At 62.0% G+C, this 56167-nt stretch carries 57 protein-coding genes (1 of these 57 cut by a window edge); 27 read left to right on the plus strand and 30 right to left on the minus strand.

Features of this window, described 5'->3' with window-relative positions:
* Positions 1–607 precede the first annotated feature (607 nt).
* From IQ26_RS14265 to phnG, 14 genes are all read right to left on the minus strand, one after another.
* Positions 608–1990: an adenylate/guanylate cyclase domain-containing protein gene (locus IQ26_RS14265; RefSeq protein WP_145718218.1), complete on the minus strand. Its 1383-nt coding sequence runs from the start codon at positions 1988–1990 to the stop codon at positions 608–610.
* A gap of 636 nt (positions 1991–2626) precedes the next feature.
* On the minus strand, positions 2627–2899 hold the full coding sequence (locus IQ26_RS14270) for a hypothetical protein (protein WP_145718220.1): 273 nt from the start codon (positions 2897–2899) through the stop codon (positions 2627–2629).
* Between the two features lie 596 nt (positions 2900–3495).
* A complete protein-coding gene (gene phnE / locus IQ26_RS14275; RefSeq protein WP_145718222.1) occupies positions 3496–5043 on the minus strand; it encodes a phosphonate ABC transporter, permease protein PhnE in 1548 nt (515 codons plus the stop codon).
* Positions 5044–5047: 4 nt separating this feature from the next.
* Complete coding sequence (gene phnE / locus IQ26_RS14280; protein ID WP_145718224.1) at positions 5048–6022, minus strand: phosphonate ABC transporter, permease protein PhnE; 975 nt, start codon at positions 6020–6022, stop codon at positions 5048–5050.
* Positions 6023–6093: 71 nt separating this feature from the next.
* Positions 6094–7002 carry a phosphonate ABC transporter substrate-binding protein gene (gene phnD / locus IQ26_RS14285; protein WP_145718226.1) on the minus strand — a complete coding sequence of 303 codons (909 nt, stop codon included), beginning with the start codon at positions 7000–7002 and terminating at the stop codon, positions 6094–6096.
* A 143-nt stretch (positions 7003–7145) separates the two neighbouring features.
* Complete coding sequence (gene phnC / locus IQ26_RS14290; RefSeq protein ID WP_208760159.1) at positions 7146–8015, minus strand: phosphonate ABC transporter ATP-binding protein; 870 nt, start codon at positions 8013–8015, stop codon at positions 7146–7148.
* Between the two features lie 232 nt (positions 8016–8247).
* Positions 8248–8730: a GNAT family N-acetyltransferase gene (locus IQ26_RS14295; protein ID WP_145718472.1), complete on the minus strand. Its 483-nt coding sequence runs from the start codon at positions 8728–8730 to the stop codon at positions 8248–8250.
* Between the two features lie 244 nt (positions 8731–8974).
* The gene (locus IQ26_RS14300; RefSeq protein WP_145718228.1) at positions 8975–9592 is read right to left on the minus strand and encodes a DapH/DapD/GlmU-related protein; all 618 of its coding nucleotides are present in this window, start codon (positions 9590–9592) and stop codon (positions 8975–8977) included.
* Positions 9589–10296 carry a phosphonate C-P lyase system protein PhnL gene (phnL, locus tag IQ26_RS14305; RefSeq protein WP_145718230.1) on the minus strand — a complete coding sequence of 236 codons (708 nt, stop codon included), beginning with the start codon at positions 10294–10296 and terminating at the stop codon, positions 9589–9591. The genes IQ26_RS14300 and phnL overlap by 4 nt, the downstream gene beginning before the upstream one ends.
* Before the next feature lie 90 nt (positions 10297–10386).
* On the minus strand, positions 10387–11163 hold the full coding sequence (gene phnK, locus IQ26_RS14310; protein WP_145718232.1) for a phosphonate C-P lyase system protein PhnK: 777 nt from the start codon (positions 11161–11163) through the stop codon (positions 10387–10389).
* Entirely contained in the window at positions 11160–12071 is a 912-nt protein-coding gene (locus tag IQ26_RS14315) for an alpha-D-ribose 1-methylphosphonate 5-phosphate C-P-lyase PhnJ (RefSeq protein ID WP_145718234.1), read from the minus strand. Before IQ26_RS14315 ends, phnK begins: the two co-directional genes overlap by 4 nt.
* On the minus strand, positions 12068–13180 hold the full coding sequence (locus IQ26_RS14320) for a carbon-phosphorus lyase complex subunit (protein ID WP_145718236.1): 1113 nt from the start codon (positions 13178–13180) through the stop codon (positions 12068–12070). Before IQ26_RS14320 ends, IQ26_RS14315 begins: the two co-directional genes overlap by 4 nt.
* A 1-nt stretch (position 13181) precedes the next feature.
* The gene (gene phnH, locus IQ26_RS14325; protein WP_145718238.1) at positions 13182–13793 is read right to left on the minus strand and encodes a phosphonate C-P lyase system protein PhnH; all 612 of its coding nucleotides are present in this window, start codon (positions 13791–13793) and stop codon (positions 13182–13184) included.
* Entirely contained in the window at positions 13793–14254 is a 462-nt protein-coding gene (gene phnG / locus IQ26_RS14330; protein ID WP_145718240.1) for a phosphonate C-P lyase system protein PhnG, read from the minus strand. The genes phnH and phnG overlap by 1 nt, the downstream gene beginning before the upstream one ends.
* Before the next feature lie 120 nt (positions 14255–14374).
* On the opposite strand from phnG, the gene phnF reads away from it, so the two are divergent.
* Positions 14375–15124: a phosphonate metabolism transcriptional regulator PhnF gene (gene phnF / locus IQ26_RS14335; RefSeq protein WP_145718242.1), complete on the plus strand. Its 750-nt coding sequence runs from the start codon at positions 14375–14377 to the stop codon at positions 15122–15124.
* Between the two features lie 18 nt (positions 15125–15142).
* Here phnF and IQ26_RS14340 read toward each other — a convergent pair whose 3' ends face one another.
* From IQ26_RS14340 to IQ26_RS14365, 6 genes are all read right to left on the minus strand, one after another.
* The gene (locus tag IQ26_RS14340; RefSeq protein ID WP_145718244.1) at positions 15143–16159 is read right to left on the minus strand and encodes a zinc-binding alcohol dehydrogenase family protein; all 1017 of its coding nucleotides are present in this window, start codon (positions 16157–16159) and stop codon (positions 15143–15145) included.
* Positions 16160–16227: 68 nt separating this feature from the next.
* The gene (locus IQ26_RS14345) at positions 16228–17193 is read right to left on the minus strand and encodes an ABC transporter permease (RefSeq protein ID WP_145718246.1); all 966 of its coding nucleotides are present in this window, start codon (positions 17191–17193) and stop codon (positions 16228–16230) included.
* Entirely contained in the window at positions 17190–18743 is a 1554-nt protein-coding gene (locus IQ26_RS14350; RefSeq protein ID WP_145718248.1) for a sugar ABC transporter ATP-binding protein, read from the minus strand. Before IQ26_RS14350 ends, IQ26_RS14345 begins: the two co-directional genes overlap by 4 nt.
* Positions 18744–18835: 92 nt before the next feature.
* The gene (locus IQ26_RS14355) at positions 18836–19831 is read right to left on the minus strand and encodes an ABC transporter substrate-binding protein (protein ID WP_145718250.1); all 996 of its coding nucleotides are present in this window, start codon (positions 19829–19831) and stop codon (positions 18836–18838) included.
* A gap of 355 nt (positions 19832–20186) precedes the next feature.
* A complete protein-coding gene (locus tag IQ26_RS14360) occupies positions 20187–21185 on the minus strand; it encodes an aldo/keto reductase (protein WP_145718252.1) in 999 nt (332 codons plus the stop codon).
* A gap of 56 nt (positions 21186–21241) precedes the next feature.
* Positions 21242–22747, minus strand: coding sequence for a UxaA family hydrolase (locus IQ26_RS14365; RefSeq protein WP_145718254.1), 1506 nt, complete (start codon positions 22745–22747; stop codon positions 21242–21244).
* A gap of 271 nt (positions 22748–23018) precedes the next feature.
* On the opposite strand from IQ26_RS14365, the gene IQ26_RS14370 reads away from it, so the two are divergent.
* From IQ26_RS14370 to gndA, 6 genes are all read left to right on the plus strand, one after another.
* Complete coding sequence (locus IQ26_RS14370) at positions 23019–23921, plus strand: GntR family transcriptional regulator (RefSeq protein ID WP_145718256.1); 903 nt, start codon at positions 23019–23021, stop codon at positions 23919–23921.
* A 94-nt stretch (positions 23922–24015) separates the two neighbouring features.
* On the plus strand, positions 24016–24372 hold the full coding sequence (locus tag IQ26_RS14375) for a DUF2946 family protein (protein WP_145718258.1): 357 nt from the start codon (positions 24016–24018) through the stop codon (positions 24370–24372).
* 103 nt (positions 24373–24475) lie between these two features.
* Positions 24476–25015: a copper chaperone PCu(A)C gene (locus IQ26_RS14380; protein WP_145718260.1), complete on the plus strand. Its 540-nt coding sequence runs from the start codon at positions 24476–24478 to the stop codon at positions 25013–25015.
* Positions 25016–25056: 41 nt separating this feature from the next.
* Entirely contained in the window at positions 25057–25572 is a 516-nt protein-coding gene (locus tag IQ26_RS14385) for a YcnI family copper-binding membrane protein (protein ID WP_145718262.1), read from the plus strand.
* Between the two features lie 55 nt (positions 25573–25627).
* Positions 25628–27265 carry a copper resistance CopC/CopD family protein gene (locus tag IQ26_RS14390; RefSeq protein ID WP_145718264.1) on the plus strand — a complete coding sequence of 546 codons (1638 nt, stop codon included), beginning with the start codon at positions 25628–25630 and terminating at the stop codon, positions 27263–27265.
* Positions 27266–27418: 153 nt separating this feature from the next.
* Complete coding sequence (gene gndA, locus IQ26_RS14395; protein ID WP_145718265.1) at positions 27419–28846, plus strand: NADP-dependent phosphogluconate dehydrogenase; 1428 nt, start codon at positions 27419–27421, stop codon at positions 28844–28846.
* 267 nt (positions 28847–29113) lie between these two features.
* On the opposite strand, the gene IQ26_RS14400 is transcribed toward gndA, so the two are convergent.
* Together IQ26_RS14400 and IQ26_RS14405 are read right to left on the minus strand one after the other, a co-directional pair.
* Positions 29114–30046: a hypothetical protein gene (locus IQ26_RS14400; RefSeq protein WP_145718267.1), complete on the minus strand. Its 933-nt coding sequence runs from the start codon at positions 30044–30046 to the stop codon at positions 29114–29116.
* Positions 30047–30190: 144 nt separating this feature from the next.
* Complete coding sequence (locus IQ26_RS14405; protein WP_145718269.1) at positions 30191–31240, minus strand: LacI family transcriptional regulator; 1050 nt, start codon at positions 31238–31240, stop codon at positions 30191–30193.
* A gap of 417 nt (positions 31241–31657) precedes the next feature.
* On the opposite strand from IQ26_RS14405, the gene IQ26_RS14410 reads away from it, so the two are divergent.
* The 8 genes from IQ26_RS14410 to IQ26_RS14445 all read left to right on the plus strand — a co-directional run bounded on the left by IQ26_RS14410 (position 31658) and on the right by IQ26_RS14445 (position 39726).
* Complete coding sequence (locus IQ26_RS14410) at positions 31658–32896, plus strand: ABC transporter substrate-binding protein (RefSeq protein ID WP_145718272.1); 1239 nt, start codon at positions 31658–31660, stop codon at positions 32894–32896.
* Between the two features lie 106 nt (positions 32897–33002).
* A complete protein-coding gene (locus tag IQ26_RS14415) occupies positions 33003–33896 on the plus strand; it encodes a carbohydrate ABC transporter permease (protein ID WP_145718274.1) in 894 nt (297 codons plus the stop codon).
* On the plus strand, positions 33889–34824 hold the full coding sequence (locus tag IQ26_RS14420) for a carbohydrate ABC transporter permease (RefSeq protein ID WP_145718276.1): 936 nt from the start codon (positions 33889–33891) through the stop codon (positions 34822–34824). Before IQ26_RS14415 ends, IQ26_RS14420 begins: the two co-directional genes overlap by 8 nt.
* 2 nt (positions 34825–34826) lie before the next feature.
* Positions 34827–35945: an ABC transporter ATP-binding protein gene (locus tag IQ26_RS14425; protein ID WP_145718278.1), complete on the plus strand. Its 1119-nt coding sequence runs from the start codon at positions 34827–34829 to the stop codon at positions 35943–35945.
* Between the two features lie 52 nt (positions 35946–35997).
* Positions 35998–36744, plus strand: a complete 747-nt coding sequence (locus tag IQ26_RS14430; RefSeq protein WP_145718280.1) for a sugar phosphate isomerase/epimerase family protein — start codon at positions 35998–36000, stop codon at positions 36742–36744.
* A gap of 10 nt (positions 36745–36754) precedes the next feature.
* Entirely contained in the window at positions 36755–37897 is a 1143-nt protein-coding gene (locus IQ26_RS14435; RefSeq protein ID WP_145718282.1) for a Gfo/Idh/MocA family protein, read from the plus strand.
* 148 nt (positions 37898–38045) lie between these two features.
* The gene (mgrA, locus tag IQ26_RS14440; RefSeq protein ID WP_145718284.1) at positions 38046–39092 is read left to right on the plus strand and encodes an L-glyceraldehyde 3-phosphate reductase; all 1047 of its coding nucleotides are present in this window, start codon (positions 38046–38048) and stop codon (positions 39090–39092) included.
* A 229-nt stretch (positions 39093–39321) separates the two neighbouring features.
* Entirely contained in the window at positions 39322–39726 is a 405-nt protein-coding gene (locus tag IQ26_RS14445) for a Fur family transcriptional regulator (RefSeq protein ID WP_126034730.1), read from the plus strand.
* Between the two features lie 571 nt (positions 39727–40297).
* On the opposite strand, the gene polA is transcribed toward IQ26_RS14445, so the two are convergent.
* Positions 40298–43258, minus strand: a complete 2961-nt coding sequence (gene polA / locus IQ26_RS14450) for a DNA polymerase I (protein WP_145718286.1) — start codon at positions 43256–43258, stop codon at positions 40298–40300.
* Between the two features lie 448 nt (positions 43259–43706).
* On the opposite strand from polA, the gene IQ26_RS14455 reads away from it, so the two are divergent.
* The 9 genes from IQ26_RS14455 (at position 43707) to IQ26_RS14495 (ending at position 50134) form a co-directional block, all read left to right on the plus strand.
* Positions 43707–45092 carry a M20/M25/M40 family metallo-hydrolase gene (locus tag IQ26_RS14455; RefSeq protein WP_145718288.1) on the plus strand — a complete coding sequence of 462 codons (1386 nt, stop codon included), beginning with the start codon at positions 43707–43709 and terminating at the stop codon, positions 45090–45092.
* A 78-nt stretch (positions 45093–45170) separates the two neighbouring features.
* On the plus strand, positions 45171–45791 hold the full coding sequence (locus IQ26_RS14460; protein WP_145718290.1) for a ribonuclease D: 621 nt from the start codon (positions 45171–45173) through the stop codon (positions 45789–45791).
* A 175-nt stretch (positions 45792–45966) separates the two neighbouring features.
* Complete coding sequence (locus tag IQ26_RS14465) at positions 45967–46215, plus strand: hypothetical protein (protein ID WP_145718292.1); 249 nt, start codon at positions 45967–45969, stop codon at positions 46213–46215.
* Between the two features lie 124 nt (positions 46216–46339).
* Positions 46340–46594: a GlsB/YeaQ/YmgE family stress response membrane protein gene (locus IQ26_RS14470; RefSeq protein WP_145718294.1), complete on the plus strand. Its 255-nt coding sequence runs from the start codon at positions 46340–46342 to the stop codon at positions 46592–46594.
* Positions 46595–46621: 27 nt separating this feature from the next.
* A complete protein-coding gene (locus IQ26_RS39720; RefSeq protein WP_126034716.1) occupies positions 46622–46768 on the plus strand; it encodes a hypothetical protein in 147 nt (48 codons plus the stop codon).
* Positions 46769–46847: 79 nt separating this feature from the next.
* Positions 46848–47852, plus strand: coding sequence for a hypothetical protein (locus tag IQ26_RS14480; protein WP_145718296.1), 1005 nt, complete (start codon positions 46848–46850; stop codon positions 47850–47852).
* A 611-nt stretch (positions 47853–48463) separates the two neighbouring features.
* On the plus strand, positions 48464–49078 hold the full coding sequence (locus IQ26_RS14485) for a hypothetical protein (protein ID WP_145718297.1): 615 nt from the start codon (positions 48464–48466) through the stop codon (positions 49076–49078).
* Between the two features lie 546 nt (positions 49079–49624).
* On the plus strand, positions 49625–49855 hold the full coding sequence (locus tag IQ26_RS14490; RefSeq protein ID WP_145718299.1) for a hypothetical protein: 231 nt from the start codon (positions 49625–49627) through the stop codon (positions 49853–49855).
* 3 nt (positions 49856–49858) lie between these two features.
* Positions 49859–50134, plus strand: a complete 276-nt coding sequence (locus tag IQ26_RS14495; RefSeq protein ID WP_145718301.1) for a hypothetical protein — start codon at positions 49859–49861, stop codon at positions 50132–50134.
* Between the two features lie 436 nt (positions 50135–50570).
* Here the strand turns inward: IQ26_RS14495 and IQ26_RS14500 are convergent, their stop codons facing one another.
* From IQ26_RS14500 to IQ26_RS14515, 6 genes are all read right to left on the minus strand, one after another.
* Positions 50571–50801 carry a hypothetical protein gene (locus IQ26_RS14500; RefSeq protein WP_145718303.1) on the minus strand — a complete coding sequence of 77 codons (231 nt, stop codon included), beginning with the start codon at positions 50799–50801 and terminating at the stop codon, positions 50571–50573.
* A 133-nt stretch (positions 50802–50934) separates the two neighbouring features.
* On the minus strand, positions 50935–51324 hold the full coding sequence (locus IQ26_RS14505; RefSeq protein WP_145718305.1) for a hypothetical protein: 390 nt from the start codon (positions 51322–51324) through the stop codon (positions 50935–50937).
* On the minus strand, positions 51324–51446 hold the full coding sequence (locus IQ26_RS41075; protein WP_276316425.1) for a hypothetical protein: 123 nt from the start codon (positions 51444–51446) through the stop codon (positions 51324–51326). The genes IQ26_RS14505 and IQ26_RS41075 overlap by 1 nt, the downstream gene beginning before the upstream one ends.
* A gap of 36 nt (positions 51447–51482) precedes the next feature.
* Positions 51483–51647: a hypothetical protein gene (locus tag IQ26_RS39140; RefSeq protein ID WP_156090936.1), complete on the minus strand. Its 165-nt coding sequence runs from the start codon at positions 51645–51647 to the stop codon at positions 51483–51485.
* A gap of 12 nt (positions 51648–51659) precedes the next feature.
* Positions 51660–52376, minus strand: coding sequence for a hypothetical protein (locus tag IQ26_RS14510; RefSeq protein ID WP_145718307.1), 717 nt, complete (start codon positions 52374–52376; stop codon positions 51660–51662).
* 15 nt (positions 52377–52391) lie between these two features.
* Positions 52392–53933, minus strand: a complete 1542-nt coding sequence (locus tag IQ26_RS14515) for a hypothetical protein (RefSeq protein ID WP_208760160.1) — start codon at positions 53931–53933, stop codon at positions 52392–52394.
* 194 nt (positions 53934–54127) lie between these two features.
* Between IQ26_RS14515 and IQ26_RS14520 the strand changes: the two genes are divergently transcribed.
* Both IQ26_RS14520 and IQ26_RS14525 read left to right on the plus strand, forming a co-directional pair.
* Entirely contained in the window at positions 54128–54319 is a 192-nt protein-coding gene (locus tag IQ26_RS14520) for a hypothetical protein (RefSeq protein ID WP_145718309.1), read from the plus strand.
* A gap of 168 nt (positions 54320–54487) precedes the next feature.
* Complete coding sequence (locus tag IQ26_RS14525; RefSeq protein WP_208760161.1) at positions 54488–55318, plus strand: hypothetical protein; 831 nt, start codon at positions 54488–54490, stop codon at positions 55316–55318.
* 59 nt (positions 55319–55377) lie between these two features.
* Here IQ26_RS14525 and IQ26_RS14530 read toward each other — a convergent pair whose 3' ends face one another.
* Entirely contained in the window at positions 55378–55623 is a 246-nt protein-coding gene (locus IQ26_RS14530; protein WP_145718312.1) for a DUF982 domain-containing protein, read from the minus strand.
* A gap of 132 nt (positions 55624–55755) precedes the next feature.
* Between IQ26_RS14530 and IQ26_RS14535 the strand changes: the two genes are divergently transcribed.
* A protein-coding gene (locus tag IQ26_RS14535; protein WP_145718314.1) for a hypothetical protein crosses the window boundary here: on the plus strand, positions 55756–56167 show its 5' end (the start). 3617 nt of this gene lie beyond the right edge of the window; the window shows 412 of its 4029 coding nt (coding positions 1–412); the start codon lies at positions 55756–55758; its stop codon lies off the right edge, out of view.

Consider the following 56167-nt stretch of genomic DNA (forward strand, 5'->3'; position numbering starts at 1 on the left):
CATGGAATGGTTCCGCCTTCAGCTGCAGGCACTCAGCCTCCGGCGGCGAACCCACGCGCGTCCATGGTGATCATCGGCGCCGACAGGGCCGCGCCCAGCTGCCCACCGTCCCGACAACACCGCGCGGAGGCGCAACGAAGCGGTCTGTCCGCATTCACCCCAGAGCTTCCCGACGGCGGTCGCGCAATCGCCGACATCTGCCGAAATCCGAAATCCCCATAGCCATCGCCTGGGGCCCGCGGGTTCCTTCCTCGGGGACTTTCGTACGCCTGCCGGCGCCCGAAACTCTTCACGGCAGCGGACTGACAGTTTTCGGCCGTCGAAATGGGGAAGCGGACGTACGCTGCGCTCAAAGGGTGGTCTCGATGTGACCCAAACGCGACCTTCCGGAGCGGAATTCTTTTCTTGAAAACCGACATTGGCCGGAACCAGCGGTCGTGACCCAAACGCGACCTTCCGGAGCGGAATTCTTTTCTTGAAAACCGACATTGGCCGGAACCAGCGGTCGTGACCCGATCCGGACAATTGTAATAGGTTCCGCGAAGGTCAGCTTCGGTGAAAAGGCAACATGGGACCGCGACGGAAAAACTGAAATATTGGACCGTTTTCACTCGAGCCCGATCCACACAAAGCCGTCCTGCTTTCGGCAGGGATACACGATCAGCTTTGCGCGGTTTTTCGAAATGTCACCAGCGAATTCATAGCCTGGCGCAGTACCATCCTGCTGCAGCCGCGCCCACCCCCTGATTTCGCCAGTAGACAGGTCGAAACAACTCTGATGCCAGCGGCAGACCAAGCCAAGATCTGCGGTGATCGTGCTCTCCGTGTGTGGGAGCTTCAGCTTTTCGGCCTGAGCGGAACTTCGGCGCTCGTAGAGCGGCAGATGAAGATGCGGGCAGGCATTGTTGAAGGCGCAATAGCTATCGGATCCGCGAACGACGACGATGTCGTAATCTTCAAAATCGAGAATCCGGCGTTCGTGGGGTTCAAGCTCGCCTTCGGCAAAAGCGCGAATCCACCTCCTGCCGCCCTGACGGATGGTTTCGCGAGGCCGTCTGGCATTCAGTTCGGCGTCAATTTCGGGCTTCAGCCTGACGATCTCGAACAGGCTTGTGCGCTCGCCGGTACCGCGAAGGCGTACCCTGACGAAGTCGCCGATTTCCACCTTGTCGGCGATCTGGTCGCGGAGGGCCTCGGATATCAGCAATCGCGTACCGGCATCTTTATTGGCGGCCTCGACCCGGCTGGCCAGATTTACAACGTCGCCGATGGCCGTGAGACGTTCGTGTCCAGCAAAACCCAATGTGCCGATGACGGCTTCGCCATAGTTGAGGCCGATACGAATATCGAAATCGATGCCATACATCGAGGCAAAGAACGGCTTCAGACGATCGACTGTGGCGAGGGTCTGAAGTGCGGCGTTCACGGCGCGGAGCGGAGCGTCGGGCTGGTCGTCGATGCCGAATATTGCCATGAGCCCATCGCCGATCAGTTTGTCGATGAAACCGCCATTCTGCTCGATGATGTCGCCGACCTGGGCGAAGTAGCGATTGAGCAGATACATCACGTCGTAGGGGGAAAGCCGCTCCGACAGCGCTGTGAAATCTACAATGTCGCTGAAGAAGACCGCAACATGCCTTGCTTCGCCGCAACGCGTCGCGGCAGAAGCGCCAAGTTGGCTGGTGATCATCATGTCGGTTTCGTCTAGCACCAGGCGTCGGACGCGAAGCTCGCCTTCCGGCCTGAGCTGACAGGCCAGCCGAACCTCATCGGCCAATCTCAACCGGTTGGCCATCAGGGTTTCGTCCGGATTCCGGTCCGGGCAAGCCTCAATGCCGTCGAGAACCCAAACGCGGCATGTCGAGCATTTCGCCCTGCCGCCGCATGCGTGGGCAAATGGCACGCCCGATCTGAGAGCCGCCTCAAGCAAGGTCTCATCTGCGGCCACGTCGAAATCCACTCTGTCGGGTAAAGCGGTTACTTTGGTCATATCACCGAACACAGGTCCGTCGCGTTAACTGGCTTGCCAGTGTAGCACCAATCGGCTCAGGCAATAGAATCGTGCAAAATTCGGGCACCGACGAAGCCGAAATGGTTTCGTTGCGGGGACCGGACCATAAGACCGCTTGCATCGGCAGCGACCGCTTGCTGAGCGGACAACGAGGGTTCATCACGGCGCGGATCGTGTTGGTGACCTCGCAGAGCAGAATCGGGCTTAGTCCAGATGCGACAACCAGGCAGCAGCGATGTGCGCCCGCAATCAGCGCGCGAAGCGGACCATCTCGCTCTAATCGTCGAACTTCCGTCAATGGCGCGTCCAGCTAGTTCAAACACATGAGCCGGAGCAAGCCCGAAATGAGCATCGAACGACTGGCTGGGGTGGCAAGCGGAAGTCCAGCGTGAACGCGCGGAATAGTTGCTTTGCGGACTTGAGCCGGCATTAGGTTGCGCAAGCTGTAGCGGCTGACCTTGGCGCGACCGAGACCAACGTCGGCGCTCACGCGCAGGGCCCGCTCTTGAAGCCAGTGGCCAGCGGGCTCTACGCCAATAATGGGCGCTTTCCAGAATGACCGGAACCGCACCGCAATCGCTGACCAAACCCTTCTAATCTTGGCCAGCGGAGCAATCACCCTTGCGATTCGACCAGGATCACCAAAGACTCTGGCACCACTCCATCGAAGGCCATCGCATCCGCGGCTTCCTTGCTCTGCATAGCTTTCATCATGGCGTCCATGTCCGGAACGTCCATAAGAACGGCCACCCGAGTCGGATTTTGTGGATCTACAAATGTTCGTATGTTGGTCACGCCGAGCGGACCAAAAAGCTCTTTGCGCTTCGGCGAGTCGAGCCAGTGCTTCGCTCCCTTTGTGATGTTATGGTGGCCAATGACTGTCGGCATTGCATCCTCCCTATCGTGACGGCGAAGGCCGGCATCAACCAAGAGTGCCAAGATCCATCGCCGTTGAGCCACGGAGCGCCGCTTTGGTTGGACTGTCAATTATTTCGTTAAGGGCGCGCGGAAGAACGATTCGGAGAGGGCGTTTCTTCCGGACGGTTCGACCTCAATGAACCAGGATCGCGGTCACGCGGCTGTGGCTATTGACATGTGACAAGCGCAAACAGCCGGACAACAACTGCATGGACTCGCGTGGCAGATATCGGGATCCGGCGCTGGGGTCGGAAAGGGCAGTTGCGGGCGTAGGGCTGCCTGTCATGACCCGGCGGGCCAAGGTCGTCTTCGGGTCGACTGCGGTCGCACAGCGAAGGTCCGTTTCGGAGAAGCGGCTGGAATGTCAAGAAATGGCGCGACCACGACCTCCAGCGTGGTCAACCGCAATGTCTGCTTCGGGGCGGAGGCAAAGGCGCCTGGAACGGCCGACATGGGTCGCAAAGCAGTCGTGCACGTTGCAGCAGAGGTAAGTCGGCTTCGGGCCGGTTCTTGCCGTCCACCGGTACCAAGTGTCAGACTTTCACCACTAGGACCGAGCCTCCCTCTCAGGCGATCTGAGCCGCCGGCGGCAGGCGAGCGCGCCGCTCGTCGTTGCCGTTTGCGATGGTCCCCATCAGTTTGCGGCGCAGGTAGCTGGAGATGTTGTCGAAGATAAAGACGACAAGCAGGATCAGCAGAACCATGTAGAAAACATTGGCCCAGTTGGTGTTAGTGCGCATGGCCTCCCACAATTTCAGGCCGATGCCGCCGGCGCCGACTGCGCCTATGATCGTCGCTGAGCGCGTGTTCGATTCCCAGAAATAGAGGGATTGGCTGAGGAATACCGGCAGAACCTGGGGAAGCACGCCGTAACGCTGCACCATTGCGGGCGTTGCGCCGACCGAGCGGATGCCCTCGCGCTGCTTGTCGTCGATATTTTCCAGCGCCTCGGAATAGAGTTTGCCCAGGGTTCCGGTGTCGGTGAAGAAGATCGCCGACATGCCGGCCAACGGCCCCGGACCGAAGCCGCGGGTGAAGAACAGCGCCCAGATCAGCATGTCGACCGACCGCTGGAAATCGAAGAAGCGCTTCGTTACCTGGTTGGCTATCCGGCTCGGCGTGACGTTGCGCGCAGCCAGGAAGGCGAGCGGAAAGGCGACGATCGAGGCCAGCACCGTGCCGACAAAAGCCATGACGATGGTTTGCAGGAGTTTCAGCCAGACGTCGCCATGCTGCCACTCGGCGTTGTTGAGAACGTTGTCCCAGGCGAGCGCCGCGTTTGACCGCGACGAGTCGATGCGTGCCCCGGAGACGATCAGCGAGGCGGCCTCACTGATCGGCTTTCCCCAGAATGGCGAATTCGTGTCGAACACGAAATTGGCCCAGCCGAAGAAACGTCTCCAGGCGATCACTTCGTCATCTTGCACCTCGGCGCGACCGAGAAATCCGAACGAGACATAGGCGGTCGAGCCCGGCCTGCGTTGCTCGATCCAGGCAGGCAGCGGTGTGCGCGGCGTGACAGAACTGTCCCTGGCTATGTCGAAGATGACGCTTTCGTCGCCGCGCGTCACGGTGACAAGGTTTGGCGTGATGGCGATCCGGCCATTGCCGAGGACGACGTCCGCCGCCACGACGGCCTTTTCACGCACCGTTTCAGGCGCGGCCGGAACCGGTTGCCCTGGCGCGGCGGCCGGGTTCTCGGCGGTTGGCGCGCCAGGTGCCATGAACGAATCCTGCGACGACTTGTTGGTCGCGATCGCCGGTGTTGGTGCTGCGTCGACCCGCCGCTCGATCACGGCCATCTGCTTGGTTACCCAGTCGGGATCTGGATTGGATCCCAGTTTGGAGAAGCGGGAGTAGTCGATCGTCAGATAATTGTCCTTGAACTCGATGTCGGGCCGGATTTCGTAGGACACCCAGTCGGCGAGATAGGCGCCGGCAAGGTTCCAGTTCGCCTTTTCGAGAACGGCGCCGACCGAGAAAAACCACGCGCAGTAGAAAGTGTAGAGAATGCACAGAAGAACACCGAGCGGGGTGGCGTAGCGCTTCCACAGGGAGCGCCGGAACGCGTCCGGATGGCGGGCGGCGATATCGTCGATGGCGTCGGCGTTCATTGCGTTATTCTCCGCGCCCGTATGCGAACGCCTGTCTGCCGACCAGACGGTGTCTCAGCCACGCCGAAAACTGGTCGACGGCGACAATCGTGCAGAACAGCAGAAAGACGATGGCAATGGTCTTGGCCTCATGGCCGCGGCCGATCGAAAGGCGCAGGGTTTCGCCGATGCCGCCGGCGCCGACGGCGCCGAGAATGGTCGAAGCGCGCACATTGATCTCGAAGCGAAGCAGGAAATAGCTCATGAAGTTGGGCAAAACCTGGGGCACGATGCCGAACCACACCCGCTCGACCCAGTTGGCGCCAACGGCACGCAAACCTTCTTCAGGCTTCATGTCGGCATTCTCGACCACTTCGAAGAACATTTTTCCGAGCGCGCCGACGGTATGAATGCTGACCGCGAGGATCGCCGGAATGGGTCCAAGCGAGAAGATCGCCAGAAAGAAGCCGGCAATGACAATTTCGGGAAAGGCGCGGACGATTTCAAGGAAGCGGCGCGTGGCGAAACGGAGCCAGCGGCTGGCCGTGATATTGCCTGCGGCCAAGAAGCAGAGCAGGAAACCGAATGTGGAGCCCACGAGCGTCGAAAACAGGGCGATGTTCAGCGTCTCGATCATCCGGTGGAAATACTCCGGAATGTAGATGCCTTGGGTCAGGTAGACCCGGCCTTCGGGGTAGTCGAACTTGAGGCTGCCATCGTCGTAGGGAGACGGCAGGTCGAACAGCGCGCGCACCGGGTCGAGCCAGTCGCGCGGCTTCAACTCGGCGAAAAAGTCGGCGACGTGGGGAAGGCGGTCGAAGAACTTTCCGGCGTTGGTCTCGTTGGCGAACCAGAGCGAGCTGGAGAGCGCGAGAAGCAGGAAAACCAGGCCTCCGATCGTGTAAAGGCGCCGGCGAGCGGCGAGGTCGCGCCAGTGCCGCTCGACCGTGGCTCCCTCAGGCGAAAGCGCAGGCGCGCGGTGAACGTCGGTCGCACTCATCGATAGATCCCCGGCCCTGATGCGGCAACGCCGCCGGTGGCACATGGCCCCGGCGGCGTCGGGCAGTTTGCTTACGAGCCGATCTTCGCCTTACGCGCGTCGATGATCGGCTGATAAAATTCCGGGGTAACCGGCGAGTAGCCCTTGTAATCGCCGCCTTGTATCGCCGAGAAACAGGCCGGATCGGTTTCCGGAAGCTTGGTCAGGAAATCGGTGATCTTCTGCTTGGCGCCGGCGTCGATCGACGTACGCACGACCAACGGGCCGTTCGGGATCAGCGGCGATTGCCACAGTTCGACAAGGTCATCCATCTTGAGGACACCCTTGTCGACCATCTTGCGCAGATTGCCCGAGCTGTAGCCGTCCTTGAAGTCGCCGACGCCGGAGGCCCAGGTGGTGCCGGCATCGAACGTGCCCTTCAGAACCTCAAGGACAAGCTGTTCATGGCCGCCGCCGAAACCGGTCGACGCGAAGTAGCTCTTCACATCCGTGCCGATGTCCTTGGGCAGCGACGTGACCGGGATCAGGTAACCAGACGTCGAATCGGGATCGGCGAAACCGAGTTTCTTGCCCTTCATGTCGGCGAGCGTCTTGATGCCGGAATCGGCACGGGCGACCATGACCGCACGGTAGCCGGTCGAACCGTCGGTCTGGATCGTCGTCAGGATCGGCTGAACCGCATCCTTGTTCTCGAGATAAACCTTGGCGTAGGCGGAAGCGCCCAGTTCGGCAAAGTCGAGCGTGCCGCCGAGCAGGCCCTGGATGACGCCGTCGTAATCAGCGGCCGGGAACAGCGAAACCTTCTCGACGCCGAGGACGTCCTTGATGTGATCGGAGAAGCACTGGTAGTTGCGCAGGCGGTCGGCTTCGTTCTCGCCGCCCAGAATGCCGACTCGGAATTCCTTCAGGTCCTGTGCCTGGACCGCGCCTACCGCCGTGGCGAGGATGGAAACGGCACCGAAAAGTATCTTTTTGAACATTTCGTCTCTCCTGTTGGTTCCGGCATCGCGCCGGCAGCGTTCGAAATTTTGACAGCGCCCTTGACGCGGGCTAGCGATCCAGGCGCTCTTTTGGTTGTCCATGATCTTTCGTATACCGGTATCCACTTGGTGGGATCATGGAGCTAGTAGCCAGGGAATGCGGGCTCGAGCAGTCCGGCGGATGCAGCGATTTTTGGCTTGATGGTGACGCTGGTCGAGGTGATGGCCTCGGAGATTTCGCCGCCATTGCTGTCGGCACCATAGACCATGCGCACGGCCTCGCGATTGAGGTCTTCGGGAGGGCCGTCGAACACGACCTTGCCGGCGGCCATGCCGATGATGCGGTTGCAATAGGTGCGCGCGGTATCCAGCGTGTGCAGATTGGTGACGACGGTGAGGCCCTCGCGCAGATTGATGTCCTGCAGCGAATCCATCACCACCTTGGCGTTGAGCGGGTCGAGCGAGGCGATCGGCTCGTCGGCGAGGATCACCTTCGGCTTCTGCATCATGGCGCGGGCAATCGCGACGCGCTGCTGCTGGCCGCCCGATAAGGTGCCGGCCGGCTGCAGCGCCGTGCGGGCGATGTCGAGACGCTCGAGTGCCGCGATCGCCTCGGCCCGTTCCTCGCGGGAGAAGACGCCGAGCAGATTGACAAGGGTCGAACGGTGATTGAGACGGCCGAGCAGCACATTGGTTAGGACGTCGAGGCGCGGCACAAGGTTGAACTGCTGAAAGATCATGGCGCAATCGCGCTGCCAGCGCCGGAGCGGCGAGCCGCGCAACCGCGAGACTTCAGCCCCGTCAAAAAAAATCGACCCTTGGCTCGGATCGATGAGGCGGTTGATCATGCGCAAAAGCGTCGACTTGCCGGCGCCGGAACGGCCGATGATGCCGACCATCTGACCGTGCGGGATCGAGATATCGACATTGCTGACGGCGGTGTTCTTGCCAAACCGGCGGGTAATGCCGCGGATCTCAAGCGTGGCTGAGGTTGCCGGCAGGGGGGCTGACATAGGCAAATTCCAGTCCAGTCGCGTTTGAAGGCCTGTTAACCCTCGCTAGCGCAGCCGCATGAACCTGCGGTGTCGGATTGATGTCAGTTTTGTTACCGCCCACAGGTGCGCAGCGTCATGCCGGCCTTAGGTTTTTGAGTCATGTCAGGGATAAGAAACGGGCTTGCTCGGCGACGACAATGTCACGCGGTGGCGATCGCTCGGGCCGGCGACGCGAGCGGTTGTGGGACGCCTATAACATCCGATGCATGACCAAGGCATCGACGAAACCGAGTCGGGGATGTTCAAACGCTTTGGGGATTGTTCCGACAATGTCGAAACCAAGCCTGCGCCAAAGGTTTACCGCGCGCTCGTTGGTGCTGATGACGAGATTGAACTGCATGGCCCGATAGCCCTGTTCGGCAGCCCTTTGCAGGGAGTGCTCACACATTGCGGTGGCCACACCGCGGCCGCTCGAGGCGGCGGAGGTGATATATCCGCAATTGGCGACATGCGCGCCGCCGCCACGCTGATTGGCGTGGAGATAGTAGCAGCCGATCACATCGCCGCCGTCATCGGCCACAAACACCTCGTGACCGTCGGAAAACCAGTACTCCAGCGCCTGCCTGCGGTTCCACTCGCGGGGCAGCGCATAGGTTTCGCCAGCCCGCAGAACGGGTTCGAGAATGGACCAGATTGCATCTGTGTCGGCCGGGGCGGCGGGACGAATGGTCAGCACGGTCAAGATATCTTGTAAGAGATGGGCACCGATCAAGGCCAACCAGTGGCTATGATGATGCCAAGAACGATCAGAACGACAAAGGCAGACACAATTCTTGGCTCCACGCGAGGGGTCGGTGAAGCCGGGTTGTCCTTCCGCAAGGATTGCATGAAACCCTCAAACATCCCTTATATTAGCATCTGCGTATCTGCGTGAACACCACGCAGTTTCCCAGCCGCGTCCGAGAACCGCATTGGCGCTACCCGCCGTGTTTCTCCAGGAACGCTTCCGCCGAAAGCGCGCGAAAATCGTCGAGCGCGGCGCGCAGGCGGGCATGGTCCCAATCCCACCAGGCAAGTGCCTGATATCGCTCGGCCGTGCGGCGGTCGAAGCGTTGGCGGATCGGCTTCGCCGGCACGCCGCCGACGATGGTGTAGGGCGCGACGTCCTTCGACACCACCGCGCCGGCGCCGACCGCCGCGCCATCGCCGATGGTGACGCCGGGCAGGATTGTCGAGCCGTGACCAAGCCAGGTGTCGTGGCCGATGGTGACGCGCTTGGCGCGGCGCTGGGCAAAGAATTCGCTCTCGTGCTCGGCGTCGTCCCAATAGTCCGAAGCGCGATAGGTGAAATGGTGCAGCGCCGGCCGCCAGGTCGGATGGTTGGTGGCGTTGATGCGTACATTGGCGGCGATGTTGGCGAACTTGCCGATCGCCGCGCACCAGACGCCGCAGTCCTGCATCATGTAGGAATAGTCGCCCAGCGTGCTTTCCGAAACCCGGCAGCGTTCGGCGATCTCGGTCCAGCGGCCGAGCGTCGAGCCCTCGACTTCCGCCGTCTCGTGGACCAGCGGCGCCTCCGACAGTTTTCTGGTCATGCGGCGATTTTCCCGGCGGCGAAGGCGGTCACGTCGATGACGCGGTCGGCCACCGCCTCGCGCACGTCGTGATCGTGGAAGATGCCGAGCAGGGCGACGCCGGCCGCCTTCTTGGCCGCGATCAGCGCAATCACCACGTCGCGGTTCCTGGCATCGAGCGAAGCGGTCGGCTCGTCGAGCAGCAGGATCGGATGCTCGGTGATGAAGCCGCGTGCGATGTTGACGCGCTGCTGCTCGCCGCCGGAAAACGTCGCCGGCGGCAGCGCCCAGAGTTTTTCCGGCAGGTTGAGCTGAGCCAGCAAGCCGCGTGCCTTGCCGCGCGCAACCGCACGGTCCTCGCCGCGTTCGACCAGCGGTTCGGCGACGACATCCAGCGCCGTGACGCGCGGCACGGTGCGCAGGAACTGGCTGACATAACCGATCGTGAGCCGGCGCACGGCAAGCACTTTGCGTGGGCTGGCCGTCGCGAGATCGATGAGCCCGTCCTCATGCTGGACGATGATCTGGCCTTCATCGACGGCATAGTTGCCGTAGAGCATCTTCAGGATCGAGCTCTTGCCGGCGCCGGACGGGCCACCGAGCACGGTGCATTCGCCGGCCCTTAGCGAGAACGACACGCCGGCGACGACAGGTAATTTGATGCCGTCGCGCAGATGCATGGTGAAGCTCTTGGCGACGTCGGAGACAACGAGAGGGGTTGCCATGGTCAGAGTCCTTTGTGTTGCCGCATGATCTGATCCGAAAACCGGCTTCCACTTTTCGCTGTCGCGGACCTTTGGTTCGGGATCATGCGGCTAGACCTGCAGAATGGAAGAGACAAGAAGCTGGGTGTAGGGCGCGCGCGGATCGTCGAGCACGCGGTCGGTGAGGCCGCTTTCGACGACGCGGCCGTCCTTCATCACCATCATGCGCTGCGATAGCAGACGCGCCACCGCAAGGTCGTGGGTGACGACGATGGCCGCCAGGCAGAGATCGGTGACCAGCCCGCGCAGCAAATCGAGCAGGCGCGCCTGCACCGAGACGTCGAGGCCGCCGGTCGGCTCGTCCATGAACACCAGCCGCGGCCCGGTGACGAGGTTGCGGGCGATCTGCAGGCGCTGGCGCATGCCGCCGGAAAAGGCGCGCGGTTCGTCGTCGATGCGATCCTCGTCGATCTCGACACGCGACAGCCAATCGACCGCCGTGGCCCGGATTTTCCCATAGTGGCGGTCGCCGACCGCCATCAGCCGCTCGCCGACATTGGCGCCGGCCGACACCGTCATGCGCAAGCCGTCAGCGGGGTTCTGATGGACGAAACCCCAGTCGGTGCGCATCAGGAAGCGGCGCTCGGCCTCGCTCATGCGGTAGAGCTCGCGGAACTGGCCGTCCCGCATGCGGTAGCTGGCGGTACCGGAGCTCGGCAGCAGCCGGGTCGACAGGCAGTTGAGCAGCGTCGTCTTGCCGGAACCGGACTCACCGACCACCGCCAGCACCTCGCCCGGCCACAGGTCGAAGGTGACGTTCTCGCAGCCAACGCGCGAGCCATAGAATTTGGACAGCGCCGAGACACGCAGCAGCGGTTCGTCGGTCATTGCGTCGGCTCCATTTTTTCTGGGGCAAGATGGGTTTCAGGCGCAAGGTGGCCGCGATGGCCTTCTTCGCGCCGCTTCTCGCAATGGTCGGTGTCGGAGCAGACGAACATGTGGCCGCCATGGTCGTCGAGGATAACCTCGTCGAGATAGACGTTCTCGGCCGCGCACAGCGCGCAGGGCTGATCGAAGGTCTGCACCTCGAACGGATGGTCCTCGAAGTCGAGGCTGACCACCTCGGTGAAGGGCGGCAGCGCATAGATGCGCTTTTCGCGACCGGCGCCGAAAAGCTGCAAAGCCGGCGAACGGTGCATCTTCGGATTGTCGAATTTCGGCGTCGGCGACGGGTCCATCACATAGCGGCCCTCGACCTTGACCGGATAGGCGTAGGTGGTGGCGATGCGGCCGTGCCTGGCGATGTCCTCGTAGAGCTTCACATGCATGAGGCCGTATTCCTCCAGTGCATGCATCTTGCGCGTTTCGGTCTCGCGCGGCTCGAGGAAGCGCAGCGGTTCGGGGATCGGCACCTGATAGACCAGCACCTGGCCCGCGCCCAGCGGATGCTCGGGGATGCGGTGGCGGGTCTGGATGATGGTCGCCTTCGCCGTCTGCGTGGTGACGGCGACATTGGCGACCTTCTTGAAGAAGGCGCGGATCGAGACGGCATTGGTGGTGTCGTCGGCGCCCTGGTCGATGACTTTCAGCACGTCGTCCGGGCCGATGATCGAAGCGGTGACCTGGACGCCACCGGTGCCCCAGCCATAGGGCATCGGCATTTCGCGTGAGGCGAACGGCACCTGATAGCCGGGAATGGCGATGCCCTTGAGGATCGCCCGGCGGATCATCCGCTTGGTCTGCTCGTCGAGATAGGCGAAGTTGTAAGTGGCGATGTCGGTCGGTTGTGCGGTCATTCCGCGGCCTCCCTTTTCTCTTCGGCCTTGCCAGCGTTTTCGCGGGCGTCGTGCTCGGCGCGCATGCGGCGCACCAGGTCGAGCTCGGCCTGGAAGTCGACATAGTGCGGCAGCTTCAGATGCTCGACGAAGCCGGTCGCCTGGACGTTGTCGGAATGCGAGATGACGAACTCCTCGTCTTGGGCCGCGGCAACAACGTCTTCGCCGAATTCCGAGGCGCGCAGCGCCCGGTCGCACAGCGCCATGGCCATCGCCTTGCGCTCGCTCTGGCCGAAGACGAGGCCGTAGCCGCGGGTGAATTGCGGCGGCGCCTTGGCCGAGCCCTTGAACTGGTTGACCATCTGGCACTCGGTGACACGCACGCAGCCGAGCGGGACAGTGAAGGGCAGTTCCGGCACGTCGAGTTCCAACTCGACCTCGCCGATGCGAACCTCGCCGACAAACGGATGGTTGCGGGCATAGCCGCGCTGCGTGGAGTAGCCCAGCGCCAGCAGAAAACCCTCGTCGCCGCGCGATAGCGCCTGCAGGCGGATGTCGCGCGCCATCGGGAATTCCAGCGGCTCGCGGGTGATGTCGCCGGGGACATGGTCCTGCGGCATCTCGCCATCAGGCTCGATCAGGCCTTCGCGGGCGAGGATCGCGGAGACGCGCGGCATGGCCTCCGCCTCACCGGGGCGCTGCAGCGGCTCAGCGACGTCGCCGCCCGCGGCGAGTTCGGGATCGAGCAGCCGGTGGGTGTAGTCGAAGGTCGGGCCGAGGAGCTGGCCGCCGGGCAGATCCTTGTAGGTCGCCGACACGCGCCGCTCGACCAGCATCGCGCCGGTGTCGATGGCATTGGTATAGCCGAAGCGCGGCAGCGTCGTGCGATAGGCGCGAACCAGGAAGATCGCCTCGATCATGTCGCCGCGCGCCTGGACGATCGCGAGTGCCGCCAATTCACGGTCGTAGAGCGAGCCTTCGCTCATCACGCGGTCGACGCCGAGCGCCAGTTGCTCGACGATCTGGTCGAGGCGAAGCGCCGGCACCGAGCGGTCGCCGCGCCGGCGGTCGGCGAGCAGGGCGTGGGCGTTGGCAATGGCCGCTTCGCCGCCTTTTACCGCGACATACATATCACGCCTCCATCGTCTTGATGCGCGTCGTGCGCGGCAGGCAAGTAACGCCGTCGGGGGTGGCGAGGACGATGTCGACGCCACGCGGAAAGCGCTGGTTGTTCTGCTTCCACTGTTCGACGAAATGGCGCGGCATCTGCGCCGGCGCGATTGTCGCGGTTCTTTCGATGCCGGGACCTTCGAGCAGCAGAGGGGCACCTGAAACAAGATCGCCGACTTGCAGGATCAGCGTCGTCGAGCGGTCGGGATAGTCCTGGGTGCCTTGTGAAAAGCCGTCGAGCGCCATCATTTCGGCAGGTGCTGCGATCAGCGCGAAATGCGCGTCGGCCGGCGTGTTGGCCAGTGGCGCGCCGGTGTGGAAGCCAAGCCAGGATTTCACCGCTGCTGGAGCCTGCAAAACCGGGTCGAGCCAGAGCGGCGTGTCGTTGTCGCACAGCGCCAGCGCGATGGCGCCTGCGGTGGCCGACAGCGGCGTTGGCGGGCGGGCAAAGACCGGCAGGGGCTGCAGGGTGCCCGGCCGCGCCATCGCGTCCATCACGGCGCGGAACACCGTCTGCGCGTCGAACACCGGATCGGCGAAGCCGCCCTCGATCGCTTGGGTTGCGATATCCATCAGTCTTCTCCGCGTACCATGGTGAAGAAATCGACCTTCGTTGCCGCCGTCTCGGCGCGCCGCCGTTCACGTGCGCTGGCTTGTGTCGCCTGAAGGGGCGCGATGATTTTGGTCTCGACCTCGTCACGATGGTTAGGATCCTGCCAGAGCGCGTCGGCGATTGCCGCCAGCCTTGCCTTCTGCTTGTCGCGGCCGAGCGCGTAGCAGTGGCCGACCTGCCCGGATGCCAGCCGGACGGTCGCGCGGGTGACCGTCGCCTCGCCGACGTTGAACGGCGCGCCGCCGCCGCCGATACGGCCACGCACGGTGACCAGGCCGGTTTCGGGTCCGCGCAGGAGTTCCGCTTCCGAAGGCAGGCCGGCTTCATTCCAGAGGCGGACGATGTCGTCGCCGGTCGATTGCGCCAGCGTCGCCATGACGGCCTTGCGCTCAGCCTGATCGCGCGCTTCCTGTCCTCTCATGGCCCTTCCTTCTTGCTGAAAATTTGTCTATTGATTTAGACAATTATACAAATTACACCTATTCCCTAATGCGAGTCCATGACGGATGCATGACAGGGACGAAAAGTTCGGGGGCAACGAATGATCGGGCGGCAGATGGCCAGCAGCCTGGAGCGGCGCACCGGCGTCTCGCTGTGGCGGCAGATCACCGACCAGATACTGCATTCGATCGCCGTCGGCGAGTTTGCCGAGAATGCCGCGCTGCCGCCGGAAGTCGCACTGGCAGAGCGCTATGGCGTCAACCGTCACACGGTGCGCAGCGCCATCGCAGCCCTTGTGCAGGATGGCGTGCTCAGGGCCGAGCAAGGGCGCGGCACTTTCATACTGTCGCGCAAGCGCCTGTCCTATCCGATAGGTTCTCGCACGCGTTTTTCGGAAGGCCTGCAGGGGCAAGCGTTAGAGCGCCGCAGCGTGCTGCTCGTATCGGTGGTCGAGCCGGCCAGCCGGCGCGTTGCCGAAGGGCTGGGGCTTGCCAAAGGTTCGAATGTGATACGCTTGGAGACACGCGGCGAAGCCGACGGGCAGCCGGTGTCGCGCGCCACCAGCTGGTTCGACGCGGGACGCTTCGCAGGCATCGATGCCGCCATGGCCGAAACCGGATCGGTCACCGCCTCGCTCGAGCGCTTCGGCATCGGTGACTATCTCAGGCAATCGACCGTGCTGTCGGCGCGCCATGCGGATGCCGCCGATCTCGCCGATCTCGATCTGCAGCCCGGCGCCATCGTTCTGGTCACGGTCGCCGTCAATGTCACGCCGGACGGACAGCCGATCCAGTTCGCCGAAACGCGGTTTCCGGCTGAGCGGGTCGAACTCAAATTGTCGGCGCTTTAAGATAATCGCTGATAGGTCTCATCCGACCTGGATGACGGCCTTGATCAGGCCGGATTTCTCATGCGCCCAGCGGGCGAGGTCGCGCGGTGTGTCGCCAAGCGTCGAGCGATGGGTGACGAGCTTTGCCAGTGGTACAGCACCGTCGCGGATCGAGGCAGCGACATGGTCGAAATCTGCACGCAGCGCGTTGCGGCTGCCTACAAGCGTCATTTCGCGCTTGTGGAATTCGGGGTCGGAAAAGACGATGTCGTCCTTGACGACGCTGACCAGGACAAGCGTCCCGCCATGCGCGACATGGGCGAAGGCCGACTGGACGGACTGGGTGTTGCCGGTGGCGTCGAAGACCACGTCGAAACCTTCGCCGCCGGTCGCCTCCCGCACCAGGTCGGTTGCTGCCGCCCGTGAACCGTCAAGGGTCGCAAAGCCGAGTTCGCTTGCGGCGAAACCGAGCCTCTCGGCGCTCATGTCGAGCAGCGTCGTGTCGAGACCGGCGATGCGGGCAAACAGCGCCGTGCCGAGGCCGATCGGTCCGGCGCCGATGACCACCGTGCGCGCGCCGGGATCAGCCAGCGCGCGCCGTACTGCATGCGCCCCGATCGCCAGGAACTCGACGGCGGCGGCATCCGCCAACGACAGGCCGTTGGCCGGATAGAGATTTTGCGCCGGCACCAGGATCCGTTCACACATGGCGCCGTCGCGATGGACGCCGAGCACTTCGATCCTGACGCAGCAATTCGGCTTGCCTTGCCGGCAGGCGATGCATCTGCCGCAGGCGAGATAGGGGTTGATGATCACCGGTTCGCTGACGGCCAGATCGACGCCGTCGCCGGCCTCGATCACAGTGCCGGAAACCTCGTGGCCCATGATGCGCGGATAGGCGAGGAACGGATGCTTGCCCTCGAAGATATGATAGTCGGTGCCGCAGATGCCGACATGGCTGACCGCAACCAGCGCCCAGCCGGGCGGTGGTGCGCCCGGCACCGGGCGGTCTTCCAGAACAAGATCGCCGGGCGAGCGGCAGACGACGGCTTTCATGCTTCGATCCAGTCGGTTCATGGCACCGCCAGCCCCGCTAGCGCCGGGCCGGCGGTTGTTAAGATGGTCTACTTGCCGCGGCGGCGCAGGCCGTCGAAATAGACGATGACGATAATCAGCACGCCGGTGATGATGCGTTGCCAGAAGGCGTTGACGTTGAGCAGATTGGCGCCATTGTTGATGGTGGCGAGGATGAAGGCGCCGAGCAGCGGTCCGTGCACGGAGCCGACGGCGCCGAACAGCGAGGTGCCGCCGATCACGGACGAGGCGATCGCCTGCAACTCCCAGCCCTCGGCCTGCGTCGGATTGCCGATGCCGATGCGCGACGCGAGCAGCACACCGACGAAAGCCGCGCACAGGCCTGACAGCGTATAGGCCATGTAGATAGTGCGCTGGACATTGACGCCGGAAAGTCGCGAAGCCTCGGCATTGGAGCCGACCGAGAACAGATAACGGCCCCAGCGGCTGTGATGCAGGAAGACATAGGCCGGGATACCGACGAGGATCACCATCCAGAACAGGTTGGGGATGCCGAGGAAGGAGCTACGCGAGAAAAGCTGGAAGGCATCGTTGTTGATCGAAATCGAGTTGCCGTTGGTCATCAAAAGGCCGATGCCGCGCAAGGATGTCAGCGTCGCCAGCGTGATGATGAAGGGCGGCAGGCCCATCTTGACGATGCCGAAGCCGTGGAACAGGCCGATGGCGACACCGACCAGCAAGGTGATCAGGATGGCGAGGATAACCGGCACCCCGGCATTGATCAGCATCGCCGCGATGACGGTTGCGAAGCCAACGACGGCGCCGACGGAAAGGTCGATGCCACCGGTGATGATGACGAAGGTCTGGCCGACCGCCAGGATCGCGATCATCGAACCTTGCCGCAACAAGTTCGAGATGTTGTTGGTGGAGGCGAAGCTCGGCGTCGCCACCGATAGGATGACCCACAACAGCACCAGCAGCGCCAGCAGCGTCAACCCGAACAGGGCGTTGTAGTTCCGCTTCGGTTTTTCGGCAGCAATCGCCTCGGTGCTCATATCTGTCCTCCCAGCTTTTCTTGTTTTTCGGCGAGCGCCTGTGTGAGAATTTCCTCATGATCGGCGGTGTGGAAACCATGAGTGGCCACCAGTTTGCCGCGCCGGAACACATGCAGCGTGTCGGCCAGTTCATAGACCTCGGGCAGATAGGACGAGATCAGGATGATGCCGGCGCCCTTGGACAACAGTTCGCCGAACAGGCGGTAGATCTCGGCCTTGGTGCCGACATCGACGCCAACCGTCGGCTCGTCGAAAATGAACAGCCTGGCGCCGTGCGCCAGCCATTTGCCGATGACGATCTTCTGCTGGTTGCCGCCGGACAGACTGGAGGCGAGCGCGTTGCGCGTCGGCGTCTTGATCCTGAGATTGGCGATCTGGCGATCCGCCTCGGTCTTCTCCTGTGCGCTGGAGATCAGCAGATTGCTGGAAATGCGCTTGTAGATCGGCAGATTGAGATTGAGGCCGACCGGCAGGTTGAGGCAGAGGCCCTGATCGCGGCGGCTTTCCGGCGCCAGCGCCATGCCGAGCCTGATAGCGTCATGCTCCGAGTTGATCTGAACCTCCTTGCCCTCCCAGAGGATCTGGCCGGCCGACTTGCGATGACGGCCGTAGAGCGTGGTGACGAACTCGCTGCGCCCGGCACCGATCAGGCCGTAGAGGCCGACGATTTCGCCGGCACGAGCCGTCATCGAGACATTTTCGAAGCCCTTGCCGGAGAGATTTCTGGCTTCGAGGAGCGTCGCACCCGGGGTAAAATGCTCCTTGTGATAGACTTGCTCGATCGAGCGGTTGATCATCATCTTGACCAGCTCGGCGTCGTTGGTCTCGGCGATGTTCCTGGTGCCGACAAGCGTGCCGTCGCGCAGCACCGAGACGCGGTCGGCGAGCTCGAACACCTCTTCCATGCGGTGGCTGATGTAGATGATGGTGACGCCTTCGCCCTTCAGCCGGCGGATCAGCGTGAACAGCTGGTCGGCTTCCTTCCGGGTGAGATAGGCGGTCGGTTCGTCGAAGATCAGGAACTTGGTGCCGCGCACGGTGGCGCGGGCGGCGGCGATCAGCTGCTGCTGGCCTATGGTCAGGTCACCCAGCACGACATGCGCCGGCAGATCGAAGCCGAGATCGTCGATGATCTTCTGCGCTTCCCTGACCATGGCCCGCTGCTGCAAGATGCCGAAGCGGGAATCCTCCTCGCCGAGGAACATGTTGGCCGCAACAGTGAGATGGCGGCACAGAACGACCTCCTGATGCACGGCATTGATGCCGAGCGCCATCGCCTCATGCGGCGTCGCCAGTGCTGCCGGCTTGCCCTCCCAGATGACGTCGCCGGATGTGCGCGGCATGACGCCGGTCAGAAGCTTGATCAGCGTGGATTTGCCGGCGCCGTTCTCGCCGACGATGGCGTGGATTTCACCGGACTTGAAGGCGAGGCTCACCGGCTTCAACGCGTGCGTGCCGGGGTACTGCTTTTCCAGCCCTTTGAGTTCGAGGATCGTCCTGCCCGGCTCCAGCGTTGGGGCTGGATGCAGTTCCTGCGCCGTCGACGTCATGACAATCCTCCCAGATTGGCCTCACCATTGGCACTTGGTTGGAGTGTCTCCGGAGCAGGAAGGCCCCGGAAACAATGTACCTATGCCGATGCTCAGTCGAGCTTCGGATTGAGCAGCGCGTCGATCTTCGGATCCTTCATATTGGCCTTGGTGACGAGGTTGGCACCGGTGTCGACATTGGCCTCGACCTTCTCGCCCTTCGAGGCGGCGAGCGCCGTCTTGATGCCGTCATAGCCCATCCGGTACGGATCCTGGACGACGAGAGCCGAAATGACGCCGTCGTTGAGGAACTTGATCAGCTTCTCGTCGCTGTCGAAGCCGACGAGTCCGACCTTGCCGGCCAGGCTGTTCTCGGCGATCGCCTGACCGACGCCCTGCGCCATGATCAGGTTGGAGGCGAAGATGCCCTTGAGGTTCGGATTGGCGGTGATCAGGTCGGTCGCGATGTTGAGGCCGGTTGTGGCCTGGCCGTCGGCATATTTGTCGGCAATGAGCTTGAGGCCTGGATATTTGGCGGCCAGCTGCTCCTTGAAGCCCTGGGCGCGCTGTTCGAGCGAACCGGCACCCGGAAGTGCGGTGATCAGGGCGACGTCGCCCTCGACTTTGCCGCCGTTGGCCTCGCCGATGGCTGCCGCCAGGCCGTCGGCGGCGACGCGACCGCCCTGGATGTTGTCGGTGGTCAGGAATGAGGTGAAGGCTTTGGAGTCGGCACCGGAGTCGATGCCGATGATCTTGACCTTGGTGGCAGCCTCGTCGATCGGCTTGCCGAGCGCCTTGGCTTCGGTCGGCGCGATGACGACCGCGGCCGGATTGCCGGCGACGGCGTTCTCGAGGATCGAGATCTGGCCGTTGACGTCCGTCTCGGCCTGGGCGCCGAGCTCCGGCACGTCGACGCCGAGGTCCTTGCCGGCCTTACGGGCGCCGGCCAGAACGATCTGCCAGTAGAATGAGGTGGTGTCCTTGACGATGATCGGGATGGTCGCGTCCGCCGCCGAAACCGGCGCCGAATGCATCACGCCGGCAAGCATCGAGGCCGCTGCGAGGGCCGCGAAGGCGCGGCGGTTGAGAATGCTGGTCACGAATTTCATTAGGTTTCCTCCCTGAGTCGCCCGGTGAACGTTACGGTAGCTCCATTCGGATAGGCGCTGCCCAAACAGAACTTTATCAATAAAAAACATTTACTGCATTTTGATAGTGCATAGGTTGGGTCGACGCAAGCGGTGTTTCGCATTGGTCTCCATATGGCTAGACCGGAAGGAAGCCTCCTTGCCGATCCACGTTGCCACGTTCAAATGCTTCCGATCCTGGCCTGAGGGGTATGGAATATTAATTCCAACTTTCAGTCAATATGGAACATTCGTTCTTTTTGGATTGTGCGATTTATGCCTCCAGACCACATCGTCGACGTTTAGTCAGCCTGAGAACAGAGAAGGCTGAAGCGCATCAGCCGAGCTGCTGAACGATCATGTAAGAATCGTATTTGGCGAAGTCGGTTTCCGGCACCTGGACGCCGAGCAGTTCAAGGTTACGCGTCAGGTTGGCGGGCTTGGCCGTGCCTGTCAGCACGGAGGCTACCACCGGCTCGTGCAACGGAAACTGGAACGCCGCCGCCGCAAGCGGATAGCCGCCCTCGGCGGCGATTTTTTCCATCGCTCCGACGCGGCCGAGAATGTCCGCGGTGGCCGGCCGATAATCGAAATGGGCGCCCGGCTCCGGGCCTGTCGCCAGGATGCCGGAATTGAAGACGCCGCCGATGATCAGCGAGGTCTGGCGTTGTCGACAAAGCGGCAGCAGTTCGGCTTCGGCGGTGCGGTCGAGCAGCGAGTAGCGGCTGGCCAGCAGGATGCAGTCGAGCGGCGCTCGATGCACCACATCGAGGCAGATCTGCACCTCGTTGACGCCAAGGCCATAGGCGGAAATGACCCTGGACGACTTCAACTCTTCCAGCGCCTTCAGCCCGCCATCCATAAATTGGCGGAAATGCTGCTTCGTCTTCTCGACGCCATGCGTGTAGACGCCGATGTCGTGGACGAACAGGATGTCGATCCGATTGAGGCCAAGCCGCGCATAGCTGAACTCGACCGAGCGCATGATGCCGTCGTAGGAATAGTCGTAATCGAGCGCGAAGGGCAGCGGGTCGACATAGGAGTGATCGGGAACCTGGTCTTCCGGCACTGGCCGGAATAGGCGCCCGACCTTGGTGGACAGCACGTAGGAGTCCCGCGGCTTGTCGCGCAGGAAATCGCCGAAGCGGCGTTCCGAGAGGCCGAAGCCGTAGAAGGGCGCCGTATCGAAATAGCGCAGGCCGGCTTCCCAGGCGACCTGCAGCGTCTCCATCGCCGCCTCGCGCGGGCAAGCTCGGTAGAGGCCGCCGATCGCCGCGCCGCCGAAGCTGACCTCGGTTATTTCCAGCGCGGTGCTGCCGACACAGCGTTTCTTCATGCAAAACCTCCCACCGGCCATTTGCCTGGCCCGCCTTAAGTCAGTTAGTGGCTGGTCTAGAGGGTCGCTCCAAGGTGCCAGGGCACGAACTCGTTGTCGCCGTAGCCGAACGCCTCGCTCTTGGTCTTGCGGCCGGAAGCCGTCTCGACGATCAGTTCGAAGATCTCGCGGCCCATGCCGGCGATGGTCTTTTCCCCCGAGGCGATGACGCCGCAATTCACGTCCATGTCCTCTTCCATCTGATGATACATGGTCGAGTTGGTGGCGACCTTGATCGACGGCGTCGGCCTGCAGCCGAAGCAGGAGCCGCGGCCGGTGGTGAAGACGATGACGTTGGCGCCGCCGGCAACCTGGCCGGTGGCGGAGACCGGGTCGTAGCCGGGTGTGTCCATGAACACCAGCCCGTGCCCGGTGACCTTCTCGGCATAGCCGAAGACGCCGTTGAGCGGCGTCTGTCCGCCCTTGGCGACCGCGCCAAGCGACTTTTCCAGGATGGTGGTCAGGCCGCCGCGCTTGTTGCCGGGCGACGGATTGTTGTCGATGGAGGCGCCGTGCTTGGCGACATGGTCTTCCCACCACTTCACGTAGCCGTCGAGCTTGGCGGCGATCTCCGGGGTCGCCGCGCGATAGGCGAGCAGATGCTCGGCGCCGTAGATTTCCGTCGTCTCGGAGAGGATGCCGATGCCGCCGACGCCGGCCAGGATGTCGACGGCGGCGCCCAACGCCGGATTGGCGGTGATGCCGGACATGCCGTCGGAGCCGCCGCATTGCAGGCCGACAACGATCTCGCTGACCGGGATCGGCTCACGCTCAAGCTTGCCGACCTCCTCGGCGATCTCGGCCAGCACCAGCATCGCCTTCTCGACCGATTTGCGCGAGCCGCCGGCTTCCTGGATGTTGAAGTGACGTTTTCCCGCGGCGACGCCCTTCTGGCCGTAGAGGGTAAGCTGGTTGACCTCGCAGCCGAGCCCGACCATCAGCACGCCGCCGAAATTCGGATGGCGGGCATAGCCGGCAAGCGTGCGGTGCAGCACCATCATGCCGTCGCCGGTTGCGCTCATGCCGCAGCCCTGGCCGTGAACGATGGGAACGAAGCCGTCGATGCCGGGATATTTGGGCAGAAGCGTGCGGTTCGCCTCGTCGGCGATGGCATGGCAAACGGTGGCCGAGCAATTGACGCTGGCGAGAATGCCGATGAAGTTGCGCGTGCCGGCGCGGCCGTCGGCGCGACGGTAGCCCATGAAGGTGCGGGCGCGGTCGGCCTCGGTCGCGTGCACGGCCTCGCTCGGCGGCACCACCGGCAAACGCCCGGATTCAAAGACCAGATTGTGCGAATGAACATGTTCGCCGGGCGCGATGTCCTGCGTGGCACGACCGATCGCCTGCGCGTATTTGACCACGGCCTCGCCGGCAGGGATCGGCTTGATCGCCACCTTGTGGCCGGGTTCGATGAGCGCGGTGGCAACGGCGCCGCCCGGCAGCATCGTGCCGATCTCGATGCGGCCATTGGCGACCGCGACATTGTCGGCGGGAGACAGAAGAATGCTGTTTGCGGCGTTCACGGGCAGTTTCCTGGGTGTTTCCTGGGATGCGCGAGCGGATTGACACGCGGCAGTTAAGCTATAATGTCTTTTATCGTGAAAAAACATTTTTGCGTCAATTGTTTTTTCATGACGACGCCGCGCGTTCTTGCGGATGCGCTGAGGACCGGACACTGGAACCAGGCCTGACTGCGAAAAGCGATTCCGCTTCTTGGGGGCATGCGCTAGGAGCATCTGTCATATCGCGCTTCAGGCCGGCCGCCGCAAGCGCCGGCGCGCAACGGGGCAGGGGATGTCGAAGAGCAATAACGTCTACAAGGACGCCTACAATCGCGGTCTGCGGCTGCTCGACGAAACGAAGAGCCTACCGTCGGAGCCCGAGCTGGGCGCGCTGCTCGGCGTCAGCCGCACGACCATCCGTAGCATCCTTGCGCGCATGGAAGAGACGGGGCTGATTGCCTGGAACAAGCGCAGCAAGACGGTTTTGCGCGCGCCGCGGTCGGACGATTTCTTCCCTGAGGAAGAGACCGACACGCTGTCGCAGATCATCGAGCGCTCCTTCATGCGGCGACTGCTCGCCGGCGGCGCCGAGCCCGGCATGCAGATCAACGAACTCGAGCTGGCGCGCGAGATCGGCGTCGGCACCACCAGCGTGCGCGAATTCCTGATCCGCTTTTCCCGCTTCGGGCTGATCGAGAAACGCCGCAACAGCCATTGGGTGCTGAAAGGTTTTACCCGCGCCTTCGCGCTCGAATTGACTGAAATCCGCGAGATGTTCGAATTGCGCTCGGCCGCCGCCTTCGCCGCCCTGCCGCAAGACAGCCCGGTCTGGGCCGACCTCGATCTCCTGGAAGACGAGCATCGCGTGCTGGCGCGCGAGATCGCCACGCGCTTCAACGAATTCTCGGAGCTCGACGAGCGCTTTCACCGGCTGATCCACCGCGCGTCGCACAACCGCTTCATCGTCGATTTCTACGACGTCATCGCGATGATCTTCCATTACCACTACCAGTGGAACAAGGCACAGGAGCGCGAGCGCAACGAAGTGGCGGTTGGGGAACACCTGGCTTACATAGCCGCGCTCAAGTCGCGGGATCTCGGCAAGGTCGACGCGGCCTGCCGCAAGCATCTGAAGTCGGCGCGCCACACGCTGTTGACCTCCATCCCCGATCGCGCCGCGTTGCCGCAGCAGTGATTTGACGATTTTCCGCTTGCTTGCCTCGTGCTAGGTAGCTGACGTTGCTGCGTGAAGAGGCAGGGTTTTGAACATCCGGCGGAGACGATGGAGCATGCCGGCCGCGCTGGTCGCGGCCTATCTGCTCGTGCTCCAGTCGATGCTCGGCGCATTCGCCTCCGGCTTGGGCCCGGATGCTTCGCAACGCGACGCCTTCGGCAATGTCATCTGCACCCATGAGGGTGTGGCCGAGCTTCCCGGCGGCGATCCGCACCAACAGCACATGCCGGCTTGCTGCGTGCTCGGCTGCGGCGTGGCCTCGGCTGCTTATGCACCGCCGCCCGCTGCCGGCACGGTGCCCGGCAATTTTTCCGTCGAAACCGTCGCCTTTGTGCTCCCGGCGTTCAGGCATCTCGATTTCACTCGCGACCGCTCTCCGTCGAACCCGCGCGCGCCGCCGGCGACGGCCTGATCGTCCCAGATCGCCTTGCGGAAGCCTTCGCGAGCGCATTCATTCAACATCGAAACTGTTCGCGACCGGCCAACGGCGCGCTCTCTCAGTTCCTGGAGCTATCATGTCTCACTCTTTCTGCGCGCGGTTCGGCCGCAACAACTCCTTCCTGCGCCACTTCGAGGAGCGTCTCGGCATCACCGTGTTCGTCCTCGCCCTCCTGTTCGTCAGCGTCCACACCGTTTTCGCGCATGAGTTCAAGGTCGGCGACCTCGAGATCGTGCATCCCTGGTCGCGCGCCACGCCGCCCGGCGCCAAAGTGGCCGGCGGCTATTTCATCATCAAAAACACCGGCAGTTCGCCGGACCGGCTGCTGTCGATTTCCTCGGAGATTTCGGCCAAGGCCGAACTGCATGAGATGGGGGTGAGCGATGGCGTCATGACCATGCGGCCGGTCGCCGGTGGCATCGAAATTCCGGCCGGCGGCAAAGTCGCGCTGGCGCCCGGCGGCTATCATCTGATGTTCGTCGGGCTGAAACGGCAACCGAAGCAGGGCGAAGAGTTTTCCGCCGCGCTGACCTTCGAGAAGGCCGGCACCGTCACCGTCGACTTCGCGGTGGAAGGGATGGGCGGGATGGGCGGCATGGACGATCACGCCAACTGACCCCGGCCAGATCCGCACAATTCGAAATTTGAGGGACCATCATGAACAGGTATCTTTTGTCGGCCGGCGCACTCGTTCTGGGGACGGGCTCGGCCTTCGCCCACGTCACGTTCGAAACGCAGGAGGCGGCGGTCGGTTCGACCTACAAGGCCGTCCTGCGCGTGCCGCATGGCTGCGACGGCAAGGCGACGACCACTGTCCGCGTGCAGATCCCCGAAGGGGTGATTTCGGTGAAGCCGATGCCGAAGCCGGGCTGGACGCTGCAGGTCAAGAAAGGCAAATACGAGAAATCCTACCAGCTCCACGGTCAAGCGGTGACATCAGGCGTCAAGGAAGTGAATTGGAGCGACGGCAGCCTGCCGGACGAATTCTACGACGAATTCGTCTTCCGCGGGACACTGGCGGCGGACCTGCCCGCCGGCCAAACGCTCTACTTCCCGGTGGTGCAGGAATGCGACGGCGTTGCCGAACGCTGGATCGAGATTCCGGCGTCCGGCCAGGATGAGGATGCGCTGGAGTCTCCGGCGCCCGGCATCAAGCTTGCACCGCAGCAATGATCTTTGGCGGCGCGCTTTGTTCAAAAGAGCGCGCCGCTGTCTTTGTGGCGATGACATGAGTGCTGCATCCTTACGGCGGGCGGTCTGCACGGCCTGTAAGCACGCCAGTCGGCTTGCCGCTGGCCTGTTGGCCGCGATCATGCTGCTTGCGGCGATTGCCGCGCCAAATCAGGCCTTTGCGCATGCGGCGCTGGTCACAGCCGATCCGGCCGATGGCGCGGTATTGGGACAAAGCCCCGCGCACTTCTCGCTGACCTTCAGCGAGCCGGCCTCGCCGCCGGTGCTGACCCTGGTGCGGCCAGACGGGACGGCGGTTCCGCTGACGACCTTTCGGCTCAACGGCCAGACGGTCGAGATCGACAACTCGCAAACGCTCGGATCCGGCACGCATGTGCTGAGCTGGCGGGTGATTTCCGCCGATGGCCATCCGGTCGGCGGCTCGGTGCTGTTTTTCATCGGCGCGCCGAGTGCTGCGCCGGCCGTCTCCGAAGCTATCGACCGGGGTTTGCGGTCGGCGATCTGGATCGGCAAGGTCTTTCTCTATGCCGGCCTCTTTCTCGGCGTCGGCGGCGCCTTTGCCATCGCCTGGCTGGCCAAGGGTGGGCGTTCCGGCCAACGCTTCGCAATCGCCGCGATGCTGTGCGGACTGGTAGCGGCGCCCTTGTCACTTGGCTTGCAGGGGCTTGACGCGCTCGCCGCGCCGCTTACGCATCTGGCACAGCCGGTTGTCTGGCAGACCGGACTTGGCACTAGCTTCGGCTGGACGGTGCTGATCGCGCTGGTGGCGCTCGGGCTTGGCCTTTTGTCGCTGGTCGGGCCGCGCGGCGGTGCAAAACTGTTTGCCCTTGCCGGCTTGGCCGGCGTCGGTGCCGCCCTCGCCACCAGCGGGCATGCAAGTGCCGCCGAACCGCAATGGCTGACGCGCCCGATGGTGTTCCTGCACGGCGCCGGCATTGCCTTCTGGGCCGGGGCGCTGGCGCCGCTCGGTCTCGCCATCAGGCGGAGACCGGCCAAGGCCGCGGCTTTTCTGCGCCGGTTTTCCCAAGCGATCCTACCCGTCGTGGCCGTGCTCGCTGCCACCGGCATCGCGCTGGCTGTCATCCAGGTGCAGGCACCCGCGGCCTTGCTCGAGATCGCCTATGGCCGGCTGCTGCTGATCAAGCTGGCGCTGCTGTTCTTTCTGTTCACGCTCGCCGCGACCAACCGCTGGAAACTCACCGGTCCGGCCGAAGCGGGAGAGACGGAAGTACAGAGGAGGCTGGTCCGCTCGATCGGCATTGAAATGCTGATTGTTCTGGCGATCTTCGGCGTTGCCGCCGGCTGGCGCTTCACGCCGCCGCCGCGCGCCTTGGCGATCGCGGCAGTGCAGCCGGCATCGATCCATATCCACACGCCGAAGGCGATGGCCGACCTCAGCATCACGCCCGGCCATGTTGGGCCGGTTGCCGCCTCGATAACCATCATGACCGGCGATTTCGGCCCGCTCGACGCAAGCCAGGTGACGCTGGTGCTGTCAAAACCCGACTCCGGCATCGAGCCGATCAGGCGCGCGGCGACAAAGCCAGGCGACGGCACCTGGCGTGTCGACAGTCTCGTCATCCCGGTTCCCGGCCGATGGACGGCGCGGCTCGATATCCTCGTCTCGGATTTCGAGATCGTGAAGTTAGAGGCGCCGATCGACATCAGGCCGTGAGGACAAGCCGGCGGTCCGCAACACAATTCGGCGAGGCGGTTGACGCGGCCTTGAAGGCCCGTCAATCATCCCGGCAAGAATGGCATCCCGGGTAAAATGGGCATCGCCACAAATCGCCGCCTCAACAAAAGATCCGAAAGCAGGGAAGAAACGATGGAAAAAGCCGAAATCGGCCTGATCGGCCTTGGCACGATGGGTTCCAACCTGGCACTTAATATCGCCGAGAAGGGGCACCGCATAGCCGTCTTCAACCGCACCGCCGCGCGTACCGATGCCTTCGTCGAGAATGCCGGGGCGCTGAAGGACATGGTTGTGCCCTGCACCAGCCTTGAGGAACTCGCCGCCGCCATCCGGCCGCCGCGGCCGATCATCATCATGGTTCTGGCCGGCAAGCCGGTTGACGAGCAGATCGCGGCGCTGCGCGGCGTGCTGTCGGCCAACGACATCGTCATCGATGCCGGCAACGCCAATTTCCGCGACACGATGCGGCGCTTTTCCGAGCTTGCCGGCTCGGGCCTCACCTTCATCGGCATGGGCGTGTCCGGCGGCGAGGAGGGCGCGCGCCATGGACCGTCGATCATGGTCGGCGGCACGGAAGAGTCCTGGAAACGTGTCGAAAAGGTCCTGACCGCCATTTCGGCCAAATTCAGGGACGAGCCCTGCGCGGCCTGGCTCGGCACCGATGGCGCCGGGCATTTCGTCAAGACCATCCACAACGGCATCGAATATGCCGACATGCAGATGATCGCCGAGATCTACGGCATCTTGCGCGACGGCCTGGGCATGGGGCCGAAGGAGATCGGCACGGTGTTTGCCGGCTGGAACAAGGGCCGGCTCAACTCCTATCTGATCGAGATCACCGCCAAGGTGCTGGCCGCGGACGATCCGAAGACCGGCAAGCCGGTGGTCGACATCATCCTCGACCGCGCCGGCCAGAAGGGGACCGGCAAATGGTCGGTCATCGAGGCGCAGCAGCTCGGCATTCCGGCCACCGCGATCGAGGCTGCGGTGGCCGCGCGCGTGCTGTCATCGATCAAGGACGAGCGCCTGGCCGCCGAAAAGGCCTATGGCAATGGCGGCGTGACCAAGATTTCCGGAGACAAGGACGCGCTTCTCAACGATCTCGAACTGGCGCTGTTCGCCGGCAAGATCGCTGCCTACGCGCAGGGCTTCTCGGTGATGAGCGGCGCGTCGAAGGAGTTCAACTGGAACCTGCCGATGCCGACCATCGCCAAGATCTGGCGGGCCGGCTGCATCATCCGCTCGCAATTGCTGGACACCATGGCGGAAGCCTTCGGCAAGGGCGGGGCGGCCACCAATCTCCTGATGGCGCCGGCCTTCATTGCGATGATGCAGGAGGCGCATCCATCGCTGCGGCGCATCGTGGCAAGGGCGTCGGAGGCCGGTTCGCCGGTGCCGGCGTTGTCGTCCGCGCTCGCCTATTTCGACAGCTACCGCCAGGGCCGCGGCACCTCGAACCTGATCCAGGCGCAACGCGATTTCTTCGGCGCGCACGGCTTCGAGCGCATCGACGGGCCGGGTGCGTTCCATGGCCCGTGGGGTAGCGGGGCGGCGGGTTAGCGCCCCACGTTCGCCATTCAGCGGAATTGCCCACGATCCTGAAAGCTGCCGCCCGTACTGGCGCCGCTGGAACATCCGATGCTGATGGGTTTGCAGACCGTCCGCTAGAGCGAAAAGGTCATCCCTGACGCTTTCACAATGTGCTCGCTGGACGACGCAGTCTTCGTCTGGATCGTCCAAACGTCTGGCCAACATCGTTCCGACCTGCGCCTTTGAAGGCGCAACTCAATGGCCAGACGGCGAAACAGGGCGTGGCAACGGCCACCACTACTCCGGCTTCAGCCGCTCAATCCTGATCTCGACCCGGCGGTTGATGTCACCAGCGCCGAGTCGCGCCTCGAATTCGACGGTGCGTATCAAGCCCGGCGTGGGATCATACGTCACAATGCCGCCCTCGACCACGCTCAGTCCGTCGGCGGTGGCCTGTGCGACGACGGCCTCCGCCTCGGGAACGTCCAGCCCGCCAGCCTGCGCGGCCAGGGTGGCAAGCTCGGGGCCGAGCGTGTCGCGGGCCGCCTGCGGGTTGGGTGTGATACGCCAGACGAACAGCAGATCCTCGCTGCCCTCCTCCCGCCCGCCATAGGTCTCGAGCTTCGATCCCGGCACGAAGAACCACGCCGGAAGATCCAGCCCTTCCGTCACCATCCATGTCGCGTCCCGGCGGAACGGGCGCAGGTGCGCCACCGAAGTGACCCAGAGCGGGCGCATGACGGCGCCGACTCCGTCGGGCTCGAAGACCGGCAGCAGACGCTCGATCGCCGCCGCGGTTGCTCGGTCCGTCAGACCGGGCAGCCGCTCGGCGAACCGGACCTTCACCCGCGCCCAGTCGATTTCCACCGGCGCGCCGAGCCGCAGCATCTTGAAAGGATAGGTTTCGTTTTCGATCGCTCTGGCGAAAAGGTAGGCGATATCGCGCTCTACATTCTCGACCGCCTGGATCGCACGAATAGAATAGCTTCCCGTCATCATGTCCGGCGGCTCTTCGCCGGTCAGCCGCAAATGCAGTTCGTGCGTCCATTCCGCGCGCCGCTGGTTGCCGCGGAAGCTATGTTCCTGGACACTCTGGATGCGAAAGACGATGTCCTCGTCCATAGGCGGGAAGAACCCCAGGCGCACGAGGTCTTCGGAGTTGTCCTGGGCAATCGCTCCGAAGGCGACGAGGAACGTCAGGACAAAGCCGCACAGTCTGAAAACCGCCATAGGTCATCCTTCCTCCGGTGGGCGAGTAGGGTGGATTACCTATGGGAGGCCGGCGGCTGTCAAGTTCGGGCTGACCGGCGCCCGGTGGGGCAATGACGCAACGCTCCTGGCCGCCGTGGACGTTCAGCCGGCGACACCATTGCGCTAGTCGGAGCGGCGATAGGCCAGGACCTCGGTCGGCGCGCTCAGGCTCTGCAGTGAGCCAGGTGCGGCGCCGCCGATCCAGCCCAGCACGGAGCGGGCCAGCTCGGCGCCGGCCAGCCGGAAATCCTCGTTGACGACCAGCAATTCCCTGCGGAACAGATGCAGCAGGTCCGACGACTGCTTGGATACCACGTCGACGTCCCGGCCGAGCTTGAGGCCGGCGTCCTCGATGCCGGCAACGATGGCGAGTGTCGCGGCGGCGGCGCTGCTGACGAAGCCGTCCGGCCTGACGTCGCGGCGCATCAGCTGCGCGGTCCTCATCCTGATCTGCTCGATCGAGTGGTCGATCGAAACGGTGTTGAACGGGATCTCGCTGGCGCCGACCTCGCTCAGCGCATCGGTAAAGCCGTTCAGCGCATGGCGGTGATAGGTCAGCTCGACCGGCGGTGCCAGCAGAGCCAGCCTGCGGCGGCCGATGCCGGCCAGGTGGCGCACGGCTTCGGTCGCAAACGCATAGTTGTCGAAATCATGATAGGGATGGATCAGCCCCATATCGGTGCGGCCGTGCGTGGCAAAGGGGATGCCACGCTCCAGCATGTAGCGGGCCCTGGGGTCGTTGGGCTGGGTGCGCGAAATGATGACGCCGTCGGCAGAGCCGGTTTCCACCAGATAGCGTATAGGGTCCAGGGGATCCTGCGAGCGTGAATAGGGCGTGACGATCAGGTGATAGGGCGTGTCGGCGATGACTTCCGAGACGCCGTAGATGATGTCCGAGACAAAGCTCATGATCTCGTGCTCGGTGTTGAGCACGAGGCTGATGACGTTGGTCTTGCCGGTTCGCAGGCGCACGCCGGCACGGTTGGGACGGTAGCCGATCTGCTTGGCGACGAGCTGGACGCGCCGCCTGGTCTCGGCGCCGATTTCCGGCGCGTCCTTCAGCGCCCGCGACACGGTGGTGACGCCCAGCCCGGTCATGAAGGCGAGCGTCTTCAGCGTCGGCCGGCCCTGTCCCGACGCCTCGTCGTCCTTTTCCGTGTGATGTCTATCCATTCATCCCGCCCGTCAGGCGCATAGCAGTTGCCGTGCAGGCCGGCAATCGGCGATCGCGGCTTGCCCGCGACTCTCCGCCTGACGAACACCCTATATACTGAAACGTTACAGATTGTCACTTGCCATCGCGCAATGGCTGCTGGCACGGGCTCTTCACGCGCGACGCGCCGCTCGGCGCAAAGACGTTGGACGTCGGCATGGCCTGGCCGCGGAACGAGGAATTCCACCGAATTTCATGCATTGCAACATCATTCTTGCAATGCAACCTAGCCTGTTGCGGCGCAGCAGGCAGCAATGCAGGGGCGAATTTGTTCGCATCTCGAAAAAATGTCGAACCGCTCCAATTCTGGGGTTGCGCGCCTCACGCAATTGCCGTATCGAAAATCTGTAACGTTTCAGATTCTGGGAGGAGCCGAAATGCGATACCAATTCATGACCGCTGCGTTGGCAGTGACAACCGCGCTGCCATTCGCCGGCCCGGCGGCAGCGACGGATCTGGAAGTCACCCATTGGTGGACTTCGGGCGGCGAGGCAGCGGCGGTCGCCGAATTCGCCAAGGCGTTCGACGCGACAGGCAACCGTTGGGTCGACGGCGCTATCGCCGGCTCCGGCGGCACGGCGCGGCCGATCATGATCAGCCGCATCACTGGCGGCGATCCCATGGGCGCGACCCAGTTCAACCACGGCCGGCAAGCGGAAGAATTGGTGGAGGCCGGTTTGATGCGCGACTTGACCGATCTCGCCACCCGGGACAAGTGGACGGAAATCGTCCAGCCGAAGAGCCTGCTCGACGGCTGCACCCTCGACGGCAAGATCTATTGCGTGCCGGTCAACATTCACTCCTGGCAGTGGCTGTGGCTGTCGAACGCGGCCTTCGAAAAGGCCGGCGTGCCGGTGCCGAAGAACTGGAATGAATATGTCGCGGCCGCCCCCGCGCTGGAAAAGGCAGGCATCCAGCCGCTCGCGGTCGGCGGGCAGCCCTGGCAAGCCTCCGGCGCCTTCGACGTGCTGCTCACGGCGGTCGGCGGTACCGACACCTTCCTGAAGGTCTATCGCGATAAGGACGCCGAATTCGCCGCCGGGCCCGAGGTCGCCAAGGTGTTCAAGGCCGCGGACGATGCCCGCAAGATGGCGAAGAACACCAATGTACAGGACTGGAACCAGGCCACCAATCTCGTCATTACCGGCAAGGCTGGCGGCCAGATCATGGGCGACTGGGCGCAGGGCGAGTTCCAGGTTGCCGGCCAGACCGCGGGCAAGGACTATACGTGTCTTCCCGGCCTTGGCCTGAACGAGGTCATCGCCACCGGCGGCGACGCCTTCTACTTCCCGCTGTTGCAGGACGCCGAAAAGTCCAAGGCGCAGGAAGCGCTGGCCGAAACGCTGCTCGATCCCAAGACGCAGGTCGCCTTCAACCTCAAGAAGGGTTCGCTGCCGGTGCGCGGCGATGTCGACCTCGAGGCGGCGAATGACTGCATGAAGAAAGGGCTCGACATCCTGGCAAAGGGCAGCGTCATGCCCTGGACGGACCAACTGCTGTCGCAGGACACCCAAAAGCAGAAGGAGGACCTTTTCTCCGAGTTCTTCGCCAAGCCGGACATGACCGTGGAAGAGGCGCAGAAGCGCTTCGCCGATATCGTCGCCTCGGCCGATTGACTTTCGACGAACCGCCTCACTCCCGCCCCTGCGAGCGCAGGGCCGGGAGCTCAGGGTCAGGGGTTCTGACCCGCCCGCCCTTACCCGATCCAGTCCGGTTGTTCAGATGAGCAAGAGCGAACGCCCCAACCAACTCTTCCGCAACCTCAATGCCAAGGTCGCCTCTATTCCGATGGTCCTCACCGCACTGGTGATCTTCGTCGGCGGCAGCGCGTGGACGGTGCTCTATTCCTTCACCAATTCGAAGCTCCTGCCGCGGCTGAACTTCGTCGGGCTCGATCAATATTATCGGCTGTGGTCTACGCCGCGTTGGCTGATCTCCATCGAAAACCTCCTGGTCTACGGCGTGCTGTCGCTGGTGTTTTCTCTCGTCATCGGCTTCATGCTGGCGGCGCTGCTCGACCAGAAGATCCGTTTCGAGGACACGTTCCGGACGATCTTCCTCTATCCGTTCGCGCTCTCCTTCATCGTCACCGGTCTTGTCTGGCAGTGGCTGCTCAACCCGGAATTCGGGATCCAGGGAGTGGTGCGCGGCCTCGGCTGGGAAAGCTTCAACTTCGATCCGCTCTACAATTCCAGCATCGTCATCTACGGCATAACGATCGCCGCGCTCTGGCAAGGCACCGGACTCATCATGTGCCTGATGCTGGCCGGCCTGCGTGGCATCGACGAGGATATCTGGAAGGCAGCGCGGGTGGATGGGATACCGATGTGGAAGACCTATCTTTTCATCATCATCCCGATGATGCGACCGGTCTTCGTCACCGCGCTTGTCATCATCGCCGCCGGTATCGTCAAGGTCTATGACCTGGTCGTCGCCCAGACCAGCGGCGGTCCCGGCATCGCTTCCGAAGTGCCGGCAAAGTACGTCTACGACTACATGTTCTTCGCCCAGAACCTCGGCCAGGGCTTCGCCGCCTCGACCATGATGCTGCTGTCGGTGTTGATCGTCATCGTGCCGTGGGCCTATCTCGAATTCGGAGGCAGGAAGCGTGTCTGACCATGCCGTTTCCCTGCCTGCCGGTACGGGCTCTATCGGGCTTGAGGCATCCGGGCCGCGGGGGCCGAAGCCGCGGCATGTGTTCTCGCGCCGCAACATCTTCCTCTATGGAACGCTCATCGTGGTGGCGCTGTATTATCTCCTGCCGCTCTATGTGATGGTGGTGACGTCGCTCAAGGGCATGCCGGAGATACGCCTCGGCAACATCTTCTCGCCGCCGCTCGAAATCACCTTCGAGCCTTGGGTGAAGGCCTGGTCCAGCGCCTGCACAGGCCTCAACTGCGACGGGCTCTCGCGCGGCTTCTGGAATTCGGTGCGCATCACCGTTCCGTCGGTCATCCTGTCGATCGCGATCGCTTCCGTGAACGGATACGCGCTTGCCAACTGGCGCTTCAAGGGGGCCGACACTTTCTTCGTCATCCTGATCGTCGGCGCTTTCATCCCCTATCAGGTGATGATCTATCCGATCGTCATCATCCTGCGCGAGATCGGCCTCTACGGCAGCCTCAGCGGTCTGGTGATCGTCCATTCCATCTTCGGCATGCCGATCCTGACCCTGTTGTTCCGCAACTATTTCTCCTCCATGCCGGAGGAGCTGTTCCGCGCGGCGCGCGTCGACGGCGCCGGCTTCTGGGGCATCTATTTCCGGATCATGCTGCCGATGTCGCTGCCGATCTTCGTCGTCGCCATCATCATCCAGGTGACCGGCATCTGGAACGACTTCCTGTTCGGCGTCGTCTACACCCGCCCCGACACCTATCCGATGACGGTGCAGCTCAACAACATCGTCAACTCTGTGCAAGGCGTGAAGGAATACAACGTCAACATGGCCGCCACCATCCTGACCGGCCTCGTACCGCTCGTCGTCTACTTCATTTCCGGCAAGCTCTTCGTGCGTGGCATCGCCGCCGGCGCGGTGAAAGGATGATGATGACAAGAATCGAAAATCCCAGTGTTTCAATCCAGAATCCCAGTGTCTCGATCCAGGACCTGTCGCTGAATTTCGGTGCTATCTCGGTGCTGGAGACGCTCAACATCGATGTCGCCGAGGGCGAGTTCATCGTGCTGCTCGGCCCGTCCGGCTGCGGCAAGTCGACCTTGCTCAACTGCATCGCCGGCCTGCTCGACGTTTCGGACGGCCGCATCTTCATCAAGGGCAAGAACGTCACCTGGGAAGAACCCAAGGACCGCGGCATCGGCATGGTGTTCCAGTCCTATGCGCTCTATCCGCAGATGACAGTGGAGAAGAACCTGTCCTTCGGGCTGCGCGTCGCCGGCATCGCCAAGGACGAGATCGCCAAGCGCATCGCGCGCGCCGCCGAAATCCTGCAGATCGAGCCACTTTTGCAGCGCAAGCCGTCGGCGCTTTCGGGCGGCCAGCGCCAGCGCGTGGCCATCGGGCGGGCGCTGGTGCGCGACGTCGACGTTTTCCTCTTCGATGAGCCGCTTTCCAATCTCGACGCCAAGCTGCGCGCGGAGCTGCGTGTCGAAATCAAACTGCTGCACAGCAAGCTGCAAAACACCATGATCTACGTCACTCACGACCAGATCGAGGCGATGACGCTGGCCGACCGCATCGCGGTGATGAAGGGCGGCGTCATCCAGCAGCTCGACGCGCCGCAGACGATCTACAATCGCCCGGTCAACCGTTTCGTGGCCGGCTTCCTCGGCTCGCCGGCGATGAACTTCCTCGACGGCAGGCTGGAGAAGGACGACGGCAACTGGCACTTCGCCTTCGAGGATGTGCGGATCCCGCTTGCCACCTACGCTTTCGAAAAGCAGCCGGTGCCGGGAGCGGCCGTGTTCGGCATCCGGCCCGAGCACGTCGCGTTCAACAGCGGCGCCGGGTGGCCGTTCACAGCCACGGCCAATGTCGTGGTCGTCGAACCCATGGGTTCCGACACATTGGTCTGGCTGAAGCTCGGAAATCAGAATTTCACAGTGCGGGTGACATCCGAGCGCACGCCAAACAACGCCGACACCGTGAGCATCGGTTTTGACCCGATGCGCGCTTCGCTGTTCGACGCCGCAACCGGCAACCGCCTGTAATACCCAAGAAATTCACCTCAGCACATCCATCCCCAGAGAACGGACAGAGACGATGAATTGGTCATTCCAACTTTACAGCGCCCGCAATTTCCAACCCTGGGAAGGGGTGCTCAAGATGCTGGGCGAACTCGGCTACAAGGAAGTCGAGGGGTTCGGCGGCGTCTATGACGACCCGAAGGCATTCCGCGCCGAACTCGACAAGAACGGCCTCACCATGCCGACCGGCCATTTCTCGATCGATGCGCTCGAAAAGGATTTCGATGGCGTGCGCAAGATCGCCGACGCGCTCGGCATCACACTGCTCATCTGCCCCTATCTGGTCGCCGAGCTCAGGCCGACCGACACGGCCGGCTGGCGCGGCTTCGGCGAGCGCCTGGCCAAGGTCGGCGAGACGGCTGACAAGGCCGGCTACGGTTTTGCCTGGCACAACCATGATTTCGAGTTCAAGACGCTTGCCGACGGCTCGGTGCCGCAGGACCACATCCTGGCGGCAGCGCCAGACATCGGCTGGGAGATGGACGTGGCCTGGGTGGTGCGCGGCGGCGGCGATCCGCTGCCCTGGATCGAGAAGCACGGCAAGCGCATCGCCGCCGTCCATGTCAAGGACATCGCCAGGCCTGGCGAGGGCCTCGACGAGGACGGCTGGTCGGATGTCGGCCACGGCACGATCGACTGGGCCGGCTTGATCAAGGCGTTGCGCGCCAAGAGCGCCGCCAAATACTACGTCATGGAACAGGACAATCCCAACGACATCGAGCGCTTCGCCCGCCGCTCGATCGCAGCCGCCAAGACCTATTAGGAGCATCAGCATGGCAAAAAAACTTGGGATCGGCGTTATCGGCTGCGGCAACATCTCAAACGCGTATCTCTCGTTTGCGCCGCTGTTTCGCGGCATCGAGATGCGCGCCTGCGCGGATATCAACATGGATGCGGCCAAGGCGCGGGCGAAGGAGTTCAAGCTGCGCGCCGAGACAGTCGAAGGGCTGCTCAAGGCCGGCGACATCGACATCATCGTCAACCTCACCGTTCCGGCGGTGCACTACGAGGTGTCGAAACAGATCCTCGATGCCGGCAAGCACGTCTATTCGGAAAAGCCGTTCGTGCTGTCGGTCAAGGAAGGGCTCGACCTGAAGAAGCTGGCGGAGAGAGAGGGACTGCGCATCGGCTCGGCGCCCGACACTTTCCTCGGTGGCGCGCACCAGCTTGTCCGCAACCTGATCGACACTGGCAAGCTCGGCAAGATCACCAGCGGCACATGCCATGTGATGAGCCATGGGATGGAGCATTGGCACCCCAATCCGGACTTCTTCTTCCAGCCCGGCGCTGGTCCGGTGCTCGATATCGGACCCTATTACATCACCAATTTGATCCAGCTGATCGGGCCGGTGAAGCAGGTGGCGGCCTTCGCTTCGATCCCGACGACAGAACGCACGATCTCGTCCAAGCCTCGCGCGGGCGAAAAAATCCTGGTCGCCACGCCGACGACGATCCACGGTTTGATGGAGTTCGAGAATGGTGCCGTGGTGACGCTCAATACCAGTTGGGACGTGTGGAGCCATGGCCATGCGCCGATGGAACTCTACGGCGAGTTGGGCACGGTGTTCTTGCCGGATCCGAATTTCTTCGGCGGCGATGTTCGCTTCACCGACGCCGCCAAGCCGGTCAAGAAGCTGCCGAAATGGAAGCATCCGTTCGGCGTCGCCAACCAGATGCATTCGCACGGCATGATGGCCAACTACCGCACCGCCGGCCTCGCCGACATGGCTCTGGCGATCGCGGAAGGCCGGCCGCACCGCTGCTCGATGGAACTGGCGCTGCATGCCGTGGATGTGATGACCGGCATGTTGCGGTCGGGTGCGAGCGGGAAGTTCGTCGCCATGCAGACCACCTGCGAACGGCCCGCGGCACTGGGCGTCAAGGAAGCGAAAGGGCTATTGGCGAAGAAGAAGTAGGGTGCGCGCTTCAGTGATTGCGACAGGTGTAGTTTACCGTCGACCCCTCTCCCCGTTTCGGCGGGCAGCGGCTAAGGGTGAGAGGCAGGGCCGACTCACCCTTTTACGGTGGCAACTGCCGGGCTCGCTTTGATCTAAAGGATTTCCCATGCCCTATGTCCCCGCCGAAAACCGCTACGAGAAAATGGTCTACAATCGCTGCGGGCGCTCCGGCCTGAAATTGCCGGCGATCTCGCTCGGGCTCTGGCACAATTTCGGCGGCGACACGCCGCACCGCACCAAGCAGGCGATCGCGCGCAAGGCCTTCGATCTTGGCATCACGCATTTCGACCTCGCCAACAATTACGGTCCGCCGCCCGGTTCGGCGGAGACGGCTTTTGGCGAAATCCTGCGGACGGATTTCTCCGGTTATCGCGACGAGCTGATCATCTCGACCAAGGCCGGCTACGAGATGTGGGCTGGACCCTACGGTGAATGGGGTGGGCGCAAATATGTGCTGGCCAGCCTCGACCAGAGCCTGAAGCGGATGGGGCTCGACTATGTCGACATCTTCTATTCGCACCGCTTCGATCCCGATACGCCGCTGGAAGAAACGATGGGTGCGCTCGATCACGCGGTGCGCTCGGGCAAGGCGCTTTATGCCGGCATCTCTTCCTACAATTCGCAGCGTACGCGCGAGGCGGCCGACATATTGAAGCAGCTCGGCACGCCATGCGTCATCCACCAGCCGAGCTATTCGATGCTCAACCGCTGGGTCGAGGACGACGGACTGCTCGACACGCTGGAGGGGTTCGGCGTCGGCTCGATCGTGTTCACGCCGCTGGCGCAAGGCATGCTGACCGACAAATATCTCGGCGGCATCCCTGAGGGCAGCCGCGCCAGCCAAGGCAAGTCGCTGAAGCCGGCTTTCATCAACGACAAGACCATCGCCAACATCAAGGCGCTCAACGCCATCGCCGGACGCCGCGGGCAGACGCTGGCGCAGATGGCGCTGGCCTGGGTGCTGCGCAAGGGCCGGGTGACCTCGGCGTTGATCGGCGCCAGCCGGCCGGAACAGGTCGAGGACTGCGTCGGCGCGCTGAAGGTGCTCGACTTCAGCGATGCCGAACTCGCCGAAATCGACACGTACGCACGCGAAGCCGACATCAATCTGTGGGCCGCCTCCGCCGAGCGCAAAGGGCCGCCACGGAAGTGATCGGCCACGGAAGTGACTGGCAACGCATGGCCGTGGGGCGGGACCTGCTCTTCCTCGGCCGCCAATGCCTGCTTGGGGTTCGGGCCAGCTCGAAGTTGGCCGGCTTCCGGGCCGTACCGACACTGAAACAGTGGCAAAAAAGTCCGTTCGTCGCTATCTGGGTAGGATTGGAACCGCTTGCATGCGGAAATGACATGCAAGCGGCGCAAAACGGGTTGGAAACAGGATCATGGCGGCAAGGGATGTGCTGACGAAAAACCAGTTGTGCGTGCTCGAGAAACTCGAGGCCGCCAGCGGGCCGCTCAGCGCCTATACATTGCTCGACCAGCTTCGCGAGCGCGGCTTCCGCGCGCCGCTGCAAGTCTATCGCGCGCTCGACACGCTGGTTAAGTCCGGTTTCGTGCACAGGCTCGAAAGCCTCAACTCCTTTGTCGCCTGCGCCGAGCCGCACGACCACAGCCACTCGATGACCGCCTTCGCCATCTGCGACACATGCGGGCAGGTGACGGAGTTCTCCGACCACGATGTCGGCCATCGGCTCGACGAGTGGGTGCGCTCGACCGGTTTCGCCGCCAAGAAGGCGGTGATCGAGTTCCGCGGCACCTGTGCGAAATGCCGGGCCGAGGCTGCCTGAGCGCGAGGTAGCTCTGTCAAAACAGCATAGCTAAGTTTGCGAATGTGACAGCGTTAGGAGATGTTCTAACTCTAATAAAAACGAAAGATTCGCTTCGATCGTTCGAGTCCAAATATGGTGCTAGCGAGGCTGTTACCTCTTTTACCGAGCTGTCATCGTCCATGACGCAGTACCATCGTGAGTTTGGCTCAAGGTTCGCGGTAAGTTCGCCTTTTTGTGTAGGTGCGCGCATCGCATCGATTATTCGCTTTATTCGATTGTCCAAATCACCGCTGCTTATGACCGCTTGCTGCTGAGGCATTCCTGTCAGTAGTTTAATTTCCAATTTAACACCTACGCCGACAGCCTCTCCGTAGAACGGGACGAATAGCTGGTTCCCGACGTTGCGTAAAAAATTGGGTGCCTTTGCAGCGAAATCTGAATCTTCCCATTTTTTTTGAGCACTGCAAACGGTTCTTTGCCCCATAGTGTCTCAAGCTGGCGATGGAAACTCCTTCGCATGTTCCAAACCGCATCAAGGCTGCTAGCTTTAGAGGGAATTTGGCCGCGGTAGGTGAGATAAATGTCCACCTTAATGCGCCTCTTCCCAATTGTTGGCGGCGCGGGCGTCGACATGCAGCGGCACCGACATCGATACCGCCGGCATCGCGGCGTTCTCCATCACGTGGCGCACGACGGGGATCGTTGCCTCGACCTCCGCCTCGGCCGTCTCGAAGACCAGCTCGTCATGCACTTGCAGCAGCATGCGAGCGGAAAGCTTTGCCTTTTCCAGCGCATCGTCCATGCGCACCATGGCGCGGCGGATGATGTCGGCGGCGGTGCCCTGCAGGCGCGCGTTGATCGAGGCGCGCTCGTTGAAGGCGCGGACTGAAGGGTTCGACGACCGTATCTCCGGATAGTGGATGCGGCGGCCGAAGATGGTTTCGACATAGCCGTATTCGCGGGCATAGGCCTTGGTCGCGTCGATATAGTCGCGGATGCCCGGGAAGCGTTCGAAATATTTCTTGATATAGGCGCCGGCCTCCTCGCGCGGGATCGAGAGTTGGTTGGCGAGGCCAAAGGCGGAAATGCCGTAGATGATTCCGAAATTGATCGCCTTGGCGCGGCGGCGTATCTCCGCTGGCATGCCCTCGACCGGCACGTTGAACATTTCCGACGCAGTGATGGCATGGATGTCGGCGCCGTCGGCAAAGGCCTGCGTCAACTGCGGGATCTCGGCGACATGGGCGAGCACGCGCAGTTCGATCTGGCTGTAGTCGGCAGAAACCAGCTTGTTGCCTTTGTCGGCGATGAAGGCCGTCCTGATCTTTCGCCCCTCGATGGTGCGCACTGGAATGTTCTGCAGATTGGGATCGGACGACGACAGCCGTCCCGTCGTCGTCGCGGCAAGGGCGTATGAAGTGTGGACGCGCTTCGTATTGGGATGGACGAAACCGGGCAGCGCATCGGTATAGGTCGATTTCAATTTGGTCAGCTGGCGCCAGTCGACGATCTTGCGCGGCAGTTCGTGGCCTTCGGCGGCGAGGTCTTCCAGAAGTTGCGCCGAGGTCGACCACTGGCCGGTCTTGGTTTTGGAGCCGCCGGGCAGGCCCATCCTGCCGAACAGGATGTCGCCGAGCTGTTTTGGCGAGCCGATGTTGATGCGCTCGCCGATGAGCTGATAGATTTCGTCCTCCAGCCGCGCGGCGCCCTGTGCCAGTTCGCCGGAGAGCCGCGACAGGATCTGCCGGTCGACGGAGATGCCGCGCTGTTCCATTCTTGCCAGCACCGGCACCAGCGGCCGTTCCAGCCGCTCATAGACCGAGACGAGGCCCTTGGCGGCAAGCCTTGGCTTCAGCACCCGCCAGAGCCTGAGCGTCACATCGGCGTGTTCGGCGGCGTAGGCCGTTGCCTTATCGATATCGACCTGATCGAAGCCGACGAAGCTTCTTCCCGAGCCGGCCAGCTCCTTGAGGGGAATGGTCGAATGGCCGAGCCATTTTTCCGACAGAGCCGCCATGCCGTGGCCGCCGGATGTGCCGGCGTCGAGCACGTAGGAAATCAGCATGGTGTCGTCGAAAGGGGCGACATCAATGCCGTGGCGGCTCATGACGACGAGGTCGTATTTCAGCTCCTGCACGATCTTGAGAACAGACTTGTCCTCCAGCAACGGCTTCAGGACGCCAAGCGCTTCACGGATCGGGATCTGGTTTTCGACCACTCCGCCGCCGAGCAGGTCGCCGTTGCCGCTTTTATGAGCGAGCGGCACATAGGCGGCGCGGCCGGGGGCGGTGGCCATGGAAAAACCGATCAACTCGGCCTGCATCGGATCGGTCGAGGTGGTCTCGGTGTCGAAGGCGACGATGCCGGCCTCCATCGCTTCGGCGATCCAGGCCTTCAGAACTGCAGTGTCGCGGATGCAGACGTAGGCGCTGGTGTCGATCTTCCTGGCAGTGGCGTCCTCGAAGCGAAGCGCCGAGAGAAGGGAAGGGGTGTCGCCTTCCCTCGGCTCTCTGCCGGCGGCGGTCGACCCGCCGGCTTCATCGGTCACAGCGCCCACCGCGCTTTCGGCGGCTGCCGGCACTCCAAACCCGACATCGGGACCATGCGCGGTGTCGGCGCGCTCGATCGTAACGGCGACTGCCTGGACATCAGCCGGCTCCGTTCCGGTCGCTTCCGCCACGCGGCGGGTCAGCGACGAGAACTCCATGGTCTTGAGGAAGCCAATCAGCTTTGGCCCGTCGGGCTCGTGCAACGTGAAATCGTCGAGCCCCTCGATCACCGGCACGTCGTTCTTCAGCGTCACCAGTTCACGCGAAATGCGCGCCTTGTCGGCATTGGCGATGATCGATTCGCGGCGCTTCTCCTGCTTGATTTCGCCGGCGCGTGTAAGCAGCCCATCGAGGTCGCCGAACTGTTCGAGCAGTTGCGCCGCTGTCTTTGGCCCGATGCCGGGCACACCCGGCACGTTGTCGACCGAATCGCCGGTCAGCGCCTGCAGGTCGATCATTTTTTCCGGCGGCACGCCCCATTTCTCGACGACTTCGGGAACGCCGATCTGGCGGTCCTTCATCGGGTCGTACATGCCGACGGTTGCGCCGACCAACTGCATCAGATCCTTGTCGGAGGAGATGATGGTGGTGTCGCCGCCGGCGTCGCAGGCAAGCCGGCAATAGGTGGCGATCAGGTCGTCGGCCTCAAACCCTTCCATCTCGATGCAGGGCAGGTTGAAGGCCTTGGTCGCCTGGCGGATCAGGCCGAATTGCGGGATCAAATCCTCCGGCGGCGCCGAGCGGTTGGCCTTGTATTCGGGGTAGAGATCGTTGCGGAAGGTTTTCGACGAATAGTCGAAGATCACGGCGAAATGCGTCGGCACCACGCCGACATCGGTGTTGCGGGCGTCCTGCGTCAGCTTCCAAACCATGTTGCAGAAGCCGAGCACGGCACTGACCGGCAGGCCGTCGGATTTGCGGGTCAATGGCGGCAGCGCGTGATAGGCGCGGAAGATGTAGCCGGAGCCGTCGACAAGGAAGAGATGATCGCCTTTTTTCATGGGACGAAGGGATAGCGCGGTGCAGCGCCGCGGTCCATGCCAAAGGCGGCTTCAGCCACCTGTTCCAGCAACACCCTGACAGAGCCGATGTCCTTGACGACTTGGCCACTATAGAATCGGCCGCCGAAGAATTGGCCGCTCACGCGTATGTTACAAAAGTGTAATTTTCGCGCCCTTGAATCGCCACGTTCGAAGACACAAATAAACGCCATCGGCATTTTTCGCCGAAGTCCGGAGCAAGGCCCGTCCCCCGCCTATCCCGGACACTTGCGGCAGCCTATCCCCCCTCTCCGGGCTGCCGCATCGTTTCGAGTAAAAGCCGCCGTGGTTCCCCCTCCACCACGGCGGCATTTTTTTGCCGACAGGCTCCGTGGCCCAACGACCGCCGGCTTTTCGTTTCTGCCTCGCAGCTTTAGGGTTGCCGCTCAGAATCGAAAGGCCTGATAAAATGTGCAGAATTTCCCCCGTCCTCGACCGCCTCGACAAAGACCTCGACGAGAGCCTGGAGCGCTTGTTCGGCCTGCTCGGGATCAAGTCGATCTCGACCGATCCGGCCTATGCCGCCGACTGCCGCAAGGCGGCGGAATGGCTGGTGGCGGAGCTCAAGCTGATCGGCTTCGACGCCAGCTTGCGCGACACGCCAGGCCATCCGATGGTGGTTGCGCATCATGACGGGCCGGCGGGCGCGCCGCATGTCTTGTTCTACGGCCATTACGACGTGCAGCCGGTCGACCCGATCGAGCTCTGGGATAGCGACCCGTTCGCGCCTTCGGTCAAGGAGATCGAGCCCGGCCATCAGGTGATCACGGGACGTGGTTCGGCCGACGACAAGGGGCAGCTGATGACCTTCGTCGAGGCTTGCCGTGCCTGGAAGCAGGTGCATGGCGGGCTGCCGTGCCGCATCACGATCCTGTTCGAGGGCGAGGAGGAGTCCGGCTCGCCGTCGCTGAAGCCGTTCCTCGAGGCAAACGCGGCCGAACTCAAGGCCGACTTCGCGCTTGTCTGCGACACCGGGATGTGGGACCGCGATACGCCGTCCATCTGCGTCGCGCTGCGCGGGCTGGTCGGCGAGGAGATCACGGTGAAAGCCGCCGATCGCGACTTGCATTCCGGTCTTTATGGCGGCGCCGCCGCCAATCCAATCCGCATCCTGGCCAGGATCCTGGCCGACATCCACGACAAGGACGGCCATGTCACCATTCCGGGTTTCTACGACGGTGTCGAGGAGACCCCCTCGCAGGTCCTGAAATCGTGGGAGACGCTCGGCGAGACCGCCGAGACGTTCCTTGGGCCTGTCGGCCTGTCGATCCCATCCGGCGAAAAGGGCCGCTCGGTGCTCGAACTCACCTGGGCGCAGCCGACGGCCGAGTTCAACGGCATTACCGGCGGCTATACCGGCAAGGGGTTCAAGACGGTGATCGCGGCGGAAGCCTCGGCAAAAGTGTCCTTCCGTCTCGTCCACAAGCAGAACCCGGAAAAGATCCGCGCCGCTTTCCAGGCCTTCGTCAGGGAGCGTATCCCGGCCGACTGCTCGGTCGATTTCCATCCGCATGGCGGCTCGCCGGCGATCCAGCTTTCCTACGACTCGCCGTTTCTCGCCAAGGCCAAGGACGCGCTGTCCGACGAATGGCCGAAGCCGGCGGTGACGACCGGAAGCGGCGGCTCGATCCCGGTGGTCGGCGATTTCCAGACCTATCTCGGCATCGAATCCTTGCTGGTCGGGTTCGGCCTCGACGATGACCGCATCCATTCGCCGAATGAGAAATACGAGATGAGTTCCTTCCATAAGGGACAGCGCTCCTGGGCGCGCATTCTCGATGCGCTGACACGCTGACGGGACAAGAATTCAACTTTCTGTTGATTTTTCATCGGATCGCGGCGAGGACGGAGCACGCCGCGACCGGAGAAGACGATGAGCGATATCCGTTTCCACAAGAACGACCTGCCCGGGCTGTTGCATTACGACGTCGGGGCGGTCGCCATCGACACGGAGACGCTGGGCCTCAATCCGCATCGCGACCGGCTTTGCGTGGTGCAGATCTCGCCGGGCGACGGTACCGCCGACGTCATCCAGATCGCGCCCGGCCAGAAGAAGGCGCCGAACCTCGTCAGCCTGCTCAAGAACCGCAGCATAACCAAGCTCTTCCATTTCGGCCGTTTCGATCTCGCCGTGCTCTATAACGCCTTCGGCGTCATGCCGGAGCCGGTGTTCTGCACCAAGATCGCATCGCGGCTGACCCGAACCTACACCGACCGGCACGGGTTGAAGGATATCTGCCTTGAGCTTCTTGGCGTCAGCCTGTCGAAAGTGCAGCAATCGTCGGACTGGGCGGCGGAGACGCTGTCGCCCGAACAACTCGAATATGCCGCCTCCGACGTGCTCTATCTGCACCGGCTGCGCGATGTGCTGGCAGCGCGGCTGGCGCGCGAGAAGCGGACCAAGGAGGCAGAGGCCTGCTTCCGCTTCCTGCCGACGCGTGCGAAACTCGATCTGATGGGCTGGGGTGAGGCAGATATCTTCGCTCACAGCTAATGCATGTCGCCCAAAAGCATGCTCCCGGGCCTGACCCGAGGGTGCGCAGCGGTTTTGGGACAACGATATGCAATAAAACTTAAAGCGCGTCGCATGAATCCCATCGGACGCGACACGCTTCAAGTTGGAACCAGGTGTTCGCCGCGACGTTCTGTCGGTCCATGGAGAGGATGAAATGGCTGCCAGAAAACCCATCGAAACAGCGCCGAAGGATGGCTCCAAGGTCACCGTCACCTGGAAGGACAGCGACGGCGTGATCAACGAATCCATCGCGCAGTACCGTTCGCTCGACCGGCTGAAGGCGGCCGGCGGCGACTGGGACGAGAGCGACGCCGGCTGGTGGGCCTATACGGACGGCCATACGCAAAAGAAGATCGAGCCGATCAGCTGGCGGCCCGCATCCGGGGATGACGACGACGAATGACGCCGCTGGGACGAATGACGCCGCTGGCGGGGCCGGCTACTTTCCAATAACTTGGGCCTGTTGCAATCGGAGATCGATTCGGAGCTTCCTGCTCCGCGACCGTCCGCTCAGGAGGGATTTGCAAATGGGTGTTGAGAGCCTGCTTGTCTTCATCATCATCGGTGCCATCGCCGGCTGGCTCGCCGGCCTGATCGTCAAGGGCTTCGGCCTCGGCCTGGTCGGCAATATCGTCGTCGGCATCGTCGGCGCCTTGATCGCCGGCTGGCTCTTCCCAAGGCTGGGGTTCGCCCTAGGCGGTGGTATATTTGCCTCCATTATCCACGCCATGATCGGCGCGGTCATCCTGCTCGTGCTGATCAAGCTGGTGAAGCAGGCCTGATCCATCGAAGGACATCAAGGGCGCGCCATGAAACAGAACATGCTCTATCTCATCATCGGCGCGCTCGTCGTCGTGGTCATCGCGCTCGGCACCTACGTCTATCGCGAGCAAACCAAGCCGAAGGGCGTCGAACTCAAGATCGACGACAAGGGTATTTCGATCCAGGAGAACTGAGTGCGCCGGGTCTGGCGCGGCAAAAGGTGCCGATGACCACCCATATCGACTATTCGAGCCCTTCAGGTCACGCTCTCAGGTGATAGCCCGGATCGACTTCAAGGCCAGCGATGCCGTACGCGCCGCGCTCTCGGCCATCGGACGCACGGAAGATCTGCGCTTTTCGCCGGACAATCGGCTGCTGGCAATTGCGGGATATGCGCGAAGGCGCTGTCTGATCCTGCGGGTCGACGTCGATGCGGCGCCGAGTGGTCCGCAAGTCACCGTCCATGACTTCATGGAATTGACGTCGAAAAGCATGGGCGAGGTCCACGGCCTCGATTTCATCGATGACCGAACCCTGGTGATCGCCAATCGGGATGGGCTGCTTGCGATATTTGCCCTGCCCTCGGGCGAACCGGCCGGCCGCCGCTGCGATATAGAGCCTATTCGCGAGATCAAGGGCGGGCTGTTCTGCAAGCTGAAAACGCCAGGTTCGATCGTGGCCAGGCAGGAGTCGCGTGGCCGGGTCAGCCTCCTGGTCTGCAACAATTACAGGGACAGGGTCACACGCCATGTCGTCGACCGGTGGGGCTACCGCGCGTGGAAAAACCAGGCCCTTCTGAAGCGCGGCCTGAACATACCCGACGGCATAGCGGTCAGCCATGATGGCCAATGGATCGCCGTCAGCAGTCACGGCACGAACGATGTGAAGATCTACAGAATGTCCGCGCCGCTGGGACCGGATACCGAACCCGCAGGAATCCTGCAGAACGCCAATTATCCGCACGGCCTGCGTTTTACGGGCGATGACCGGCAGATCCTTGTCGCCGATGCAGGCAGTCCATTGGTTCACGTATACGACCGTGACGCGGGTTGGAGTGGCAGTCGTATGCCTTCTCGCTCTGTTGCCGTCCTTGACGGCGAAACGTTCGGGCGCGGCAGGGCCAGTGTCGAAGAAGGCGGCCCGAAGGGTCTCGATATCGATCGTTCGAACAGCGTCGTGGCGGTGACCTGCGAAGAGCAGACGCTGGCCTTCTTCTCGCTGGCATCGATAACCGGCCGACCGGTTGCGGCGCTCGAGCGAGGCTTAACCCGCCCTTAAAAACAAGCCCATGAAACCCAAGGCGTTGAGCGAATAAGGTCGCCTCAATAAGGCTGAATAAGGGAGCTTGGCCGTTCCTTTGTTCGCAATATGTTCGCTAAGGGACTCGACATGAAATCACGACTCAGATCATTCTTAGCGATCCGCAGCCCAAGGAAGGTCCGAACGATGCTCGTTCGGGCACCCGGACTTGATAACCTGCGGCCCCATGTCGAGGTCGGAATGGAACCTCCTCAGACGAGGTCAACCGGACCGGCAACCTTGAGAGCAGATGGGATTCGCTGGCGGCGGAAGTACAACGCCAAGAGCGAGCCGATACACCGGCGAACGACGGCCTATTCGTAACGCTGGCATGACTCACGAAACCTTCTGGTTCCGTGCGCACGGACCGAGGGATTTCACCATGAAACCCAAGGTCACGGTAGAAGTGAAAGTGAACGTCGCGCTCTGCCTATTTGGCATCGCGGCCATTCTCTCGATCTTCTTTTGACAGGGGGCGTCCCGGAGCAATCCGGGCGCTTCTTCTTTTTGCGAGGCTCTGCGGGGTTTTTCACAGGCGGCGCAGAACCTCGTCGCCCTTTTCTTGGTCTTTGTCTTTGGGGGAGTTCGTCATGGGAAATACCGTGGAACCTTTCGACGTAAACCCGCGTCTTGTGATGGCCGTCGGAATGTTAGCAATCCAATGGGCCCGCGTCGAATTTGTGTTCCAGAAAATCATTGTCGGCTTGCTGCAAAGCAATGGCGCAGTTGGTTTGATGCTGGCAAGCAATATGGGGAACCGATCTGTGAGCGAATTCATTCGCACCTTTGCGTCGTCGGTTAGGCCAGAGATCTTCGATGTCGATTTTGCTCCCAGCCTGCAAACCCTGATTGCGGAGTTCGACAGAATTCTTGGTATTCGAAACAGGATCGTTCACAACAGTTGGCCGCACAACATTTCCGACGATCAAGCACTTGCCCTAGTGGCTCGCTTCAAAGGTAGCGTTCGGCTGCACGAAGAAGTCTGGGACATTGCGACAATGGAGGGCGTGATCGACGACACAGTCCAACTGCTCACGACCCTAACCTTTTTCGCCCGTCGGTATGATCTTTTCGCACCAATGAATGAATGGGAAGAGCGCGCAGCATCAACTGAAATACCTGAAGAGCCTAAGCCTCCGGTGTATCAAAATCTCGATCCCAAGATGATAGCGCTATCGATCCGGCTTCGATCATCTCAGACGTAATTTCGTTCTCCATGCGCAGCCGGAACACGATCCAAGGCCTCATCGACGATAGGCCAAGAAAAAGCCGGCGGTGTGTAATGGGAGAAAAGGTCACCGCCGGACCAATGAACCGAGCAAGAGTGACACAGGTGCTCAGTTCATCAGTGGCAACTAATATGCTCCCGCTCGGTCAAACTGGCTACCGAAATCTTGGCAAGCTGGACAACGGGGTGTGATGAACAAAGAGAGCCGGCGGATGTGCGGGGGGCGCCACCGCCGGCTCAATAAACTAGCAGGCTGGGTGTGAGGGGGATTGCCCGCCAGTTCATCAGTGATGTCTAATATCGTCTCAATTGATGAAAATGGCTATGGAAATCTGCGGGGCATTCGGGGCTTGAAACTCGCCGCCAGTTGGGCCATTCTTTGATCAGCCAAACCGCGATGCACCGAGCCCCTAGGGCCATTTAGTTCATCGCACTGAGCAGCACGACGCTGCTCAACTCCGAGCGAAACCTGCCCAAACCCGCGAAATCATTCGCGGGACAGCAACCGTTTGGAGTTTGGAAAATGACCTCAGAAGACCAACAAGAACGTGAAAACCGACTCAGGGTGATCGCTGAGTTACGCAAGTACTGCCTCGCCAAATCACCGCATGGTGATGGCTACGCACTGATCAGCGACTACAGCGGGCTCGCCCTCTTTGGCGGCGATGAAGAGGACCTTCGTCACTACACCTATGACGCCAGTCTCGACGAAATCGAGGCATGGCTGCGGCTGGCTGAGACGGGAAGGGTCTGAGCGATGGCCCTCAACCGTTCCTATAACCGCTTCCGTCAAGAACGGATCATCATTGAGCAGGCTCTCTCGGGCCATCTTGCATTCCTCCAGGATGCGATCAACGACATGGACAGCGATGCCGACCGCATTCGTAACTTGCCGTCGGATGATCCAGACGTACGAGAATGGAAAAAGCTCCTACCCTTCTGGACAAGACAATTCAAAATCACCTGTGAAATTCTGAAGCGGGAATATGGGTGGTCCGATGACGAAATCCGAAAGGAACTAGGCGGCTCCTGAAAACCGGCAACCCACGTCTGGCAGCGATGCCGGGCGTGGGTTCGCTAGTCAGTCCCATCGGTCCATTGACCTTTTCAATGGTGATCCCCCACCCGGCCGAATGGCACAAAGGAGGAACAGGTCGGGGATCTTGCAAGGTTGAGGGCCTTGCAACTTTGACTCCCGTAAGTTGACTTACGGGAGAGATTCCGCGCCGACGCCCCAATATGGCAAGAGGCGTCGGCGTTCGGGGCCTCCCGATTAGGAACCCCGCTCCCACCGGCATCACGCCGGCCAGAAGCTCGTGCTCACCTTTAAGCGGGCTTAAAGGTGGAAATTCTTCGCCGCGCCACCAAAAGAGACTTCCATGAAACCAAATGGTGGCGCGGCCGGGGTGCAATCGCCTATTACCCCGTTCCTTGGCGGCGCTGCTACGACACCGGCCAAAGAAGCTCTACTACGTTGCATGCCAAACGGCGGCATTCGGACCACGCATCGGTGAATCATGGCGGCAGGCCCACCTATGTGCAGCCTTTGATTGCTTGATAGCTCTCGCCGCCTGGAGACCAGTCAAATTGAATTTCTTCTGAAGGAGCGGGAGCGTCGGCTCGAATTCTTTTTGCGTGTTTGTTCGCGGATGACGCCTAAGCCATCCAGCGGCAACGGCGATGCGTTGTTCGGTATTCATCTGCTCCTCCTTTCGCTTGAATGGCAGCGGCGACAGCGGCAATTTGTGCATGTGCGGTGCTCGCCTGCGGACGACCCAGCAAACGCGGCTCTCAGCGGCTCTCTCACCGGTGCCTTTGCACAAATCAGAGCAGTCATGCGGGCGGCTCCGACGGAACAGCATCATTGCCGTGCCACAACCATATGTGCCAGGCGGGAACGGCTGGATACCAATGTCTGACGACGATGGAGCCGGAGGGTAGCGTGACCATGCTCACAAGCTCATAGGTATCGTCGTCGGCATTGTAGGTAATGATTTCAGCGTCTTGGCCATAGCACCGGACCTTGCTGCCGACTGCATAGGGCGTTGGGGTCGCGGCATATGTGGCAAGGTCTTCGTCGCGGTAGATGCGGCTTCGATTCAGTGGCACCTCGACTGTGGTGACTTCGCAGGCGATCTGTCCCTCGGCGGCCCCTTTGTGTGCCGTGACGATGCCAAGGAAATTGTCTGTGATTGACTGGACAGGTGTACCAACAGGGATCATCACCACACCCTTGTGGCTGCTTCAGCCTTGCCAGCGGAGGCGGCGAAGGTATCCAACGCCTTGGCCGCAGGCGTCGCGGAGGTGGCATCGACGGCGACGACTAGGCTGGCAATGTCGGGCATCTCAGTGGCCCCTTCTTCTCCTGTTCGACGGAACGGTTATGGTTGGCTCTTTCGAACGGCGAGACTGTCGCGCATCCGGGCAATCCGAATGGCCTTGAGCGCATCAGTCATCGTCAAGCCAAACTGTTCTTGCAGTTGTCGCGCCATCGACCGGCGGCGTTTGCGCTGGCCCGATAGCAACCAAGCGATCGCTTCTTCCATTGCGCTTGCCTCCTATTCAGCCGCCTCGGCAATCGGAGCCGGAGCCGGGGCTTTATCGCGAATGCCCCGCACGACGCCGCTCTGGGCTTCCTGCACGGTTTCGGTTCTTGCGAAGACCAATCTTTTGGCGGCACCAACAGCCTTTTGGAGCTCCTCCAAAGCCTTTTCGGCATCAGCCTTCTGCTTGACGAGATCGGGGTGTAGGGCAGTGGACGCCCGGGCTCGAATCGCGGTGACTGCGGCATCGTCCAGGCCAGATAGGAACTGCGGCGCATGGACAATCGCGCCAAGGACCACGGGGTTGGTGACATTGCGCATGGCAAAATCGAATGGTGAGCCACCTGCGCTTCGCATGAATTGGCGGATTTCTTGAGCGAGGGCCACTTCCGCGACCGTAGTCGGCTTTGGGATGTCGGCTGACAGGCCACTGTCGAACGTCTCTACCGCCTTCTGGACGGCGCTCTCGGCTCCACGCACAGAAGACAGAGCTTCCAGTTCCGCAATCGCTTTGCGGCCGATTTCAGCGCGGCGACGATACAGGCCCTCCGGGCTCAGGTCGGTGTCGGCTTCGATGCCAAGGCAACTGGCGTCAACTGTGGCGACAAGATCGCGGATGCTCTGGACGGCTTGATGTAGTCTCTCCCAATGGACGACTGGATCGGTCGGCCACCTGCTCTGCATCGGGGCGATGGTGGCGGCAATCTCAATATTGGTTATCTTCTTCGGCATTCGGGACGGTCTCCTTCAATTCAAGATGCGAAAGGCCTTGGGTCCATTCTCAAAAGCTTCGCTCTTCTGTCGCGCTTGCTCGGGCGTCAGAATCCGGCGCTGCCAGCTTCGCGGCCTCGGCTCCTTGTCTCGCCATACGATGCGACCGCCAGCGCCAGTTCCAGCGATGATGCCGACATGAACCTCGCGCTTCTTGCTCGCCAGACACATGAGCAAGCTTCCAGCCGCACAATTAGCCAGGTCGTCGTGACTCCCCGGTGGGTGGTCAATGGCGTCCCGGCCCGCGCGCGTCGTGCGTCGCTCCAGGCTCTGAAGCTGGAGCAAAAGGCGCTTGTGATTGAGCAGTTCGATCTGCTGGCTATTCAGGAGCGGCAACAGATCGCGATAAATGTTGGATTTGGCATCGGCGGAAGCTTCATAGCTGACGTTAAAATTACGAAATTGCTCCCGAGGCCACTCCCCTGCATATCGGTCGCCGACAATTTTGTAGATGCCATAGCGCTTGAGCGTGGAAGCAAATTCGGCTGCAACATTTTGCGGGCTGAACGGCGGAGTGACCTCGCGCAGGCAATCGAGAACTGCTTTGTCGCCTTCGAGGTGGCTGATTCCGAGGGTCATGGAATCCGATGCGCCGCCTGATGGATCGACGAAGCCGTGGTATCTGACGCCCTGGCGCGGAGCGCGTTCGGTCAGTGGCACAACACAGGCTTGGAGGGCTTCGACGGAGATGAATGTTTCGACGTCGCTGCGGAACTGGGCCAGGTATTCGGCGGCGGCGCTGAGTGGATCCTTCTCCATCTCCGCATCGATGAAGCTCTGCGGAACGGTAGGGTTCATGCTCCGAGTGTCAGCCTGCCAGACTAGAACGTTGTCGTCTTCTTTGCCGAAGTGTCTGGTGTAGGCTTCATAGAGTGCGCCCTTCCGCGCGTAGGGGCTTGATGCACAAAGCAGAAGCGGATTGGGGAACTGCGCCATCGCCGGGCGAATGGCGCGCAGGATTTCGATGTCAGGATCAGCGGAATCTTCGGACGGCCAAAAAGCGATCTCGTCGGCTAGGAAAGCGATGATCGCGTAGCCACGGACGCTGCGGTAACTGGCCGTGCTGATTTCGATGGTAGTTTCGTTGCAAAGGTCGAAGCTGGATGCAGTTTCCCGCTCGACCATTTCCCGCAACATGGGAATGTGGTGCAAAAATCCAGAAATGAATCTGAATATGACCCGGGCCTGCCGCTGATCATGCGCCACGATCAGGACGGTGGCGCGCTCGCCGGGTTGGAGGTACTGGCGGTACTCGTGAAATGCGGCAATGAAGACACCCAGCAGGGCGAGGATGAACGACTTGCCGCCGCGCCGCCCGCATACAAGCCACCCTTCCTTGACTTGTCTGCTTGGGGGATTCTTTCGGTGCGTGAACTTGCGGAAGGTATCAAGTTCTGTGGGGTTCATGTCGAGGGCGAACAGCGCCTTCAAGACAATAATCCACGTCTGCCAAGTCACTTGATCCTTCAGCCAGAAGGCGAATAGTTTATCATCCTTGATTACATCGAGGATATTCACAATAACGCTCACTGCGACGATGTTGTTCGCAGTATAAGCTGGTTCGCGATGAACGCAAACTTGCGGTTGTGGTGGTTTCTATTTGGGGTTGAAAGCGCAACCGTTGCGCATTTGAGGCGGCGTAGCCGATCACATAAGGGAACCATTCCCTCGCGGGTGGGTTTCGGCCTTGAGGGCCAATGGGATGCCCGATTATGCCCAAGCTTCACAAAGCAGAGCAGGAGTCTGCCCAAACCTTCCGGAGGCTGATCACTTCGGAAGGCAATCGCAAGCAGTTGCGCAAGTTGCTGCGACTGGATGTCGATCCAAAGCTGTCGTCGCCGTCGTTCACTGAATTGCTTGAGACACTTGATCGACGAGAGCAGGGAGCCGGCTCAAGCTCGTAGCCGGGTCTATGAGAACCGCGTCTCGCGTTGGGATTCGCTCGCTGGGTGTTGTACCGGCGATGCTGGTCTTCGCGCTCACAGCCGGGTGCTCGCGGCGTCATTTGGGCGATCAATGGTCGTCGTCGGGCGAAAACCGTTGCGCAACGGAGTTTGGGTGCCAAGCGGGGGATGATGGTGGCGGCCATTGCCGGTAGCGTCGCCAATTTGCCTTGGGTCTGTTCGGTTCCGACCGCCACCTTGGCCCCCGCGATTGATGTTCTAGGGGATTGGAGGTGGGGAAGCTTTGCGCTGGGTCAATTTTTGGGACGATCGCAGAAGTTCGGCTCGGACGCTTTACTTTACTACGATTGGCATAATCTGGCCAAGTGCCCTAGAAGGAGTCACTTAGGAGCGGTAGAGCTTTTGAAGGATTCAGTAATGCTACTGGAAGATATCACTCACTGGCTAGGGCGCGATGGAAACGGACTTGCAGCTGCGCAAGTCGTAGCAGCTTTTGTTACTGCTTTGGCAACATTGGCTCTGTGGAGGGTTACCAAGGTACTCGCAGTCGAAACCGCCGCGCTGGCCAAGATGACTTCGCGCCCTTTCGTGGTATGTTCCCTTGAGTCGAGCGGTGCGAGTGCGATCGCCCTCAATCTCACACTGAGAAATACCGGAAATGCAACAGCATTCGACGTAAAGCTTCAGGTGACGCCCGCTCTGCCGAAACCCGATGGGTCGCAGGCCTCCGATCAAGTGGAAACGAACTTTGAGACTTCACTTTTGCCGCCGGGGCAGATGCTGCCGATACAGGGCGTAATGGGGCCAAAAGTCCACGACAAACGATTCAAAGCGACCATTAGCTGGGCGGCGCTTCCCGACGCGAAAGAGCGCGATACGCTCTCTTACAATTTTGAACCAAAAGACGGGTTTAGGGGTGGCTGGAGTACGAAGGGGGCACATCACATTGCGGAAGAGCTTGAGAAAATTCGAAAGGAAATCCCCAGAAGACGCCAATAGAAGATAGCGCGACGACGCTACAACTCCCACGTTCCACCCATTTCAGACAGGCTGGGGGATCACTCGGCGGGAAGAAACATACCCTCTTCCTTAGCCGCGGCTTCGAAGGCATCGCGCACCGCAGCCGGAGCCACACGCCCCTGCAACCCCTCCATGCAAAGTTCGACGGCATGACGCCATCGGGGGCCGCGTTTGGTCCAGCTTAGAAGTTTCTCCGCGGCACCCTCGACATGGCTGACGCCAAATCTCACGCCCGGTCGATCTGTCTTCACATAGAGGGGTGGGGAGAACCAGTGGAGCGCCATTCGTGAATATTAGTTCAAGCTGATGTGGCGCGGTAGATGGTCGAGTGCTGAAGGCCGAAAGAACATCGCCGGGAGAATTAGATATCTGCTACCAATTGATCGCACGTTCCAAGGGCCGCTTAAGGAGGTTAGTTGGCAGACGACGGAATATCATCGCTTATTGGCCCAGGTGGCGACACGTGGAATCTCCCAGATGGAGAGGCCAAGCGCCAAGCTGTCGCCTCGCTCCGTGGGTATGCTTATCAGCTGCACCGCACTGTAGCGGCATGGTTGCAGTTGAAGAGAAACGGTTATCTCTTCCTAGAGGCCGCAGAAGACTACGCCTCTCTCAGCCGCGACCCATCGAGTCGTGACGAGATCCTCGCGGCGACGCAGGTCAAGGACACCCGCGAGTCAGGTTCAGTAACGCTCAATTCAGCCGATGTTTTGGACGCAATCCGCAATTTCTGGCGATATAGAGAGGCCAATGTTGCGCGCAAAATTCAGCTGACGTTCCTTACAACGTCTCAAATCGGCAAAGAGCGCAAGAATGGCCTCCCGAGTG

The organism is Mesorhizobium tianshanense, assembly GCF_007830515.1.
GTDB lineage: Bacteria > Pseudomonadota > Alphaproteobacteria > Rhizobiales > Rhizobiaceae > Mesorhizobium > Mesorhizobium tianshanense.

Excerpts from the sequence above, each read along its gene's own strand:
- IQ26_RS14270 (WP_145718220.1), bottom strand. The coding sequence starts at position 2,899 with ATGCCGACAGTCATTGGCCACCATAACATCACAAAGGGAGCGAAGCAC.
- IQ26_RS14460 (WP_145718290.1), top strand. The coding sequence starts at position 45,171 with ATGAGCGATATCCGTTTCCACAAGAACGACCTGCCCGGGCTGTTGCAT.
- IQ26_RS14350 (WP_145718248.1), bottom strand. The coding sequence starts at position 18,743 with ATGACGTCGACGGCGCAGGAACTGCATCCAGCCCCAACGCTGGAGCCG.
- gndA (WP_145718265.1), top strand. The coding sequence starts at position 27,419 with ATGGAAAAAGCCGAAATCGGCCTGATCGGCCTTGGCACGATGGGTTCC.
- IQ26_RS14340 (WP_145718244.1), bottom strand. The coding sequence starts at position 16,159 with ATGAAAGCCGTCGTCTGCCGCTCGCCCGGCGATCTTGTTCTGGAAGAC.
- IQ26_RS39720 (WP_126034716.1), top strand. The coding sequence starts at position 46,622 with ATGAAACAGAACATGCTCTATCTCATCATCGGCGCGCTCGTCGTCGTG.
- IQ26_RS39140 (WP_156090936.1), bottom strand. The coding sequence starts at position 51,647 with ATGGAAGAAGCGATCGCTTGGTTGCTATCGGGCCAGCGCAAACGCCGC.
- IQ26_RS14360 (WP_145718252.1), bottom strand. The coding sequence starts at position 21,185 with ATGAAGAAACGCTGTGTCGGCAGCACCGCGCTGGAAATAACCGAGGTC.
- phnD (WP_145718226.1), bottom strand. The coding sequence starts at position 7,002 with ATGTTCAAAAAGATACTTTTCGGTGCCGTTTCCATCCTCGCCACGGCG.
- IQ26_RS14425 (WP_145718278.1), top strand. The coding sequence starts at position 34,827 with ATGACAAGAATCGAAAATCCCAGTGTTTCAATCCAGAATCCCAGTGTC.
- phnE (WP_145718222.1), bottom strand. The coding sequence starts at position 5,043 with ATGAACGCCGACGCCATCGACGATATCGCCGCCCGCCATCCGGACGCG.
- IQ26_RS14320 (WP_145718236.1), bottom strand. The coding sequence starts at position 13,180 with ATGTATGTCGCGGTAAAAGGCGGCGAAGCGGCCATTGCCAACGCCCAC.
- IQ26_RS14430 (WP_145718280.1), top strand. The coding sequence starts at position 35,998 with ATGAATTGGTCATTCCAACTTTACAGCGCCCGCAATTTCCAACCCTGG.
- IQ26_RS14380 (WP_145718260.1), top strand. The coding sequence starts at position 24,476 with ATGTCTCACTCTTTCTGCGCGCGGTTCGGCCGCAACAACTCCTTCCTG.
- phnH (WP_145718238.1), bottom strand. The coding sequence starts at position 13,793 with ATGGATATCGCAACCCAAGCGATCGAGGGCGGCTTCGCCGATCCGGTG.
- mgrA (WP_145718284.1), top strand. The coding sequence starts at position 38,046 with ATGCCCTATGTCCCCGCCGAAAACCGCTACGAGAAAATGGTCTACAAT.
- IQ26_RS14265 (WP_145718218.1), bottom strand. The coding sequence starts at position 1,990 with ATGACCAAAGTAACCGCTTTACCCGACAGAGTGGATTTCGACGTGGCC.
- IQ26_RS14390 (WP_145718264.1), top strand. The coding sequence starts at position 25,628 with ATGAGTGCTGCATCCTTACGGCGGGCGGTCTGCACGGCCTGTAAGCAC.
- polA (WP_145718286.1), bottom strand. The coding sequence starts at position 43,258 with ATGAAAAAAGGCGATCATCTCTTCCTTGTCGACGGCTCCGGCTACATC.
- IQ26_RS14315 (WP_145718234.1), bottom strand. The coding sequence starts at position 12,071 with ATGACCGCACAACCGACCGACATCGCCACTTACAACTTCGCCTATCTC.
- IQ26_RS14505 (WP_145718305.1), bottom strand. The coding sequence starts at position 51,324 with ATGATCCCTGTTGGTACACCTGTCCAGTCAATCACAGACAATTTCCTT.
- IQ26_RS14415 (WP_145718274.1), top strand. The coding sequence starts at position 33,003 with ATGAGCAAGAGCGAACGCCCCAACCAACTCTTCCGCAACCTCAATGCC.
- IQ26_RS14530 (WP_145718312.1), bottom strand. The coding sequence starts at position 55,623 with ATGGCGCTCCACTGGTTCTCCCCACCCCTCTATGTGAAGACAGATCGA.
- IQ26_RS14400 (WP_145718267.1), bottom strand. The coding sequence starts at position 30,046 with ATGGCGGTTTTCAGACTGTGCGGCTTTGTCCTGACGTTCCTCGTCGCC.
- IQ26_RS14495 (WP_145718301.1), top strand. The coding sequence starts at position 49,859 with ATGGCCCTCAACCGTTCCTATAACCGCTTCCGTCAAGAACGGATCATC.
- IQ26_RS14520 (WP_145718309.1), top strand. The coding sequence starts at position 54,128 with ATGCCCAAGCTTCACAAAGCAGAGCAGGAGTCTGCCCAAACCTTCCGG.
- IQ26_RS14525 (WP_208760161.1), top strand. The coding sequence starts at position 54,488 with ATGATGGTGGCGGCCATTGCCGGTAGCGTCGCCAATTTGCCTTGGGTC.
- IQ26_RS14405 (WP_145718269.1), bottom strand. The coding sequence starts at position 31,240 with ATGGATAGACATCACACGGAAAAGGACGACGAGGCGTCGGGACAGGGC.
- phnC (WP_208760159.1), bottom strand. The coding sequence starts at position 8,015 with ATGTCAGCCCCCCTGCCGGCAACCTCAGCCACGCTTGAGATCCGCGGC.
- IQ26_RS14455 (WP_145718288.1), top strand. The coding sequence starts at position 43,707 with ATGTGCAGAATTTCCCCCGTCCTCGACCGCCTCGACAAAGACCTCGAC.
- IQ26_RS14510 (WP_145718307.1), bottom strand. The coding sequence starts at position 52,376 with ATGCCGAAGAAGATAACCAATATTGAGATTGCCGCCACCATCGCCCCG.
- IQ26_RS14485 (WP_145718297.1), top strand. The coding sequence starts at position 48,464 with ATGGGAAATACCGTGGAACCTTTCGACGTAAACCCGCGTCTTGTGATG.
- IQ26_RS14370 (WP_145718256.1), top strand. The coding sequence starts at position 23,019 with ATGTCGAAGAGCAATAACGTCTACAAGGACGCCTACAATCGCGGTCTG.
- IQ26_RS14445 (WP_126034730.1), top strand. The coding sequence starts at position 39,322 with ATGGCGGCAAGGGATGTGCTGACGAAAAACCAGTTGTGCGTGCTCGAG.
- IQ26_RS14345 (WP_145718246.1), bottom strand. The coding sequence starts at position 17,193 with ATGAGCACCGAGGCGATTGCTGCCGAAAAACCGAAGCGGAACTACAAC.
- IQ26_RS14490 (WP_145718299.1), top strand. The coding sequence starts at position 49,625 with ATGACCTCAGAAGACCAACAAGAACGTGAAAACCGACTCAGGGTGATC.
- phnG (WP_145718240.1), bottom strand. The coding sequence starts at position 14,254 with ATGAGAGGACAGGAAGCGCGCGATCAGGCTGAGCGCAAGGCCGTCATG.
- IQ26_RS14300 (WP_145718228.1), bottom strand. The coding sequence starts at position 9,592 with ATGACCAGAAAACTGTCGGAGGCGCCGCTGGTCCACGAGACGGCGGAA.
- IQ26_RS14435 (WP_145718282.1), top strand. The coding sequence starts at position 36,755 with ATGGCAAAAAAACTTGGGATCGGCGTTATCGGCTGCGGCAACATCTCA.
- phnK (WP_145718232.1), bottom strand. The coding sequence starts at position 11,163 with ATGACCGACGAACCGCTGCTGCGTGTCTCGGCGCTGTCCAAATTCTAT.
- IQ26_RS14410 (WP_145718272.1), top strand. The coding sequence starts at position 31,658 with ATGCGATACCAATTCATGACCGCTGCGTTGGCAGTGACAACCGCGCTG.
- IQ26_RS14355 (WP_145718250.1), bottom strand. The coding sequence starts at position 19,831 with ATGAAATTCGTGACCAGCATTCTCAACCGCCGCGCCTTCGCGGCCCTC.
- phnL (WP_145718230.1), bottom strand. The coding sequence starts at position 10,296 with ATGGCAACCCCTCTCGTTGTCTCCGACGTCGCCAAGAGCTTCACCATG.
- IQ26_RS14375 (WP_145718258.1), top strand. The coding sequence starts at position 24,016 with ATGCCGGCCGCGCTGGTCGCGGCCTATCTGCTCGTGCTCCAGTCGATG.
- phnE (WP_145718224.1), bottom strand. The coding sequence starts at position 6,022 with ATGAGTGCGACCGACGTTCACCGCGCGCCTGCGCTTTCGCCTGAGGGA.
- IQ26_RS14470 (WP_145718294.1), top strand. The coding sequence starts at position 46,340 with ATGGGTGTTGAGAGCCTGCTTGTCTTCATCATCATCGGTGCCATCGCC.
- IQ26_RS14500 (WP_145718303.1), bottom strand. The coding sequence starts at position 50,801 with ATGAATACCGAACAACGCATCGCCGTTGCCGCTGGATGGCTTAGGCGT.
- phnF (WP_145718242.1), top strand. The coding sequence starts at position 14,375 with ATGATCGGGCGGCAGATGGCCAGCAGCCTGGAGCGGCGCACCGGCGTC.
- IQ26_RS14465 (WP_145718292.1), top strand. The coding sequence starts at position 45,967 with ATGGCTGCCAGAAAACCCATCGAAACAGCGCCGAAGGATGGCTCCAAG.
- IQ26_RS41075 (WP_276316425.1), bottom strand. The coding sequence starts at position 51,446 with ATGCCCGACATTGCCAGCCTAGTCGTCGCCGTCGATGCCACCTCCGCG.
- IQ26_RS14385 (WP_145718262.1), top strand. The coding sequence starts at position 25,057 with ATGAACAGGTATCTTTTGTCGGCCGGCGCACTCGTTCTGGGGACGGGC.